Raw genomic sequence first — 55,728 nt, 5'->3', positions numbered from 1 at the left:
GATGCCTGATGCGTTGGCCGCCGTGACAGAGCCGTCTTTGACGAAGGCCGGGCGCAGTTTCTGCATCGCTTCCATCGTGGCACCCATGCGGATGTATTCGTCTTTGTTGACGATGATGTCGCCCTTGCGGGTTTTGATGGTGAAGGCGATCACTTCGTCGTCGAACCTGCCGGCTTTCAGCGCGGCCTCGGCCTTATTTTGCGAGGCAACGGCGAATTCATCCTGCATATCGCGAGAAATCTGCCACTGGTTTGCAACGTTTTCAGCGGTTTGACCCATGTGATAGCCGTTGAAGGCATCCCAAAGACCGTCGCGAATCATGGTGTCGATATAAGAGACATCGCCCATTTTCACGCCCGCGCGCAGGTAAGCGGCGTGGGGGCTGAGGGTCATGTTTTCCTGACCACCCGCCGCAATGATTGCCGCGTCGCCCAGTTGGATATGCTGTGCGGCCAAAGCCACGGTGCGCAGGCCAGATCCGCAGACCTGATTGATCGACCAAGCGGCGCTTTCCTTGGGCAAACCAGCATTGATATGGGCCTGACGGGCCGGGTTCTGGCCCTGACCTGCGGTCAGAACCTGACCGAGGATCGTTTCCGATACTTCGGATTTGTCGATCCCGGCGCGGGCGACGACGGCCTCAAGTACAGCTGCGCCAAGATCATGCGCGGGTGTGTTTGAAAAAGCGCCGCTGAACGAGCCAACCGCAGTCCGGGCCGCCGAGGCGATAACAACATTGGTCATGTCAATCCTCCACCAATTTTGGGGGCAGGGTACGCCGGGGCGTGCAGATGCTGGCCAAGGCTTCCCTCCTTCCGTCACGTCATAAAGGAAACGCTGCGCCGCGGCAACTGCGAGGAAACGCCACGTTGCCGCATTTTGCGCTAGGCTGTCTGGCTGTGGGGGCTGCCGGGGGCGCCGCTTTTCCACGGGGCGTGAATGCTGGGGGCGCCAAACAGGAAGCCCTGCAGGCAGTCGACCCCGGCGGCGGAGAGCCATTGCGCATCTTCGGCGGTTTCCACTTTTTCGGCCACGGTGAACATGTCGAATTGCCGGGCGATGGCGATCAATGCGCGGGTCAAGACCTGATTGTCGGGGTCGGCGTGGATATTGTGAATGAACTGCCCGTCGATCTTGAGAATGTCGAAATAGAAGTCGCGCAGATAGCGGAAAGAGGTGAAACCGGCGCCGAAATCATCAAGGGCAAAGGTGATTCCCTTGCGTTGCAGGTCGGACATGAAATTGACCACCAGTTCGGGGACCATCATGGCCGAGCTTTCGGTGATTTCAAGGATCAGCCGCTCGGCCACGGTCGGGTCATGTTTCAGGCCTTTTTTGAGGCTTTGCATCCAGCGGGGATAGCCGATGGAACGGGCGGACATGTTGATGGCGAGCCTGATCGACGGTTCGCGCGCCAGAGTGCGCAGACCCATTTCCAGCGAGAGGCAATCAATGATCCGACCGGTTTCAGTTGTTTCGATCACATCAATGAAATCCTTGGCGGGGATTATGCGGCCGGTTTCGTCCAACACCCGGATCAGCCCTTCATAGAAGGCGGGCTGATCGGGGCGCTGCGACTGTATAACAGGTTGAAATGCAAGCGTAACTTGCCGGTGCTTCAGGGCGGCGCGCACCATGTCAAGGGTGCTGGCATCGCGGGAGGAAACCGCGAAGTTCAGCGGGCTGTCCTGCCCCGCGGGAATATCTGCCCATTTGCCCATTTTTCGCGGTGCCATGCGACTCTCCGATCAAAACCTGTGGCCACATTGGCGCCGCATCTCCTAATGAGGGATTAATATTCGCATTTTGTTCCAATTTTCGCTAAATCGGATTGAATGCGAAAAAGGGGGCGAGGATATGGGGGAAAGATGTGGCTGGGCCGGGTCTGAACCGATCTATGTCGAGTATCACGATACCGAATGGGGCGTGCCGGAATGGGACAGCCGGGCGCTGTGGGAAAAGCTGATTCTGGACGGGTTTCAGGCCGGGCTGAGCTGGATCACTATCTTGAAAAAACGCGATGCTTTTCGTGAGGCTTTTCAGGGGTTTGATCCGAATGTGATTGCGAGCTGGGGCGAGGCAGAGGTGCAGCGGTTGCTGGGTAATCCGGGGATCATCCGCCACCGTGGCAAGATCGAGGCGACGATCGGAAATGCCCGCGCCTGGCAGCGGATCGAGCAGCGCGAAGGGTTTGACCGGTTCGTGTGGAATTACGTCGGCGGCAGGCCCGTTCAGAACCGGCGGAACAGTTTGGCGGAGGTGCCGGGGCAAACAGAAATCTCTGTTCAACTTTCGAAGGATTTGAAGAAGGAAGGATTCAAATTTTGCGGCCCGACAATTGTCTATGCCTTTATGCAGGCGTGCGGGTTGGTGAATGATCATCTGGTGGGTTGCCCCTGTCACGGGGGCGTGGCGAAGTTGCAGGACCCGCCGGAAACTGCGGTATGAAACGCATGCACAGCACATGCACATCCCATGCATATCGGCGGGGGGCAGTCGGAGCGCCGGACAGCAGCGCCCGCGCCGATTTGCACGTCCGGGATTTTGAGTATTTGGATCAGAAAGAAGCCGGAGTGTGCGTGGGCCGGTAGGCCGGTATGACCGATCAGTCCTGCGTGATGAGGGCGCCGATCAGGGCGCGGGCGCTGTCGCTGTGCCAGTCGGCATCGCCGAGCAGGCGGCCGATTTCCTGCCCCTCGGGATTGAGGATCACTGACACGGGCAGGCCAAGCACGGCCATGGACCGGGCCAGCGCCTGTTTGGGGTCGCGGTTCAGCGGCAGGTTGGTGACACCGGCCTCGGCGAAGAATTTCTTCATCGCGGGGGGTGGATTGCGACCGGTGGCGATGGTGACAACCTCGAACGAGTCGCCGCCCAGTTCGGCTTGCAGGGCTGCGAGCGAGGGCATTTCCTGACGGCAGGGTGCGCACCATGTGGCCCAGAAATTCACCAGCACATATTTGCCTTTGTAGTCTGACAGACGGGCCTGAGTTCCGCCCTCGGTCAGGAAGGGGGTTTCGGCGGCGGCGGTGGGGGTGCTGTGCAGGTTCAGCTTTTTCATATCTTCGGTGCGCAGGGCATCCAGAGTGGTGGTCTCGGCGTGGCCAACATTTGCACCAAGGGCCAGAGCCGTATAAAGGACGAGCGAAACAGGTTTCAGCATATTACCTCCCAAGGGGCGAACGAATGAGCGACAAATCCTCGAACCAGATGTGGGGCGGCCGCTTTGCCGCCGGGCCGGACGCGATCATGGAGGCGATCAATGCCTCGATCGGGTATGACCAGCGGATGGCGGCGCAGGATATCGCCGGGTCAAGGGCCCATGCCGCGATGTTGGCAGCGACGGGCATTGTGAGTGATAGCGATGCTGCAGCCATTCGGGAAGGGCTGCTCACGGTCTTGTCAGAGATCGAGGGTGGAACATTTGAATTTTCCACGGCGCTTGAGGACATTCATATGAATGTCGAGGCGCGGCTGAAGGATTTGATTGGCGAACCGGCGGGGCGGTTGCACACGGCGCGGTCGCGCAACGACCAGGTGGCGACGGATTTCAAGCTGTGGGTGCGGGACCAGATGGATGCCGCGATCAGCGGGATCGAGGCACTGATGCGGGCGTTGCTGGGTCAGGCCGAGGCCGGGGCCGATTGGGTGATGCCGGGCTTCACCCATTTGCAGGTGGCGCAGCCGGTGACCTGGGGGCATCACATGATGGCTTATGTCGAGATGCTGGGGCGGGATCTGTCGCGGTTCCGCGATGCGCGGGCGCGAATGAATGAATCGCCTTTGGGGGCGGCGGCGCTGGCGGGGACATCGTTTCCGATCAACCGGCATATGACCGCCGAGGCGTTGGGATTTGACCGGCCTGCAGCGAACTCGCTGGATGCGGTGGCGGACCGGGATTTCGCGCTGGAGTTCCTGAGCTGTGCCAGTATTTGCGCGATGCATCTGAGCCGGTTTGCCGAGGAGCTGGTGATCTGGTCGAGCGCGCAGTTCCGGTTTGTGAAGATGTCGGACAAGTGGTCGACAGGATCGTCGATCATGCCGCAGAAGCGCAACCCGGATGCGGCCGAGCTGATCCGGGCCAAGATCGGGCGGATCTTCGGGGCGAATGTGGCGTTGATGACGGTGATGAAGGGGCTGCCGCTGGCCTATTCCAAGGACATGCAGGAAGACAAGGAACAGGTGTTTGATGCGGCGGACAACCTGATGCTGGCGCTGGCGGCAATGGCGGGGATGGTGGGCGATATGACCGCCAACCGTCCGGCGCTGGCTGAGGCGGCGGGCAGCGGGTTTTCGACGGCAACCGATCTGGCGGATTGGCTGGTGCGGGCGCTGAACCTGCCGTTCCGTGACGCGCATCACGTGACCGGGTCGCTGGTGGCATTGGCTGAGGGTAAGGGATGTGACCTGCCGGAGCTGTCGCTGGACGATATGCAGGCAGTCCATGCCGGAATCACCGCCGCGGTGTTTGATGTGCTGGGTGTCGATAATTCTGTGGCCTCGCGGGTCTCTTATGGGGGCACAGCACCAGTGCAGGTGCGGGCGCAGATTACGCGCTGGAAAGAGGTACTGGGATGACGCGAATTACGGCGATGATACTGCTGGCGTTTCTGGCCGCTTGCGGCGCGGATGGAGAGCCGGAAACGCCCGGTGACAAACCCGCAAACGGGGTTACGGTGTCGGGTGAGGCGACATTCGGGGTCAGCTTCTGATCCTGTCGCTGTACCCGTTTGCGCGGACACGGTCAGTCTGACTTTCGGTTCATCCAATAGTGCGCCTTGCAGGCGCGCAGGTTTAGCCCTTCGGGCGGGATTGGGGGGCTGCCCCCGTCGTCTGACGACTCCCCCCCGAGTATTTGCATCAGAAAGAAGCCAACTGTGTTTCTTTCTGAGAAAAATACTCTCGCCGAAGGCGAACAGACCGGAGAGAATTTGGCGGAGGCAAATTCGCGAGACAAACTGCGCGCCTGCAAGGCGCTCCACTTGGGAATAGCGAATTGAATCGGGCCGCGAGTCTGATATGAGGCTGCGGAACAAGGAAGGGCGCGCGCATGGATCATTTTCTGTATCGGGACGGCGAGTTGTTTGCCGAGGATGTACCGGTGGCCGAGATCGCCGCCGCAGTGGGCACGCCATTTTACTGTTATTCCTCAGCGACGCTGACGCGGCATTTTCAGCTGTTTGAGGAGGCCTTGGCGGGGCTGGATCACATGGTATGCTACGCTATGAAAGCCGCCAGCAATCAGGCGATCCTGACCACGCTGGCGCGGTTGGGCGCTGGGATGGATGTGGTTTCGGGCGGGGAATACACGCGGGCGAAGGCGGCGGGTGTTCCGGGCGAGAGGATCGTGTTTTCCGGTGTGGGGAAGACGCGCGACGAGATGCGGATGGCGCTGGAAGGCGGCATTCGGCAATTCAACGTCGAAAGCGAGCCGGAGATGGCGGTGCTGAACGAGGTGGCGTTGTCGCTGGGGCTGCGGGCGCCGATCACGGTGCGCGTGAACCCGGATGTCGATGCCAAGACCCATGCCAAGATTGCCACGGGCAAGAGCGAAAACAAGTTCGGCATTCCGATTGCGCGCGCGCGCGAGGTCTATGCTCATGCCGCCAGCCTGCCGGGGTTGGAGGTGATCGGGATCGACGTGCATATCGGCAGTCAGCTGACCGATCTGGCGCCGTTCCGCATGGCTTATCGCAAGGTTGCCGAGCTGACGGAGGCTTTGCGCGCGGACGGGCATGATATCCGGCGTCTGGATCTGGGCGGCGGTTTGGGCATTCCTTATGCGCGCTCGAACGAGGCGCCGCCGTTGCCTTTGGCTTGGGGGCAAGTGATCCGCGAAGAGGTCGGGCATCTGGGCTGCGAGATCGAGATCGAGCCGGGGCGGTTGATTGCGGGCAATGCCGGGATCATGGTTAGCAAAGTGATTTATGTGAAATCCGGTGAGGGGCGGGATTTTCTGATCCTTGACGGGGCGATGAACGATCTGATCCGTCCGGCGATGTATGACGCGCATCACGATATCGTGCCGGTGGTCGAGCCGGAGGCGGCGGTCGAGATGCAGCCTTATGACATTGTCGGGCCAGTGTGCGAATCGGGTGATACTTTTGCCAAGCAGCGTTTGATGCCGCCGGTACAGGCCGGTGATCTGGTGGCGTTCCGCTCGGCCGGGGCATACGGCGCGGTGATGGCGAGCGAATATAACACGCGGCCGCTGATCCCCGAGGTTTTGGTGCATGAGCATCAATTCGCCGTCATCCGGGCGCGTCCGAGCTTTGACGAAATCCTGAATCGCGATACCATTCCTGAATGGCTCTGACGCGATCCCCGCGTTTGGCCGTCGGGATAAGGTATGGTTGAACCGCAGGACGCGCTTCTGAAACAGGTACGCAGGCCGTTGCGCCTGACATGGGCTGGCATGATTGCCGAGCGCATCACGCGTGCGTTTTGGCCGGTGTGGAGCGTGCTGATTGCGGCGCTGGCACTGTTGATGCTGGGCGTGCAGGATCATCTGCCGGTCGAGGCGGTTTGGGCCACGGCGGTTTTCTTTGCAGTGGCGGTGGTTTGGGCGGCGGTGCGCGGGGTCGTGCGGTTCCGCTGGCCGCGCCGGGCCGAGGCATTGGCGCGGCTGGACGCGACGCTGCCGGGGCGGCCATTGCAGGCGGTTCTGGACGCGCAGGCGACCGGCGCGGGCGATGCGGATACGGTCGCGCTGTGGCGGGCGCATCAGGCGCGGATGGCGGCACGGGCGCGCGGTGCGCAGGCTGTGGGGCCTGATCTGCGGGTGGCTTCGCGTGATCCTTATGCGTTGCGCTATGTGGCTGTTCTGGGCTTGGCGGTGGCGCTGCTGTTCAGTTCGTTCGGGCGCGTCGGATCGGTGGCGGGGCTCAGCCCTGGCGGGGCGGCGCTGGCGCAGGGCCCGACATGGGAGGGCTGGATCGAGCCGCCCAGCTATACCGGGTTGCCGGTGCTGTATCTGGCCGATCAAGGCGAGGTTTTGGCGTTGCCGCAGGGCAGCCGGATCACCCTGCGGTTTTATGGCGAGGTTGGCGCGCTGACTTTGGCCGAGACGGTATCAGGGCGGATCGGCGAAGTGCCGCCAGCCTCGGACCCGGCGCAGGATTTCACGGTGGCGCAGGGCGGTAAGCTGGCAATCAACGGCGTTGGCGGGCGGTCATGGCAGGTGGCGATTCAGCCGGACCGGGTGCCCGATGTGGTGGTTTCGGGCACGCCCGAGGTGACGTTCGAGGGCCAGATGAGCCTGCCGTTCACGGCATCGGATGATTATGCCGTGATGTCGGGGAATGTGCGGATCTCGTTGGATATGGAGGCGCTGGACCGGCGCTACGGTCTGGCGCTGGAGCCAGAACCGCGCGCGCCGATCGAGCTGGCTTTGCCGATGCCGATTGCAGGCAGTCGGGCCACGTTCACCGAAGCGCTGATCGAGGATTTCTCGCAACATCCGTGGGCACATCTGCCGGTCATTTTTGAGCTGTCGGTGCGCGATGCCGCAGCGCAAGAGGGGGTCGGGATGCCCGCGCCGATGGCGCTTCCGGCGCGGCGGTTCTTTGATCCGCTGGCCGCAGCGGTGATCGAGCAGCGCCGCGATCTGCTGTGGAGCCGGGCCAATGCGCCGCGCGTGGCGCAGGTATTGCGCGCGATCTCGTGGCGGCCTGAAGAGGGGCTGTTCCGTTCCGAGACATCCTATCTGAAGCTGCGGGTGATCCTGCGGCGATTGGAGGCGTTCACGGCCTATGGGCTGAGCGAAGCGCAGCGCGATGAGATCGCGCAGGCGCTGTGGGATCTGGCGCTGGTGCTGGAGGACGGCGATATCGGCGACGCACTGGAGCGGATGCAGCGGGCGCAGGACCGGTTGAGCGAGGCGATGAAAAACGGCGCGTCAGAAGAAGAGATCGCCGAGCTGATGCAAGAGCTGCGCGATGCGACGCAGGATTACCTGCGGCAACTGTCGCGGCAGGCGCAACAGGATCAGCAGGACGAAGAGCGCGACAGCGCACAGAATGACAACGCGATGCAGATGGATATGAATGACCTGCAACGCATGATGGACCGTATCCAAGAGCTGATGGAGCAGGGCCGCATGGCCGAAGCGCAGCAGGCGCTGCAAGAGCTTCAGCAGCTGATGGAGAACATGCGCGTCACCCAAGGCGGCGGCGAGGGGCAGAAATCACCGGGCGCGCAAGCGATGGAGGAGCTATCGGAAACTCTGCGTGATCAGCAGGGTCTGTCGGATCGCGCGTTCCGCGATCTGCAAGAACAGTTCAACCCCGGAGCCAATGCGGGCGAAAATCAGGGCAACGAGGGCCGCAACGGTGGCCAGGGGCGCGGTCAAAGCCACGAAGGCCAAGGCGATGGTCAGGCGCAGGGCGAGGGACAAGGGCAGGCCGGTCTGGCGGACCAGCAACAGGCGCTGCGCGACCAGTTGAACCGCCAGCGCGGACAACTTCCCGGTGCCGACACCGAGGGCGGCGAGGCCGCGCGCGAGGCGCTGGAACGCGCCGACCGCGCGATGAACGGCGCCGAAGAGGCCCTGCGACAGGACAATCTGGCCGAGGCAATCGATCAGCAATCCGAAGCGATGGAGGCGATGCGCGACGGCATGCGCAGCCTGGGCGAAGCCATGGCCGAGGCCGAGCGCGCCCGTCGCGGCGGGCAGGGCGACGCACAGGGCAATGCCAGCGCCGAACAGCGCGACCCATTGGGGCGCACACCCGGATCGGGCGGGGCGGTGGGCAGCGAAGACAGCCAGCTGCAAGGCGAAGATGTTTACCGCCGCGCGCGCGAACTGCTCGACGAGATCCGCCGCCGCTCGGGCGAAGGCCAGCGCTCGGACGAAGAACGCGACTATCTGCGCCGCCTGCTGGACCGATTCTGACCCGGTATCCCGAGTTTCTTTCTGATAAAAATACTCCGGGGGAGATGTTGAAACCCAAAGGGCTTCAACGTCGGGGGCAGCGCCCCCCTCTGCCCGCAGGGCGTATCAAGCGCGCCGCAGGCGCTCAATCAGGTCATGCCCCGGTGGAAAAAAGCCCCGGACCTTTCCGGGGCTTTTGGTGCCTCAATGCACGTCTTTGTAGTTGATTTCCTTGCGATCCTCGCCGGGGCCGGTCTTCTCGCGCCGCACGATCAGCCGGTTCAGCGCGTTGACATAGGCCCGGGCGCTGGCCACCACCGTATCGGTGTCTGCCGACTGGCCGGTGGCGATGCGGCCATCTTCCTCGACCCGGACCGACACAGTCGCCTGCGCGTCGGTGCCTTCGGTCACGGCGTGCACCTGATACAGCTGCAGTTTGGCCTTATGCGGAAAGATCATCTTGACCGCGTTGAATGCCGCATCGACCGGGCCGTCGCCGGTGGCATCGATGGTGTGGTCCACCCCATCGACCGACATGGTCAGTTCGGCCTCTTGCGGGCCTTCGGTGCCGCAGACCACGCGCAGGCGTTTGATCTGAAGCGTATCCGCCTCGTCTTGCAGGCCCTGATCTTGCACCAAGGCGATCAGATCGTCGTCATAGACCTCTTTCTTGCGGTCGGCCAAAGCCTTGAACCGCACGAAGACGTCATTCAACTGGTTCGCGGCCAGATCGAAACCCAACTCGTTCATCTTCGAGCGCAGCGCGGCGCGACCCGAATGCTTGCCCATGGCGATGTTCTTGGCGAACAGGCCGATGTCTTCGGGCTTCATGATCTCGAAGGTCTCGACGTTTTTCAGCACGCCATCCTGATGGATGCCGCTTTCGTGCAGGAACGCGTTCTTGCCGACGATGGCCTTGTTGAACTGCACCGGAAAGCCCGAAACCGTCGCGACGCGGCGTGACAGGTTCATGATCTTGGTGGTGTCGATACCGGTCTGATAGGGCATGATGTCGTTGCGCACTTTCAGCGCCATCACCACCTCTTCCAGCGCGGTGTTGCCCGCGCGCTCACCCAGACCGTTGATCGTGCATTCGATCTGGCGCGCGCCCGCTTCAACGGCGGCCAGCGAATTGGCGGTCGCCATGCCAAGGTCGTTATGGCAGTGGGTGGCAAAGATGATCTCGTCGGCGCCGGGCACTTTTTCGATCAGCATGCGGATCAGATCGGCGCTTTCGCGCGGCGCGGTGTAGCCGACGGTGTCGGGGATATTGATGGTGGTGGCCCCGGCCTTGATCGCGATCTCAATCACCCGGCAGAGGAAATCATGCTCGGTCCGGGTGGCATCCATCGGCGACCATTGCACATCGTCGCACAGGTTACGGGCGTGGGTCACGGTTTCGTGGATACGCTCGGCCATCTGATCCATGGTCAGGTTCGGGATGGCGCGGTGCAGCGGCGAGGTTCCGATGAACGTGTGGATCCGCGGTTTGCGGCTGTGCTTCACCGCTTCCCAGCTGCGTTCGATATCTTGCAAGCTGGCGCGGGCCAGCCCGCAGATCACCGAGTTGTTCGAGCGTTGCGCGATTTCCTTGACGGCTTTGAAGTCACCTTCGGAGGCGATGGGAAAGCCTGCCTCGATGATATCGACGCCCATTTCATCCAGCAGCTCGGCAATCTCGAGCTTTTCGGCGTGGGTCATCGTGGCGCCGGGCGATTGTTCGCCGTCCCGCAACGTCGTGTCGAAGATCAAGACGCGGTCTTGCTTGGCTTTATCGGTCATTTGGTATCTCTTTTTCTATTCATGCTGAAGCCTGGGGCGCGAAATAGGCACATCCTCTGAGCGGTCGCGCCGTTACGGCACGCTCAGAGGCGGCTTAGCAGAATTAGGGCAGCAACCGACAGCACGCCGGAGCGGCGTTTTGTGGTCGTGATATGGCCCAAAGTCATCATGGCGCCGATTTATACAGGGCGCGCGACAAATGAAAAGCAAAAAACCAGAGGCTTATTGCAGGCGGCAAAAGATATTTTCGGGATGACCTGTATCAAGGTGCGTCGACCGATCCGGTTTTAGCATCTGGCAAGGCGTTTTGGTCATTCAGTCTTGAGAGGGGGACATCATGGCGCATGTTGTGATTTTGGGGGCAGGTCTTGGTGGCGCGATTCAGGCCTATGAGCTGAAGAAGTCTTTGGACAGTGGGGACAAGATCACGGTGATCTCGGACAAACCCTATTTCCAGTTCACCCCGTCAAACCCCTGGGCCGGTGTTGGCTGGCGCAGCAAGAAGGATATCACGGTCGATCTGGCCCCGGTGATGCAGCGGCGCGGGATCGAGTTCATCTGTGACGCGGTGGTGGGGCTGGACCCCAAAACGCAGGTGATCACGCTGAAAAGCGGGCGCGAGGAGGGCTATGATTATCTGGTGATCGCCACGGGGCCGGATCTGGCGTTTGACGAGATCGAGGGCTTCGGGCCCGAGAAGTTCACCAAATCGGTTTGTCATATCGAGCATGCCGAAGCGTCGGGCAGCACATGGGAAGAGTTTTGCGCCAACCCCGGCCCGATCGTGGTGGGGGCAGTGCAGGGGGCCAGCTGTTTCGGCCCGGCCTATGAATATGCGATGACGATCGACACCGATCTGCGGCGCCGCAAGATCCGCGACAAGGTGCCGATGACCTTTGTCACCTCGGAGCCCTATGTGGGGCATCTGGGGCTTGGTGGGGTGGGCGACACCAAGGGGATGCTGGAATCGATCCTGCGCGACCGCGACATCAAGTGGATCTGCAACGCCAAGGTGGACAAGTTCGAAGAGAACATGGTGCATGTCACCGAGGTGAACGAGGACGGCAGCGAGAAGAAAAAGCACGACATCCCGTTCCGCTATTCGATGATGCTGCCGGCGTTCCGGGGAATTCCGGCGCTGATGGGGATCGAGGGGCTGGTCAATCCGCGCGGCTTTGTTCTGACCAATGAGTATCAGCGCAACGCGGCCTATCCCAACATCTTTGGTATTGGTGTGTGTATCGCCATCGCGCCGCCAGTGGTCACGCCGGTGCCCACGGGGGTGCCGAAAACCGGGTTCATGATTGAAAGCATGGTCACGGCGACGGCGCACAACCTGCCTTTGGTGATCAAAGGGCAGCCGCCGGTGCATCAGCCGACGTGGAATGCGCTGTGTCTGGCGGATTTCGGTGACCGGGGCGCTGCGTTTCTGGCGATGCCGCAAAACCCGCCGCGCAACGTCAACTGGACCTCGCAGGGGCGGTGGGTGCATTGGGCCAAGCTGGCGTTCGAGTGGTATTTCATCAGCAAGATCCGCAAGGGGGTCAGCGAGCCGTATTATGAACGGATGGCGATGAAGATGCTGAAGATCACCAAGATCAAGGAGTGACGCGGCTTTCGGCTTGGGCCGAGGTGGCTTGGTCTGAGCGGCGGCGCGTGTGGCCTGTGGGGAGCCTCCGGCGGGGATATTTGGGAAATGTGAAATTGGGCGTTGGCGCGACGGTGCGGGCGTGGGGACGGGAGGCCGCGCCGGTGGATTGCGGTGCGCTTTTCCGGGGGCAGGGAGCGCGCTGAGGTCGCCGGGCGGCCCGGTCTTGTTCAGCAGTGCGGTTGGTGCGGGTTATTCCTGCACCAGGGCGCCGTTTTCCCATTTGCCGCTGGTTTCCTGACCGCTGGCATAGCGCATTTTCCCCTCGCCCTGACGTTTGCCATCGCGGAACGTACCTTCGTAGGTGTCGCCGTTGGCGTAGGTTGCAATGCCTTGGCCCGAGATTTCGCCAGCTTTCCACGCGCCGGAATACTTGAAGCCATCGGGCATGGTGATCTCGCCTGTGCCCTCGCGCTGACCGGCGACAAACTGGCCTTTGTAAACAGTTCCATCGGGATAGGTGGCGGTGCCCTGACCGTGGCGCTGGCCGTCTTGCCATTCGCCTTCGTAGCGATAGCCATCGGCATAGGTCATGATGCCGAAGCCGTTGTTCTTCGCCTCTTTGAAGCCGCCCTCGTAGGTCAGGCCATTGGGATAGGTGGCGCGGCCCTGTCCGTCGATCACGCCGGCGCTCCAGTCGCCTTCATAGGTGGCGCCGTCGGGATAGATGATCTTGCCCAGCCCATCGGCCAGACCGCTGCGGAACTGCCCGGCATAAACCGAGCCATCGGGGTAGGTGACGCTGCCCTGACCTGCGATTTCGCCAGCAGACCAGTTGCCGGTGTAGAGATAGCCATCGGTGCCGGTGAACACGCCGTCGCCGTGGCGTTTGTCATCCTTGAAGGCCCCGACATAGGTGTCGCCGTTGGCATAGGTGACGGTGCCCTGACCCTCGCGGCGGCCGCCTGCCAGTGTGCCCTCGTAGACATCGCCATTGGGTTGGGTCAGCTTGCCGGTTCCGTTGATCTGCCCGTCTTTCCACAAGCCGGTATAGATCAGCCCGTCGGGCATGGTCAGCGTGCCCTGGCCTTCGCGGGCGCCGCGCTGAATCTGGCCTTCGTAGGTGGCGCCATCGGGATAGGTGATGCGGCCCAGCCCTTCCTTGACGCCATTGACCCAATCGCCTTCGTAGGTATAGCCGCCGGGCGATTGCATGGTGCCGCGCCCGTGGTGCATAGCGTTGCGGAAGCCGCCTTCGTAGCGGACGTCATTGGCATAGACCGCCACGCCTTGCCCGGTGATTTTACCCTCGGACCAGTCGCCCTCATAGGTGCCGCCATCGGTGAAGACGATCTTGCCGACGCCTTCGGGTTTGCCCTTGGCGAATTCGCCCTCATAGACCGAACCATTGGGGAAGCGGGCCACGCCGTGACCTTTGATTTCGCCATCGACCCATTGGCCGGTATATTCATACCCGTTCGGCAGCCGGTAGGTGCCGGTGCCGTGTTGCAGGCCATTGAGGAACGTCCCCTCGTAGACGCCGCCATCGTCATATTGCTTGGTCTGGACCTGGCTGTCTTGCGCCTGTGCGCCCACGCCGAGCATCAGCCCGGCGAGCAGGGTTGCCGTGAATGTATTGCGCATCTGTGCCATGTCCGCCCTTGAGCCCCTGTTTGTTTCCCGAGTGAAACTGCCGGAAATCTAGTGGACACACGGCAGGGTGACAACGGGTTTCCGGTCAATTCGGCTTTCCCTTGCCGGTCGATCTGCTAAATCGGACGGGTGAACACCATCAGGGGGCACCACATTGGCCGACAGATTTCGCCTGACGCTTGCACAGCTTAACCCGATTGTCGGGGATTTGGCCGCCAATGCCGCCGCGGCGCGCGACGCTTGGGAGCAGGCCCGCGAGGCCGGGGCCGATATGGTGGCGCTGCCCGAGATGTTCATCACCGGATACAACACGCAGGATCTGGTGATGAAGCCCGCGTTTCATCAGGCCGCGATCGAGGCGGTGGACGCGCTGGCGCAGGTCTGTGCCGATGGTCCCACGATGGGGATCGGCGGGCCGTGGGTGGAGGAGGGCAAGCTCTATAACGCCTATTTCATTCTGTCCGCTGGCAAGGTTATCAGCCGGGTGCTGAAGCATCATCTGCCGAACGAGACGGTGTTTGACGAGGTGCGGATTTTCGACAGCGGGCCGTTGGGTGGGCCGTATTCGGTCGGCAACACTCGGATCGGCAGCCCGATCTGCGAGGATGCCTGGCACGAGGATGTGGCCGAAACTCTGGCCGAAACCGGCGCCGAGTTTCTGCTGGTGCCCAACGGCAGCCCGTATTTCCGCAGCAAGTTGGAAGTGCGGCAGAATGTAATGGTGGCGCGGGTGATCGAGACCGGTTTGCCTTTGGTCTACCTGAATATGGTCGGCGGGCAGGATGATCAGGTGTTCGACGGCGGCTCGTTCGTGCTGAACCCCGGTGGGGCGTTGGCGGTGCAGTTGCCGGTGTTCGACGCGGTTGTGGCGCATGTGGATTTTGTGCGCGGGCCTGAGGGCTGGCACGCCGAGCCGGGCGAGATGGCGCATATCCCTGACATGCTGGAGCAGGATTACCGCTGCATGGTCGAGGCGCTGCGCGATTACATGGGCAAGACCGGGTTCAAGCAGGTACTTCTGGGGCTGTCGGGCGGGATCGACAGCGCGATTGTGGCGACGATTGCGGCGGATGCGCTGGGTGCGCAAAACGTGCGCTGCGTGATGTTGCCGTCGGAATATACCTCGCAGTCGTCATTGGATGACGCCAAAGAGGTGGCTGAAAACCTGGGCTGCCGCTATGATTTTGTGCCGATTGCCGAAGGTCGCGCCGCGATCACCAACACGCTGGCGCCTTTGTTTGAAGGCACGCAGGCCGGGCTGACCGAAGAAAACATTCAGTCGCGCCTGCGCGGGCTTCTGCTGATGGCGCTGTCGAATAAATTTGGCGAGATGCTGCTGACGACGGGCAATAAATCCGAGGTCGCGGTGGGCTATGCCACGATCTATGGCGATATGGCGGGCGGATATAACCCGATCAAGGACATGTACAAGACGCGGGTGTTTGCCGCCTGCCGCTGGCGCAATGAAAACCACCGCGACTGGATGGCCGGGCCTGCGGGCGTTGTGATCCCGCCACGGGTGATCGACAAACCGCCCAGTGCCGAACTGCGCCCCGATCAGAAGGACGAGGACAGCCTGCCCCCCTATGAGGTGCTGGATGCGATCCTGATGTTGCTGGTCGATGCCGAAGCAAGCGTGGCGGAATGCGTGGCGGCGGGGTTCGACCGCGAGACGGTGAAGCGGGTCGAGCACCTGCTGTATATCAGCGAGTACAAGCGGTTTCAGTCGGCACCGGGGGCACGGCTGAGCCCGCGCGCGTTCTGGCTGGATCGACGCTATCCGATTGTGAACCGCTGGCGCGATCCGTCTTAGGGCGGAAAGCGACCAATGGGTCGCGTCTGAGCATGCCGGGCACGGCGACAGGGCGCATGTGATCTTACCCAACTCAGGTGAGTCGCATGATAGCCGTCCACTCCATCCCAGATGCCTTTTCCGTCGAAGAATGTGCCCGCATCGTCGCCGTGGCCAACGGGACCCCCGCGCGCGAGGCGCGGCTGCTGCGGCAGGCGCGCGATCACAACCTGCGCCGGGCCGAGCTGGTCTGGCTGGATGAGGTGCCGGAAACGGGTTGGGTGATGGACCGGATCATTGATCTGGTGCGCGTGGCGAACCGCGCGACGTTTGGCTTTGACCTGAGCGAATTTGCCGAAAGCCCGCAGGTTGCGCGCTATGGGGCCGAGCGGGAAGGCCATTTCGACTGGCATTCCGATGTCGGCGAGGGGCTGCTGGCGGGCAAACGCAAGCTGACGATGGTTGTGCAGTTGACCCAGCCCGAGGCCTATGAGGGTGGTGGGCTGGAGGTGCAGCCAAGCGCCCATATCACCACCGCTGATCGCACGCTGGGCTGTGCGACGCTATTCCCCAGCTATCTGCTGCACCGGGTGACGCCTGTCACCGACGGGGTGCGTCATTCGCTGACGATCTGGGCGCACGGTCCCGCCTTTCGCTGAGCCTGACCCGGCGGTGCCGCTGCGCGGCGCTTTATTGTTTTGGCCCTGCGGGCCGATGCCTGCGGCGCGAGTATTTCAGTCAGAAAGAAACTCAGAGAGCGCTTTGGCTTCTTTCTGAGAAAAATACTCGCGCCGCAGGCATTAATATTCTTGTCACCGATCGAGCATCAACTGGTAGCTGGAGGGGGTGTATTGGAACCCGTCGCCCTGTGTTTCGACATATCCCAGCGCCGGGAAGGGCATGTGGTAGCCGATGAACGGGGTTTTGTCGGCGGCCAGCATGGACAGCAGGCGGCGCCGGGTCGCGGCGGCGGTGGTTTTGTCCTGGTCGAAGGAGACCTCCCAGTCAGGGTGGGCCAGCGACCAGACATAGTGGTTGGCGAAGTCGGCGCCGAGTAGGAGCTGTTCGCCGTCGCTGTCGAGCATATAGGCCATGTGGCCCGGTGTGTGGCCGAAGGCGGCGATTGCGGTGATCCCCGAGGTCGGGCTGTGGCCGTCGTCGATCATGGTCATGTTTTCGGCCAGCGGGCGGACGTTGGTGTTGAACCCGTCATTTCCGGTCTTGTCCCAGGCGTTGAACTCGGTCGCGCCGGTGACATAGCGGGCATTGGCAAAGGTGGGGCTGCCGTTGTTCATCAGCCCGCCGATATGGTCGCCGTGCATGTGGGTCAGCACGACCACGTCGATCTGATCGGGGCTGTAGCCAGCAGCGGCCAGCGCGTCGGTGATGCCTGCGGCATTCAGGCCGGTGTCGAACAGCACCAGTTCGGTGCCGGTATTGACCACGGTTGGCGTGAAGAAGAACTGCGCCTTGTCGGTGGGGATATTCGCGGCGGCCGAGGCGGCGGCGAAGTCGGCATCACTGGCGTTCAGGCCGAATATCTTGTGCGGGTCGGGCACGGTGCGGGTTCCGGCCAGCAGGGCGGTCACCTCGAACGCGCCGAGTTTGATGCGGTTGAAGCGGGTTGTGCTGCTGCCCAGCATCGGGGCGGCGGCGGTGGCTTTGTGCGCAGCGATCGTCAGTGGCAGGGCGGCGGCCCCCAAAAGGGCGGTGCGGCGGGTCAGGAAGGGCGTTGCAAGCATGGGTGGTCCTTCTTCAGCGTGGCAGGGTAAGGCAGAGGATAGCACAGCCCGCTTGTCTGGTACGCGGTGTCACGGGAACTTGATGTGGCGGTGGGTTTTGGCGCCAGTATGGCGCGTGGGACTGCGGGGATTTCTGGACAAATGCCCGCGCCTGTGACATGGGGCCAGCAACAGGAGATTGCTGATGACCACCACTCGTTTCGCCCCGTCGCCCACCGGATATATCCATGTTGGCAACCTGCGCACCGCGCTGATGAACTATCTGATCGCCCGCAAGAGCGGCGGGACGTTCATCTTGCGGATTGACGACACGGATCAGGAACGCTCGAAAGAGGAATATGTTGATCAGCTCAAGCGTGATCTGGAGTGGCTGGGGCTGCACTGGGACCGGGTTGAGCGGCAATCAGCGCGGTTGGATCGTTACGCGGCGGCGGCGGACCGTCTGCGCGAGATGGGGCGGTTTTACGAGTGTTTCGAAAGCCCGGTCGAGCTGGACCTGAAGCGCAAGAAGCAGCTGAACATGGGGCGCCCGCCGGTCTATGACCGGGCGGCTTTGGCGCTGTCGGACGCCGAGAAAGATGCGCTGCGGGCTGAGCGCGGCGGATATTGGCGTTTCCGGCTGGATCACGAGCGGATCGAGTGGAATGATGGTATTCTGGGTGATATCTCGATTGATGCGGCCAGCGTGTCGGACCCGGTGCTGATCCGGGCGGACGGGCAGGTTCTGTACACGATTGCCAGCGTGGTGGATGACACCGAAATGGGCGTGACTCATGTGGTGCGCGGGTCGGATCACGTGACCAATACCGCGACGCAGATTCAGATCATCCGGGCGCTGGGCGGGGCTGTGCCCGAGTTCGCGCATCATTCGCTGCTGACCGGGCCGCAGGGCGAGGCGCTGTCGAAGCGGCTGGGCGTGCTGGCGATCAAGGATCTGCGCGAGCAGGGCGTGGAGCCGATGGCGCTGCTGAGCCTGATGGCGCGGTTGGGATCGGCCGATCCGGTTGAACTGCGCACGTCGATGGACGAGCTGATCGAGGGGTTTGACATCACCCGCTTTGGCGCCGCCCCGACCAAGTTTGACGAACAAGATCTGTTCCCGCTGACCGCGCATCATCTGCAGGGGCTGCCGCTGTCGGCGGTGGCGGATGAGATTGCGGCGCTGGGCGTGCCCGACGCGCTGGCCGAGCAGTTCTGGACCGTGACGCGCGACAACATCACGGTGAAGGCTGATCTCAAGGGCTGGTGGGAGCTGTTCCGCGACGGCGCCGAGCCGCAGATTGCCGACGAGGATCGCGCGTTCATCGCGCAGGCGATGGCACTGCTGCCCGAAGGGCCGTTTGATGGCGAAACCTGGGGCAAGTGGACGGCGGCGGTGAAAGAGGCCACCGGGCGCAAGGGCAAGGGGCTGTTCATGCCGCTGCGTCTGGCGCTGACGGGGCAGGCGCACGGGCCGGACATGAGCTCGGTCATGCCGCTGTTGCAGGTGATCCGCGCGCGCGGCTGAAGTCTGGCTTGCCGAGGTCTGGCCTGCTGGGTTTTGCGTGTCATATGGGGCGACACGAAACGCCGCGCGGGAGGAACGTGCGGCGTTTTCGAGTCTTCGGGCCTGACAAACGCACAGAAGCGTTAACCTTAATGCGGTCTTAAATGCGGCCTGTGCGGGGCGCTAGCTGGGCCAGCGGTGCGTGTAATCGAGGCTTTCGCGCTCTTGCGGCAGGGTCAGTGCGTTTTCAGCATAGGCACGGGCGATTTTGGTCATGTCTTTGGCTGCGGCGGCAAGGTCTGTATCGGCGCAGCCTTGCAGCTCTGTCAGGGCTTTGAGCAGGCGGCGGACGACCTCGATCTGACCCGCGCCGTCACGGGCAGGCGCTGCGAAGGCGGCGGAGATCAGTGTCGAGGCGGGCAGCTCGGGCACAAAAACGGTGGGATGGGCGATCTCTGGCGAGGCGGGCATTGGGGTTTGCGCCCATTCCCACAAAAGCCGTTCGGTGCGGGCAATCGCCTCGATCGCGGTGCCGGGGTCGTTGACACCGGACGACAGCGCACGGGAGGCGATTTCGGACAGGGTCAGCAGGCCCAGCCCGGCATCCTGTTCAAAGCTGCGTTTGTCGCCGATCAAAAAAGCCTGCGCCATCCGGTCGACGGTGGCCGGGGACGGGGCGCCCGCAGCCAATGCCAACGGTTGGCCCTGCAGGACGCTTTGGCCGGGGCGGTGGTTGGCATAGATCTGCTGCCCCGGAGTTTCCGAACATGCGGCCAGTGCGGCAAGGTCGATCCATTGCAGATAGCCGGATTTCTGCGCAGGGATCGGTGTCAGATATTCGGGCAGCACGGTGTCGGTGGTCAACGGCACGCCTCCCAGCGCGGGGCGTTGGCGCAGGGCGGTCAACGCGGTGCGGGCGTGGGATTCAGTCAGGTCGAGCGTGGCGTCAAGGCTGCCCAGATCGCTGAGGTGGTCAATCCAGCGCAGCAGGGCGAGGATCACCAGCACCACCACCGCGATGGTGACCACCAACATTATGACCGCCGAGGAGGAGGCATAGGCCTGCGCCTTGAGCAGGATGATCGAGCTGAGCGCATAGACGAAGGCGCCGATAAAAACCGACAGGACGTTCTGGGTGGTCGTGTCATCCAGCAGCAGCCGATGTACGCGTGGCGTGGCCTGCGCGGCGGCGCTGAGATGGGCCGAAACCATGACATTGAGCGAAAAGGTCGAGACCGCCAGCATGGAGGAGGCCAGAATGGTAAGCACCGGCATCAGGCCTTCGAGGTCGAAACGGTCGGTCAGGGCGGGTGAAAGACTTGCCTCCAGCACCGTGCCCATCAGGGCCGATGTCAGAGACAGCACCGCAAAGGCCGAGACCCGCACCCAAAGCTTTCGTGACAGGCGGCGCAGGATTACCACAGGCCTTTCAAACATCGCGCGGACCCTATGAGGTCAGCGCGACGGGGGCGGCGCCGTGGCGGGCAAGCATGTCATCGACCAACGTGGTTTCCGCGGGGTCGAGGGGCTGGTGCCGGGGATAGTGCGGCGCGGCGCGGTCATCAAGGATCGGCGCGCTCCAGCCGTCGGTGGTGTCGAAGAAGCGGGCAACGCCCGCTTCGCCGAATTCGCGCAGGTACCCCTGAACCACCACATCAAGATAGCTGAGCAGAATCGGGTGGGCCATCGTGGGCGTGCCGTGTTTGCCGGGCGGGATCGAATAGATCGCGACGCGCGGCGGGAAGGGCAGCGGGTGGTCCGGCAGTTCGGTCAAATCGATGCGGTCATAGGCATGTTCGCGCGCGTCCAGCGCCCGCCAGTCGCCATTGGGCACCCCGGCGATCAACCCGTCGATCCGTGTGTCGGGGTCGGGCACAGCGGTCAGAAACGCCACCGGGCGCAGCGCAGTATGCCGCCAGACCCGCCGCCAACCACGGGCGCTGGCTTGGTGGGCATTGCCGTAATCGTGCGTGGCGCGGTTCACCAAAGAGCCGTAGCCGAAGAAAAATGCATCTGTCATGCAACTAAAATGGCCAGTGATTGATCCATATCAATCCCAAAAGAGGCCTGAGGGCTCATTTTCTTTGAATACTTGAGCCGGGAGGGTCCAGTCGCGTGCGTATTACCAAACGAACCAACATTGCCATTCGCATTTTGATGTTCTGCGCCGCCAATGACGGGCGGCTGGTGACCAAGTCAGAGATCGCCGTGTGTTGCAATTCGTCCGAAAACCATCTGGCGCAGGTGATCAATCAGCTGGGTCAGATGGGGTATCTGCATACCCAGCGCGGGCGCAATGGCGGTATCACGCTGGGGCGCCCGGCCGTGGATATTCAGATTGGCGCGGTGTTCCGCGCGCTCGAATCGTCGGTGCCGCTGGCGGAATGTTTTGCCGATGTCGATAACACCTGCCCGTTGGTCGATGCCTGCCGGTTGCGGTTGGCGATCGCTGACGCCGCCGAGGCGTTTTACGCGCATCTGGACGAAATCACGTTGGATGCACTGGTCTGCGGCAACGAGCGGTTGCTGGACATCATGTCGCCAATGGTCTGTCGGGTCTGAAAAACGACCTCTTGCCGTATGAAGGCGACTCGGCTAATCACGATTCAACAGATCGGGAGAACTGGGAAACCAGTGCCGAAGGAGCAACCGCCCCGGAAACTCTCAGGCCCAAGGACCGATCAGGGACAGACAACTCTGGAGAGAGGCGCCGCGTGCGTCCGCCGAAGGGATAACGATCTCAGGCGTCGGGACAGAGGGGGCATCATGGCGTGTTGCTGCGGCAGCAGGCAAAGATGCCGGAGTGGGGTCAGCAGGCTCGACCGGTTTGACAAGGACAGGGGGCCTCATGGCTGAATTGCTGCATCTGCCGCTGGACGAACTGCACCGCGAACTTGGGGGCAAAATGGTGCCCTTCGCCGGGTATGACATGCCGGTGCAATACCCCGCCGGGGTGATGAAGGAACATCTACACACACGCACCGCCGCCGGGCTGTTTGACGTCAGCCATATGGGGCAGGTGATCCTGCGCGCAGACAGCTTCAAGGCCGCCGCGCTGGCGCTGGAGGCGCTGGTGCCGGTGAATATCGCCGGTCTGGGTGTTGGGCGGCAGCGCTATGGGTTTTTCACCGATGATGCGGGCGGTATTCTGGATGATCTGATGCTGGCGAACCGGGGCGATCATGTTTTCGTCGTGGTGAATGCTGCGTGCAAAGAGGCCGATATCGCCCATTTGCGCGACAACCTGCCCGAGGACATCACAGTTGAGGTGATCGAGGATCGCGCGCTTCTGGCGTTGCAGGGCCCGTTGGCCGAGGATGTTCTGGCCGGGCTGAATGCCACGGTGCGGGAGATGCGGTTCATGGACGTGGCGACGGTTGAACTGGCCGGGGCGGAATGCTGGGTGTCGCGCTCGGGCTATACCGGCGAGGACGGGTTCGAGATTTCCGTGCCGGTGGGCGCGGTCGAGGATTTGGCCCGGGCGTTGCTGGCGGATGAGCGGGTTTTGCCGATCGGTCTGGGCGCGCGCGACAGCCTGCGTCTGGAGGGCGGATTGTGTCTGTACGGTCATGACATCGACACCGGCACCAGCCCGGTCGAGGCGGGGCTGACCTGGGCGATCCAGAAGATCCGCCGCACTGGGGGCGACCGCGCGGGTGGCTTTCCCGGCGCAACACGGGTGTTGTCCGAGCTTGAGGATGGCGCCGCGCGCCGCCGTGTCGGGCTGAAGCCCGAAGGCCGTGCGCCGATGCGCGAAGGCGTCGAACTTTATGCCGCTGAACAGGGGGGCGCGCCGGTTGGGCGTGTGACCTCGGGCGGGTTCGGCCCAAGCGTGGCCGGGCCGGTGGCAATGGGATACCTGCCGACCGCGCTGAGCGCGCCGGGCACAGTGGTATATGGCGAGGTGCGCGGTAAGCGCTTGCCGGTTTCGGTGGTAACGCTGCCATTCGTTCCGGCCAATTTCAAAAGATAAAACAAAGCCTTAAGCAAGAGGGACACAGAAATGAAATATACCGAAGATCATGAATGGCTGCGCATCGACGGCGATCTGGTGGTCGTGGGGATCACTGAACACGCCAGCACTGCGCTGGGCGATGTGGTGTTCGTGGAACTGCCCGAGGTTGGCACGATGGTGTCAAAGGGCGATGAGGTGGCGGTGATCGAAAGCGTCAAGGCGGCTTCGGATATCTCGGCGCCGCTGGACGGCGAGATTGTCGAGGTCAACGACGCGATCGAGGATACGCCCTCGCTGGTGAACGACGACCCGCTGGGGGCGGCGTGGTTCTTCAAGATCAAGATCGACGACATGGATGCGCTGGACGATTTCATGGACGAAGACGAATACAAAGACCTGATCGAGTGATCTGACCCATGGCCGTCTGCCGGATCGTTGCAAATATCGACACGCCCGATCCGGCAGGCTGCGCTGCGTTTTACCAACGCGTATTCGGGTTGGCGCCGGTGATGGATCACGGGTGGATCGTGACGCTTCAGGCCGAACAGGCCAAGGCGCCGGTGCAGCTTAGCCTGGCCGCCGAGGGCGGTTCGGCGCAGCCCGTCCCGGCCCTGTCAATCGAGGTGGATGATCTGGACGAGGTGCTGACGCGGCTGACCGAAATGGGCCAGCCGCCGACCTATGGCCCGGTCAAGGAACCCTGGGGCGTGCGGCGGCTGTTTGTGACAGACCCCGCCGGTACGCTGATCAACATACTATCCCATGCTGCGCCGGACGCAGCGGACCGAACCGGAGACTGAAATGCCGTTCAAGCCGACAGATTATCTGCCCTATGATTTTGCCAACCGCCGTCATATCGGCCCGTCCCCCTCCGAGATGGAGGCGATGCTGAAGGTGGTCGGCGCGCAGAGCCTGAGTGCGCTGATCGACGACACGCTGCCCGCCTCGATCCGTCAGGCCGAGCCGCTGGCGTTCGGCAAGCCGAAGTCCGAGCGCGAATTCCTGCATTTCATGCGCGGCGTGGCGAAGAAGAACAAGGTTCTGACCTCGCTGATCGGGCAGGGGTATCACGGCACGGTGACGCCGCCCGCGATCCAGCGCAACATTCTGGAAAACCCCGCGTGGTACACGGCCTATACGCCGTATCAGCCCGAGATTTCGCAGGGGCGGCTTGAGGCGCTTCTGAACTATCAGACGATGGTCAGCGACCTGACCGGGCTTGAGATTGCCAACGCCAGCCTGCTGGACGAGGCGACAGCCGCGGCCGAAGCCATGACCATGGCGCAGCGCGTCGCCAAGTCGAAGGCGATGGCGTTTTTCGTCGATGAAAACTGTCATCCGCAGAATATCGCGGTGATTCAGACCCGCGCGGCGCCTTTGGGCATCGAGGTGATCGTGGCCGCCCCCGAGGCGCTGGAGGCGGACAAGGTCTTTGCCGCCGTGTTCCAGTATCCGGGCACCCACGGCCACCTGACCGACTTCACCGCGCAGATGACGGCGCTGCACGACGCACAGGCGGTGGGCATTGTCATCGCCGACCCGATGGCGCTGTGCCTGCTGAAGGAACCCGGCGCGATGGGCGCGGATATCGCCGTGGGCTCGACCCAGCGGTTTGGCGTGCCCTTGGGCTATGGCGGGCCGCACGCGGCCTATATGGCGTGCCGCGATGGCTTCAAACGCGCGATGCCAGGGCGGTTGGTCGGCGTGTCGATCGATGCGCGCGGCAACCGGGCGTACCGGCTGAGCCTGCAAACCCGCGAGCAGCACATTCGCCGCGAAAAGGCCACCAGCAACGTCTGCACGGCGCAGGCCCTGCTGGCGGTAATGGCTTCGTTCTATGCAGTGTTTCATGGGCCCGAAGGGCTGCGCGCGATTGCGCAGCGGATCCACCGCAAGGCCGTACGGCTGGCACGCGGGCTGGAGGCGGCAGGGTTCACCATCGAGCCGAAAGCGTTTTTCGATACGATCACGGTCGAGGTCGGGCCGCTGCAACGCGCGGTCATGAAATCGGCGGTGGATGAGGGCGTGAACCTGCGCGCGGTCGGCACCACCCGTGTCGGCATCACGGTTGACGAAGTCACACGCCCCGAAACGATCGAAGCGGTCTGGCGCGCCTTCGGCATTGCCCGTCAGGACAGCGACCTGACTCCGGAATACCGCCTGCCTGACGCGCTGCTGCGGCAAAGCGATTTCCTGAGCCATGATGTGTTCCACATGAACCGCGCCGAGACCGAGATGATGCGCTATATGCGCCGCCTCGCTGACCGCGATCTGGCGCTGGACCGGGCGATGATCCCGCTGGGGTCCTGCACGATGAAGCTGAACTCGGCGGCGGAAATGATGCCGATCAGCTGGCCCGAACTGGCCGACCTGCACCCGTTTGTGCCGACCGATCAGGCGGCAGGCTATGCCGAGATGATCAGTGATCTGTCCGCGAAACTGTGCCAGATCACCGGCTATGCGGCGTTTTCAATGCAGCCCAACAGCGGCGCGCAGGGCGAATATGCCGGGCTGCTGACAATCGCCGCCTATCACAAGGCGCAGGGGCAGGGGCACCGCAACATCTGCCTGATCCCGGTCAGTGCGCACGGCACTAATCCGGCCAGCGCACAGATGGTCGGCTGGAAAGTGGTGCCGGTGAAAGCCGCGGAAAACGGCGATATCGACCTAGATGACTTTCGCGCCAAGGCCGAGAAATATGCCGACACGCTGGCAGGCTGCATGATCACCTATCCCTCGACCCACGGGGTGTTCGAGGAAACGGTGAAAGAGGTCTGCACCATCACCCACGCCCAAGGCGGGCAGGTCTATATCGACGGGGCCAATATGAATGCAATGGTCGGGTTGTCGCGCCCCGGCGATCTGGGCGGCGATGTCAGCCACCTGAACCTGCATAAAACTTTTGCCATCCCGCATGGCGGCGGCGGACCGGGCATGGGGCCAATCGGGGTCAAGGCGCACCTCGTTCCCTACCTGCCGGGGCATCCCGCCACGGGCGGCACCGAGGGGCCGGTCTCGGCTGCGCCCTATGGATCGGCGTCCATCCTGGCGATCTCCTGGGCGTATTGTCTGATGATGGGCGGCGATGGCCTGACACAGGCGACGCGGGTGGCAATCCTGAACGCCAACTACATCGCCAGCCGGTTGAAGGGCGCCTATCAGGTGCTGTACAACGGCCCGACGGGCCGCGTGGCGCACGAATGCATCCTCGATGTGCGCCCCTTCGCTGACAGCGCAGGCGTCACGGTGGACGATATCGCCAAACGGCTGATTGATTGCGGCTTCCACGCCCCAACCATGAGCTGGCCAGTGGCCGGCACCCTGATGGTCGAGCCGACAGAAAGCGAAACCAAGGCCGAACTGGACCGCTTCTGCGACGCGCTTCTGGCCATCCGCGCGGAAATCCGCGCCATCGAAGATGGCCAGATGGATGCCACAAATAATCCGCTGAAACATGCCCCCCACACGGTCGAGGATCTGGTGGGCGCCTGGGAACGCCCCTACAGCCGTGAACAGGGATGTTTCCCGCCGGGCGCCTTCCGGGTCGACAAATACTGGCCGCCGGTCAACCGCGTCGACAACGTCTGGGGCGACCGTCATCTGGTCTGCACCTGCCCGCCAATGTCAGACTATGCCGAGGCGGCAGAATAAGTCCCCAAGCCCTTTGACCGGAGTGTGCCCCCCTTACTTTCGGATGCCTCCGGCGGGAGTACTTGGGTCAGAAAGAAACACAAGGCAAGCGCTTCTTTCTGATGAAACTACTCCGGGGGAGCCGTTGGAAATCTTTGATTTTCAACGGTGAGGGCAGCGCCCCAATCCGCCCGCAGGGCTTACACCGTGCGCCGCAAGGCGCTCAATTGGGTTCGGTCAGAAACGCGAAACGGTCGCGCAGCTTTTCCCATGTCTCCTGATCCGGGGCGGCAAGAAGATAGCCTTCGGTGATTGATGTCTCATAGGGGCGGCCGTCCAGCATCTGCACAAACCCGCCTGCCTTCTGGCAGATCAGCACGCCTGCCGCGTGATCCCAGGGGTTGAGGATGCCTGAGAGGCAGAACTCAGCGCCGCCCTGCGCAATGGTGCGATATTCGTGGCACGAACACCGCAGCATCATCGTGCGGGCAAAATCCGGCAGGGTGGCAGCCATCGCGGCCTGTTTGTCCTTGGGCAGAAGATACAGGTGAATATACCCCGAGATATCGGCGAGCGCCCCGCCTGCGCTGACGGACAGGGGGCGCGGCGCGCTGTTTGCTCCGGCGATGGTGGTGGGGGTGGCGTCGTCCGCGACGATCCAGTCGTCCATGATCGCATCGTACAGCAGGCCAAAGACCGGGCGGCCAAACCGCGTAGCAGCAAGGATCACGCCAAACAGCGGCAATCCATGCGCGAAGTTCCATGTTCCATCCACCGGGTCGATGATGAAGGCCAGCTCGGCCTTTGCCGCTTTGGCGCGCAGGGCGGGGTTTTCGGCGGCGGCTTCTTCGCCCAGCACCATTGCGGTGGGAAACATCCGCAGGATGCCGCGTGCGATCATCGCCTCGGCGGCGGTATCCGCTTCGGTCACCAAGTCATGCGGGCCGGATTTAGTGTTGACCTGCGCCGCGCTCAGGTTGCGAAAGCGCGGCAGGATTTCGGTTTTGGCGGCGCGGCGGATCAGGTTGATCAGGCTGGTTTGTTGGGCCGGGCTGAGCGGGGTGATGGGCTGGGGCAGGGTTTCGGTCATCGGTCTCGGCTTGGTTTGAGGAATCGGGCCTGTTATGGGTCGCACTCGCCGCCCATGATTGCAACGCGCGTGGTCGCGGCGCTCAGTCGCGGGCGCGCATCATTTGAGCCGGGCGGGTGTTCAGCGCGCTGAGCGCAAAGCCCAGCCCCGCCAGCAATGTCGCCAGCACGCCCCCGGCCACGATGCCCAAGGCCGAGGGCCAGATCACCGCAAACCCGGTCTTCATCACGAAATGGCTGACGGCCCAGCCGCCCGCAATGCCAGCGGCCAGTGCCACCACGGCGGCGGCGGCCCCCAGAATCGCGGCGCGTAGTGCGAAACTGAACAGGATGTGCCCGCGCGTGGCCCCCAGCGTTTTCAGCAAGGCGGCCTCATATCCACGCGCGGGCGCCCCTGCCGCTGCCGCGCCGATCAGCACCAGAAATCCGGTCAGCAGTGTGGCCGCCGCGCCATAGGATGTGGCCGCCGCCAGCCCCGCCAGCATGGCCGACACACGGTCGATTGCATCGCGCACCCGGATCGCGGTGATGTTGGGAAATTGCTGTGACAGGTCGCGCAGGATCGCCGCCTCGGCCTGTGGTTCGGCATAGACCGTGGCGATAAAGCTGTGCGGCGCCCCCGCCAGCGCGTTGGCGTTCATCGCCAGGATAAAGCCCATCCCGGCGGTCGAAAAATCCACCTCGCGGAAGCTGGTGATGGTGCCAGTGATGTCGCGGCCAAGGATATTCACCGTCATTTCATCGCCAATGTGCAGCCCCATCTCGGCGGCCTCATCGGCGGCAAAGCTGATCTGTGGCGCGCCGCTGTATCCTTGGGGCCACCACGCCCCTGCGGTGATCTTGGTGGTGGCGGGCAGGGCATCGGCATAGGTCACGCCGCGATCACCGCGCAGCACCCAGTGATCGCCTGCCACCTCGCGCGCCGGTTTGCCGTTGATCCGGGTGATGACGCCGCGCAGCATCGGCGCGTGTTCCTCGCGGCTGACGGCGGGGTCGTTGGTCAGGCGCTCCAGAAAGCCGGGCATCTGATCCTTCTGGATATCGACAAAGAAATACGACGGCGCGACGCCCGGCAGATCGCGCGCGATGGCGCTGCGCAGATTGCCGTCGATCTGCCCCACGGCGGCCAGCACAGTCAGGCCAAGCCCCAGCGACAACACCACCGGCGTCGCCTCGTCCCGCGTGCCGCCGATTGCGGCCAGCGCCCAGTGCCACGCAGGGCGTCCGCGCGCAAAGGGCCGCGCTGCGCGGCTGAGGCGGCGGATCGCGAAGGCGGACAGCGCCAGCACTGCCAGCGCCGCCAGAATCCCGCCCGCCGTCCACAGCGTCAGCCGCCATGTGCCGGAAAACAGCACCGCAGCCCCCAGCAGCAGCGCCACCAGCGCCCCCGTCAGCGCCACATAGGGCAGCGGCGGCAGCGCCTTTGCCCCCGCCATCGCATCGCGGAACAGGGTGGCGGCACGCACCTGCCCGGTGCGGGCCAGCGGCCAGAGCGTAAAGATCAGCGCGGTCAGCAGGCCGTAAATCGCGGCCTCGGCCAAGGGGGCTGCGTGCAGGGTAAAGACCGCAGGCACCGGCAGTTGCGCCTCGATCAGGGGGCCAAGCAGCACCGGCACGGCACCGCCCAGGATCAGCCCCATCGTGATCCCCAGCAGCGACAGCGCGCCGATTTGCAGGAAATACATCTGAAAGATCGTGCGCTGATCGGCGCCAAGGCTGCGCAGGGTGGCGATCACCTCGGTCTTGCCCGCCAGATAGGCGCGCACTGCAGCCGACACACCAACGCCGCCTACCGCCAGCCCCGACAGGCCGACCAGCACCAGAAACGCGCCGATGCGTTCGACAAAGGCGGCGATCCCCGGCGCGCCGTTACGCGCGTCACGCCAGCGCAGGCCGGTGTCTTCGAACCGGGCCATCGCGTCTTGCTTGAGCGGCTCAAGCGCTGTGCCGGGCGGCAGATTCAGCCGGTATTTGGTGGAATAAAGCGTGCCGGGCGCCAGCAGCCCCGAAGTTTCCAGCGCCGCTGTTGCCACAATCGTGCGCGGCCCAAGGCCAAACCCCGCGCCCGCATTGTCGGGCTCGTTGTCCAGCGCGGCCATCAGGCGGAAGCTTTGGGTTCCAAGCTGAAATGTGTCGCCAAGTGCCAGACCCATCTGTGCGATCAGCAGCGGCTCCATTACCGCGCCGGGCAGATCCCCGGCCCCGGCCAGCGCCTGCGACAGGGGCATGTCGGGGGACAGCTTTACACTGCCGACAAGAGGATAGGCCGCATCGACCGCTTTCACCTGCGTCAGGCTGCGGGTGTCGCCCACCACGGCCATCGACCGGAAATCGGCCACCTCGGACAGCGCCACCGCGTTGGATTGCATCCACGCGCGTTCCTCGGCGCTGGCGAAGCGATAGGTGAACTCCATCTCGGCATCGCCACCCAGAAGTGCGGCGCCTTCGCGCGCCAACCCGGCCTCGATCCCGGCGCGGACCGATCCGACGGCGGCAATTGCCGCCACGCCCAGCGTCAGACAGGCCAGAAAGATGCGAAAGCCGCGCAGGCCCCCGCGCAGCTCGCGCCGGGCAAAGCGCGCGGCGATGCGCAGGCTCATTGTGCGGCCTCGGTCAGCCCATTCGCCATCTCGTCAATCCGCCCGTCGCGCAGATGCACCACCCGGTCGCAGCGCGACGCCAGTTCGGGCGCGTGGGTGACCAAAACCAGCGTCGCGCCGTGGCGATCGCGCAGCCCGAACAGCAGCTCGATGATCGCAGCCCCATTAGCCCCGTCCAGATTGCCGGTGGGCTCGTCCGCCAGCAGGATCGCCGGGCGCGGGGCCGAGGCGCGCGCCAGCGCCACGCGCTGTTGCTCGCCGCCCGACATCTGCGAAGGGTAGTGATCGGCGCGATCCGCCAGCCCAACGGCCTGCAATTCGGCGCGGGCGCGGTCAAAGGCATCGCGGTGCCCGGCCAGTTCCAGCGGTGTGGCGACATTTTCCAGCGCGGTCATCGTCGGGATCAGGTGGAAAGACTGAAACACGATCCCCATATTGCCTCTGCGAAAGCGCGCAAGCTGATCCTCGGACATCGTGGTCAGGTCCTGCCCCAGCGCATTCACATGACCGCCCGTGGCGCGCTCCAGCCCGCCCATCAACATAAGGAGCGATGATTTGCCTGACCCCGAAGGCCCCACCAGCCCCAGTGTTTCACCGCGCTGGACATCCAGCGTAATGCCGTGGAGGATTTCAACACGCCCCGCGTTGCCCTCCAGCGACAGGGTGGCGTCGGTCAGGGAAAGGACGGGATCACTCATGCGTATCGGCCTGTATCTCAAGGGTTTTATGACATATGGGGGCTTGGCGCTCAGGGGCAAGGCCTTGGCCCTGCTTCTTGTGGCCACACCCGCGCTGGCCGAGCCCCTGACGATCGCCGCCTTTGGCGACAGCCTGACGCAGGGCTATGGGCTGATCGAGCAGGAGGGCTTTGTGCCACAGCTGCGCCTATGGCTGGCCGAACATGGGGACGAACTCGGCACCGAGGTGACGGTGATCAACGCGGGCGTGTCGGGCGATACCACGGCGGGCGGGCTGGCGCGGGTCGACTGGACCCTGACCCCCGACGTGGGCGCGATGATCGTGGCACTGGGCGGCAATGACCTGTTGCGCGGCATTGATCCGGCCCAAAGCCGCGCCAACATGCGCGGAATTCTTCAGGCGGCACAGGCGCATGGCGTGCAGGTTCTGCTGATCGGGATGCAGGCACCGGGCAATTACGGCCCTGCCTATAAGGCCGAATTCGATGCGATCTGGCCCGAGCTTTCAGCCGAGTTCGACACGCTGTATGTGGACAGCTTTTTCGCCGGTCTGGGCGGCGCCGATCCCGCCGGGCTGCGCGATCTGTTTCAGGCCGATGGCATCCACCCCAACGCCGAAGGCGTGCGCCGGATCGTGGCCGCGCTGGGGCCAGAGGTGCAGGCCCTGATCAAGAAAACCCGCTGATCGCCGCTTGGCCGGGCAGGCACGTGATTCATATCAACGCGGCCGCGCCCCACGCACGCTAGGGTAAGGCAAGTGCGGCGGGCCGGACAGGCTTGCCTTTGGTATGGTGTCTGGCCAAAGGGGCTTGAAATGAGCAGTGTTTTTGTCTGGCTGAACGATCAGTTGTTGCGGATGCAATGGCTGTCGGATCTTGTCACGTTGCTGCTGCGCGATGTGATTGGCATGGATGTCGGCAGCCGCATGGGCGCCAGCGTGCATTTCTTCCTCTACGATACCGTCAAGATTTTCATCCTGCTCTCGGTGCTGATCTTCAGCATTTCCTATGTCCAAAGCTTTTTCCCGCCCGAGCGGACCCGGCGCATTCTGGGGCAGCACAAAGGGCTGGGCGCCAATATCGTGGCGGCGCTTCTGGGCACGATCACGCCGTTTTGTTCGTGCTCGTCGATCCCGCTGTTCATCGGCTTCACCAGCGCGGGCTTGCCGGTGGGGGTGACGTTTTCCTTCCTGATCTCCTCGCCGCTGGTCGATCTGGCCTCGGTCATCCTGCTGGCCAGCATTTTCAACTGGGGGATTGCGCTGGCCTATGTGCTGGTCGGGCTGGTTCTGGCGGTGCTGGGTGGCACGCTGATCAGCTGGATGAAAATGGAGCACCAGATCGAAGAGTTCGTGTTCACCGCCCCGGTGGTGTCGCACGATGGCGGCACGATCACCCGACGCGAGCGGCTGTCATACGCCCGCGATCAGGTGATCGAGATTGCCAGCCGCGTCTGGCCCTATGTGCTGATCGGTGTCGGGATCGGGGCGGCGATCCACAACTGGATTCCGCAGGACCTGATCACCGGGCTGCTGGGGCAGGATAAATGGTGGTCCGTTCTGGTGGCGACGATTGCGGGCGTCCCGATGTATGCCGATATCTTCGGCACCCTGCCGATTGCCGAGGCTCTGGTCGGCAAAGGCGTCGGGCTGGGCACGGCACTGGCCTTCATGATGTCGGTCACGGCGCTGTCTTTGCCGTCGATGATCATGCTGAAACGGGTCGTCAAACTGCCACTGCTGGTGGTGTTCGCCACAATCGTGGCGCTGGGTATCGTCGTGATCGGATACCTGTTCAATGCCACCGCCTATCTATTCATCTGACAAGGGAGAGAAGACATGGAGATCAAGATACTGGGGTCCGGCTGCAAGAAATGCGTGGCACTGGGCGACAATACTCAAGCCGCGCTGAAGGCGGCGGGACGCGAGGCCACAATCGAGAAAGTCACCGATATCATCGCGATCGCCGGATACGGGGTGATGTCCACCCCGGCACTGGTGATCGACGGCAAGGTGGTTTCAACCGGCAAGGTCCTCAGCCCCAAAGAGGTCGGGTTCCTGCTGCCAGCGGCTTAGGGCGGTGGCCGCACGGTGGCCCGCCACACTCAACGCGGCAAACAAAAACGGGCCCCGCAACAGGGCCCGTCCGGTCAGATCGTCAGCGCAGCTCAGGCCAGCGCGATATTGACAGCCGACTCGCGGCCATCGCGGCCGGGCTCGATGTCGAAGGTCACTTTCTGGTTGTCTGCCAGACCGGTCAGGCCCGAACGCTCAACAGCCGAGATGTGCACGAACACGTCTTTGCTGCCGCCATCGGGTGCAATAAAGCCGAAGCCTTTGGTGGTGTTGAACCATTTTACGGTGCCAGTAGCCATTCCGTAGTCTCCTCGTAGTTTGTTGCCCGCGTCGTGCGGCAACCCGGCTCGTCAGGTCAAGATCGAGGTACTGAGCCGTAAAGGAGCAGATGGTCGATAGTGGTAACGTCGCGTGCTGAAATATGCGATAGAGCTTTGACAAAATCAAGTACTCTGAACTGTGCGCCACCACAGCCCCCGGTCTTGTGGGCAGGGCGGTGGGGCCATATATTCCAGTCAACAGATGTATTCAGGAGGCCCCGATGGCACCAAAGAAAATCACTTGCCTCGAGTGCGGTCAGCTTAACCGCGTCCCCGAGGAAAAGCTCAGCTCCGCCCCGAAATGCGGCACCTGCGGTGCCCGGCTGTTGGGCGGTAAAGTGGCCGAGATCGACTTTGCCACGCTGCAAAAAGCCGCCCGCAACGATGACGTGCCGCTGGTGGTGGATTTCTGGGCGCCGTGGTGCGGCCCCTGCCGGATGATGGCGCCGGAATTTTCCAAGGCCGCGACTGAACTGGCCGGGCAGGCGCGACTGGTCAAAGTCAATACCGAGGCCCACCCCAAGGCCGGTGCCAGCTATAACATCCGCGGCATCCCCACGATGGCCGCCTTTTCTGGCGGGCGCGAAAAGGCCCGGCAATCCGGCGCAATGCCCTCGGCCTCGATCGTAAACTGGGTCAAGGGCGCAGTCTGACCGCCAGGGCGCGATTCTGTTGCGTCCGGTGCTGGGGCTGGCTTGCCGCCGGTCACCCGGCGCTGACGGTTCGGCCAAAGGATCGCGCCCCGCCGGGGCGCCTTCGCTGTCCGCTCCCGCCCTCAGCCAAAGCTGCGCGAGACGTCATACATGACCGGCTCGAAGCTTTTGCACAGCTCGGCGATCTTGCGATTGCGGGCGCGCATTTCATCCGTCCGCAGCATCGCCTGAAAATCTTCGCGCCGTTGCCATTGCGAATAATTGGCGATCCGTGTCTGCGCATCATTCACATGCAACCCGGCGGCGATGAACCCCGGCTGTTTGGTGATGAACTGCTCATAGGCATCGGTCAGCGCCTCCAGCAGGTCCTGACAGGTGCCGGGGGTCATCTCGAACGTGGTGATGACGGTCTGAAAGCTGTTGTCTTGTGAAATCTCTGGCATGGGGTCCTCCCTGACTGATCCCAGCCTAGCACCTGTCCACCGCGCGACCAAAGCCGGATTGTGTTAACCGGTCATTTACCATTCTCCGGCAAAGGTTAATGCGTGGAGGGGTAGATGCTGCGTGTCCTTGTTCTGATCCTCTGCCTGCTGCCGCCGCCCGGTTGGGCCGGGGCGTGGCTGCGTGATAAGGGGCAGGGGTTTTCCGCCGCCACGCTGAACGTCAACCGGACGGATGCGGGGCTCAGCCACTATGCCGGGACATATGTCGAATACGGCCTGACCACGCGGATCACGCTGGGGGTGGATGCCGGGCGCGGCGTGTCTGGCGACAGCAAGACCATCGCGTTTTTGCGCAGGCCGCTGCGCGCGCCCAAAGGTAACCACCGCTTTGCCGTCGAATTGGGGCTGGGCGAGATCGCAGGCCAACCGGTGCTGCGCCCCGGCCTGTCCTATGGGTTGGGGTTCGATGGCCGGTTCGGCAGCGGCTGGCTGTCGGTCGATACCGTGGCTGAATGGCACGCGCGCAGCGGTCGGGTGGATGTGAAAGCCGACCTGACACTGGGCCTGTCACCGACCCCAAAGCTGAAAGCCATGATGCAGCTTCAGACCGGCAAATCCATGACCGAGCCTGCATTCCTGCGGTTGGTGCCGTCGGTCGCCTATCGGCTGGGCGAGCGTTGGCACCTTGAGGCGGGGCTTAGCCACACAGTGATTGGGGACCGCGAAACCGGAATGAAATTCGGCCTTTGGTGCGATTTCTGATCCACAGCGGATTTCTGCGACGGATCCCGCAGCGCACGCCGTACAACACCCATTTCAGTCCGCATTTCAAAAAGGGAATTTCATGCTCCTGCGCCTCTCTGCCCTTCTGTCACTTCTGCTCACCGGGGCCATCTTCGGGTTTTTCTACGCTTGGGTCTGTTCCACCATGTGGGGGCTGGATCAGCTGCCCGCTGAAACCGCGATTGGCGCGATGAATGCGATGAACACCTCGGTGCGCAACGGCGTTTTCATGCCCGCCTTCTTTGGCACCTCGCCGGCGCTGGCACTGACTGCGGTGCTGGCATGGGGCGCAAAACGCCGCGACGTGGCGGCGCTGTTCGCGCTGGCGACGGTACTTTATGCGGCGGGGGCTTTCGTTCCGACCGCCACCGTCAACGTGCCGATGAACCAGGCCCTGATGCTGACGGACCTGTCACAACCGCCCGAAGCGCTGCAGGCGGCGTGGCGCAGCTACTCTGATCGCTGGCAACAGTGGAATCAGATCCGCACGGCAGTATCGGGCCTGTGCCTGCTGCTGGTGGGCGCGGGGCTGCTGCGGCTGGGCCGCAAACGCCCTTGAACCCGCGCGGTACCGGCCCTAGCCTGCCGATATGCCCGAGCTGATCCGCCCCACCGATGACCAAGCCCGCGCCTTGGCGCGCCAACTGATCGACACCGCCCGCTTTGGCGCACTTGCGGTGACCGAAGCGGGCACCGGCCTGCCATTGGTCAGCCGCGTTGCGGTCGGCACCGCGCCGGATGGGCAACCTTTGCTGCTGGTCTCGGATCTGGCGCATCACACCCGCGCGCTGAAAGAAAACCCCGCCTGCGCGCTGCTGCTGGGCGAACCCGGCCCCAGGGGCGACCCGCTGACCCACCCGCGCCTGACGCTTCAGGCCGATGCGCAATTTCTGCGCCACGGCAGCCCCGGACATGGCGAAATGGCCGCGCATTACCTGCGCGACCACCCCAAGGCCAAACTCTATATCGGGTTCACCGATTTCTCCTTCGCCCTGCTGAAGGTGCATCTGGCCTATCTGAACGGCGGCTTCGGCCGCGCGTTCACGCTGACCCCCGCCGACCTGACCCGCTGACGGGGAAGGGGCACCGCCGGTGCCCGATCCTGTGCCCTATACGTTGTCCATCCGCACGGTCACGCTGACATCACCGCTCAGCGGCTCGGGCCAGTTCAACTGCACCTGATCACGGTTCGCCCCCTGTTCTGCCGCAACATACGGCATGTCATAGCGCGCCACATTCGACCCGTTCTTGATCTTCGACCGCGCCACCACCGCATCGACATTCTGCGCATAGCCGCCAAACAGCAGCGGTCCTTCGCAATCCACGGTCCAGGTCTCCGCCACGCTGGCCTGCGAATGCCTCAGGATCACGGGATTCGAGATCCCCTGTATGATCGCGTTGAACATATTGCCCTGCACGATGATGTTGCGCATCCGGCTGAAATCCAGATTGGCATAGGAGGTGTCCACGTGGTCCACCCGGTCAAGATCCCCATGGATCGAGCGGAAAATATTGCCGGTCACATTCAACCCGCTGATGAAATGCCCCGCACCATGCGGTTTGATTACGATGAACCGGAACCACGGCACCGTGCCGATCGCCTGAAAGATATTGTCGGCGATGTTCAGCGCGCTGAAGGAATACTCGCTGTTGAACTCCGGTTCGTGATCATGCTCGTTCGACCACTCGATCGAACAGTTGTCGATATAGTTGCCCGCAATCGTGGCGCGGTTGTGGGTGCTGGTCAGCACCAGACCGGCCGAGCGAATGCCTTCGTTCTCGTCATCGCCCTGAAACCAGTGATTGCCGGTGATGATCGAACTGGTGCCGCCCAGAATGGCGAAGTGGCGGAATTGTGTGATCCGGTTGTCGCGCAGCTTGACGTCGTTCGAATTCGCGTTCAGCGCGATTGCCGTGCGGTCCTGCGCCCGCATCGCGGTTTGATTGGACAGAAACTGGCAGCGGTCGATCAGCATTCCCTGACAGCCTTGGCCAATGCTGGTCACCCCGCGATCTCTGGGCCGCGTGAAAAAGCAATCCTTGAGGTGAAAGATCAACCCCGAAGGCGGCAGCATGATCGCGCTGGCCCGTCCGTTGCACTGAAACTCGATATCCGACATCGAGAATTTCGACAGCTTGCCGAAGCCGCTGAAATCCAGAATGTACTTGTGGCGGGTGAAGGTATAATTCTGCGTCCCCACCGCATCAAACAGCGGCATCGACAGGGTGATTTCCTGCGTCGCCACGTTCTTGTCGCGCACATAAACCTCGCGGCCCACACCGTTGCCGGTGACCAGCGCCCCAATCGGAATATTCGCCACATTCGCCACATTCGTCAGGCGATCCGCCGACGAGGTGCTATAGCTCGCGGTCGAGGTGAAAACCTCGGTGTCCCACGCACTGTCTTCCTGGCAATAAAACTGCCCGTTGCGGATGTGGCGACGCTGGGCAAACTCGGTCCGGTTGGAAACGGCGGCCTGCATGTCGATCGGGCCGTTCACGCTGATCCGCCGCCCGCCCAGATCCAGCGATTCATGATCCGAGTTGTTCAGCAACGACTGAAACGCCTTGCGAAAGGCCAGCTCCTCGTTGCCAAACGCATCAATATAGGTCGGCAGATCGAAATCCTTGGTCAGCGACAACAGCATGTTGTCAGGCATCGTCACCGTGCCCTCGAACTGCACCCGGTTTTCAAAGGTCACGCTGTCGCCCAGATAATAATGCCCGGCGGACACCAGAACCCGCCGCCCGTTGGCGGCCTCGTCGGCGGCGGCAAACGCGGCGGAATCGTCTGTCACCCCGTTGCCCACAGCGCCGTAATCGCGCACGTCGACCCAGTTCATCAGGTCGCGCAGGAACACGTCGGTGACATCCTCGATCACGATGTCGTCGATCCGCACCACACCGCCATTGCTGCCGGTCAGATCCAGCCCGAAGTGGCCATATGCAGGCGCGTTGCCCCACACCATATCCACGCCGCTGCGATCACCGGACCCGACAATCGCGCTCACCTCGACCACCTGACCATAGCTGCTCAGCGTCACACTTGGCCCGACCTCGGGCAGGCCACTGACATGCGCATCGCTGGCCGTCCCGGCCCAGCCCGCGATCCGGACCGAGGGCAAGTTGCCGCTGATCGCCTTTACCCGCGCGGTGATCCGCAGGTAACACCCCGGCAGGATCGGCGTTTCGCCCATATACCTCAGCTGCTGGGTGCTGGCTGTCTTCTGGATCTCCAAACACCCCGAGAAATCCTGATCCGCTGGAACATAGGCGGCATTGACTGCACCGTCATAGGTATCAGAGCCGGGCGTGCCGTCGCCGCTCGACCAGACATCCAGCCCGAATTCAAAGGCGGTGGGCATAAACACCACCCCGTCGGTAATCGCCTTGTTCATTCCATATCCTTTCCAAGAGCCGCCCGGACCCTGACCACAACAGGGCAGGGATCGGCGGCGGTCATCTGTGCACGACCGGGGCAGCGCCCGGATGGGAAAGGGAAATATCAACGCTGCGTTAACAGCGCCTGAGACCACCGTGACGGTGCCCGACCTCTTCACAGCGCCGACCCGCGCGCCTATCTGTAAATCACGCGATGAAAAAGGCGCTCTGGCCATGACCTACAGACTGACCCACAAGGACCGAAACCTTCAGGCCGCCCTGCGCCGCATCGCCGCCGAACAGATCGACACCGCCCTGTCCGAGATCGCACAGACCGATGCCGACCCCGATGAAACCGTCCACAGCCTGCGCAAACGCTGCAAGAAACTGCGCGGATTGCTGCGCCTGACCCGCGCCGGGCTGTCCGAGTTCAAAGCCGAAGATACCGCGATCCGCGATCTGGCGCGGCTGCTGGCCCAACGCCGTGACCGCGCCGTTCTGGGCGCCACTCACGCCGCACTGTCGGATCAGGCCGCCGCCACGGCGCCGACCCACAGCCCCTTCCCCGACAGCCTGCGCGAGGGGTTTCAGGCCCTGCGCGGCCGATCTCAAAACTGGAAACTGCGTGGTGACGACGCCGAAATCCTGCACAAGGGGCTGGCTCACACCGCCGCCCACGCCGATCGCGCCTTTCGTGCCGCGCGCAAATCGCCCGATACCACCACGATGCATGAATGGCGCAAATGGGCGAAATATCAATGGTATCACGCCCGCTTGCTGCAAGCGATCTGGCCCGGCCCGCTGCGCGCGCGGCGCGACCAATCCAAACAGCTGGAACTGGCACTCGGAGAATATCACGATCTTGCCGTCTACCGGCAGAAGCTGTCAGGCAAAGATGCGGCAAAGCTTGATAAACGCGCGCACCACCGGCAGGCCCAGATCGAAACGCAGGTCTTCGCACTTGGCCGCCGGTTTTCCGCCGACCCGTCCACGGCGCTTGCCGACCGCTGGGTTGCATGGTGGCAGATCTGGCGCAGCGAAGCCTAAGACCTGCCCCCCCTCCCTCAGGAAAGGGGGCAGGCAACCTGTTTGCTTAAATCAGCTCACCCGCCAGCGCCCTGTCGATCAGCGCGATGGTTTCCTCGACGCCATACAGCGCGATGAACCCGCCAAACCGCGGGCCCTGGCTTGCACCCAGCAGCACCTCGTACAGCGCCTTGAACCAGTCGCGCATCGGGTCAAACCGCTCGCGCCCGACGCTGAACACCAGCCCCTGCAACTCTTCGCCGTCCAATCCGCCGTCCCATTCCGCCAGCTTGGCGCGCAGTTCGGTCAACGCCTCGCGTTCCAGATCGCTGGGCGCGCGGAATACCTTCTGCGGCTTCACGAAATCGTTGTAGTACCGCACCGCAAAACCCGCCGCCTGATCCAGATCGGGATGGGTCTCGGGGCTGGCCTCGGGGGCATAGCGCTGGATAAAGCCCCACATTTTGCTCTTTTCTTCCGCCGCCGACACCGACGCCAGATTCAGCAACATGCTGAACGGCACCACCATCCGGCTTTCGGGCACGTCGCCGCCGTGAATATGCCAGACCGGGTTGTTCACCTTCTGCGCCGCATCCTGCCCCGGATAGGCCCGCAGCTGCTGATGATATTCGTCCATCGCCTTGGGGATCACATCGAAATGCATCCGCTTGGCGGTCTTTGGCTTTTGATACATGAAATATGACAGGCTCTCGGCACTGGCATAGGTCAGCCACTCGTCAATCGTCAGGCCATTGCCTTTTGATTTCGAAATTTTTTCGCCGTTCTCGTCCAGAAACAGCTCATAGGTGAAATGCTCGGGCTTCTTGCCGCCCAGAATTTCGCAGATCGAATCATAGATCGGCGTATTCGTCGAATGATCCTTTCCGTACATCTCGAAATCCACGCCCAAAGCCGCCCAACGCGCGCCGAAATCCGGCTTCCATTGCAGCTTGACCTGCCCACCGGTCACCGGCAGCGTCCACTCGCGCCCATTCTCGTCATCAAAGGTGATCGTGCCATCCTTGGCATTCACCTGCTTCATCGGCACATACATCACTCGCCCGGTTTCGGGATGGATCGGCAGGAAAATCGAATAGGTCTGCCGCCGCTCTTCACGCAGGCTTTTCAGCATCACCTTCATCACCGCGTCATAGCGGTCGACCGCGCGCAACAGCACCTCGTCAAACTGACCGGATTTGTAAAATTCCGTGGCGCTGATGAATTCGTATTCAAACCCGAAGGTGTCCAGAAACCGCCGCAGCATGGCGTTGTTATGGGCGCCAAAACTGTCGTATTCGCCGAACGGATCGGGCACGCTGGTCAGCGGGCGTTGCAGGTTTTCGTGCAACATTTCCTGCTGCGGCACATTGTCCGGCACCTTACGCATGCCGTCCACATCGTCGGAAAAACAGATCAACCGCGTCGGAATGTCGGAAATCAGCTCGAACGCCCGCCGGATCATGGTTGTGCGTGCGACCTCGCCAAAGGTGCCGATATGCGGCAATCCGCTTGGGCCATATCCGGTCTCGAAAAGAACATAACCCTTCTCGGGGGCCTTCTTTTCATAGCGTTTGACCAGCTTGCGCGCCTCTTCAAAGGGCCAGGCTTTTGACACAAGGGCGGCGTCGCGCAATTCAGACATGGGTATTCTCCAGTGCGGGGCCTCCGCGCCCCATGCGCGGCAGACCGACGCTACCTATTGCGACTGCCCCGTCCAGTCAATATTCTGCACTGCAACACCCCCGTCCCAGAAAGGCGCTCCATGACTGGCCAGACCGATACTTCCGATCAGCTGCCGCACTCGCTCAGCCCGCAGGACTGCCTTGTTGCGCTGATGATCGCCATCTCGGCCTCGGATGAAAACATCCGCACCGCCGAACTGGTCAAGATCCAGAACGCGGTTAACCACCTGCCGGTTTTTGCCAATTACGATATCGACCGGATGAACACGATGGCCCAGACCGTGTTCGACCTGTTCGGCGAAGAGGACGGCCTTGATGCCCTCTTTGGCCTGATCCGCGAAAACCTGCCTGAGCGTCTGAATGAAACCGCCTATGCGCTGGCCTGCGATGTTGCCGCCGCCGACGGTCAGATCTTCGAACCTGAATTGCGCCTCCTCGAAGAGATCCGCTACGAGCTGAACATCGACCGCCTGCACGCCGCCGCAATCGAACGCGGCTCGCGTGCGCGGCACCTGTCAGCCTAGGCTTGCACGTTTTCCGATATGCCTGCGCCGCATTGGCGCTGCTGACCTCCGCCGCCACGGCAGCGCAGATCGAAGCGCGCGTGGATCTGTCGGACCAACTCATGACCGTCAGCCTTGATGGTCAGCCGCTCTATGTCTGGCCGGTGTCCACCGCGCGGTTCGGCAAGGTGACCCCCGTGGGCAATTTCACCGCGCAATTCCTGTCGCGTGACCACTACTCAAGCCTCTACCATCACGCTCCGATGCCGTTTTCGATCTTCTTTTATGGCAATTACGCCATCCACGGCACGACCGAGGTCAGCCGACTTGGCACCCCGGCCTCGTCGGGCTGCATCCGCCTGCACCCCGAGAATGCGCAGATCCTGTTCGCCTTCGCCCAACAGGTCGGCCTGCCCAACACCCATGTGGTGATACAGCCCTGATCCGCCCCGCTGGCATGTTCCCGCCAATGTGATCCCCCCGAGCCGAAAAGCCGTTTGAGATCGCCCGAAGCTGTGCCATGATTAACAGATAATTCGACACAACCAATTTTAGGTACACCATGAAACGCAGCTATTTTGTTGCCCTCAGCCTCGCGCTGATCTTCCTCATTCCGATCATCGGGGTTGCGGCCTCTGACCGGAATATGTCCAACGCCGCCAAGACGCAGCTTACCTCGATAAGGCCCTGAAACCGACGGCATTGGGCCGAGCATCCGCTCGCGGACATACACAGACAAGGTGCGCTGCGGCGCGCCTTGTTGCCTGTCGCGTCCTCAGCTGCCGTACAGCACACCCCACCGCTCCAGCAGCTTTTGCTGCAACCGTTTCGAGCGGCCGTTCCACGTGCGTGCGCCCCTGGGCCGCTCGCGCTCGGCGCGCGGTATCTTCGCCCGGCGCGGTTCGTCGGCGGTGAAAATGGCAAAGGCCATTTCGGTGCCGTCGGTGGCCGTCAGATACCCCGCCAGCGCGCTGACAAAATTCAGCGTCCCGGTCTTGGCCTTCACTTTCAGCGGATGCGCCCGATTCGGCTGGCCCTTGGCGTTGCGCAGGGTGATATCCTTCAGCAAGGGCTTCAGCACACCTGACTTCTGCGCCGCCACCAGGGCCTTGACCAAATCCCCCGCCCGCAGCTCGGATGCCTCGCCCAGCCCCGAATGATCCACCAGCCGCGCGCCGGTCATGCCCAAGGTCTGGTTCGCCCAGCGGCTCATGGCACTGGCCGACGCCCGGATCGAGGCCACACGCCCCCCCTGCGCCTGACTGGCCGCCAATCCCACCATTTCCGCTGTCAGATTGGTCGAATGCTTCAGCATCCCGCGCAATATCTCGCGCAGGGGCTCGCTTTCCTGCGTTACCAACGTGGTTCCGGCGGGCAGGGCGGCCACCACCGCCTCGGGCTTCAGAACAATGCCCTGCGCCCGTGCGAATGTGCGAAACACCTCGGCTGCGTATTTATCGGGGTTGCGCACCGGCAACCACCGCGCGCCGCCGTTGCCAAGCGCCCCGCTGGCCACGGTCCAGCGGTCATTCCCGGCCTGCGCGCGATAGGTATAAACCGGCACCTCGCGCGCCATGATCGCCATGCTGGCCACCTCGACCTCGGGCCGATACCGTGCGGTGCGCGCATCCATGCTCACGCCCCAGCCCGCCCCGGCCCGGCGCCACTCGAAATGCACCCTGTTGAAATTCAGCGCCAGCCCCGACACCGCCGGATTATATCCCACATGATCGGGCTGATCGGCGTCGATCTGGCGGGCATATGGCAGCGCGCCGCCCCAGACCAGAAACTTGCCGCGCACCTCGCGCAACCCTGCCGCCTTCAGCTTTGCCGCCATTTCGGCCAGCGCATCGGTGTCCAGCGTCGGATCACCGCCCCCCGCCAGCACCAGATCGCCCTGCAGTATCCCGTTCTGCACCGGCCCCGCCGCAATCAACCGTGTGCGAAACCGATGCGCAGGCCCCAGCCGGTCCAGCGCATACAGCGCGGTTACCGTCTTGGTCACACTGGCCGGTGGCAGGCCGACCGCGGCTTCGCGCGTTTCCAGAACCAGCCCGCTGGTCACATCCGCCACGGCAAAGGCCACCTTGCCGCTCAGTCCCGCGTCGGCGACCAAAGCTTCGCTGCCGGTCACCGCCAGCTTGTGCAGCGCCTTGGGCCGCAGATGCGGCCGCAGCGACACCGCCGGAGGCTGCGCCAAACCCGGCCCCGCGATCAAAGCCGCCACGCCGCCCAGAAAAAAACGTCTCGAAAATGCTTGAACCATGATGCGGTAAAATTAACCTCAGCCGCGTCCGCCCGGCAAGCACAGTTTACGCGCCGTGATGCCGCATCAACCCCAATCGCCGCGCGCCCGGATCATGGTCGAGGACACATTGACCATCGGCACATTCACAAAGCACCACGCCGGGGCCTGCGCACGCCCCAAAAGCTGGCTGCGCCGTCCCGGCAGTTGTGCCTGTCGGTAAATCCGTGCTGCCTTCGATGATTTGGCCGAGATCCGCTTGCCGGGCCGCGCCAGAACGCCCACCGGCACCCGCTGCATGATCTCCTGCCAGTCCTGCCACTGATCGAACTGCGCCAGATTGTCCGCGCCCATCAACCAGACAAACCGAACCCCCGGACAGGCATGTTGCAGCGCCGCAATCGTCTCGGCGGTGTACCGCGTGCCGATCCGCGCCTCGAAATCCGTGACCTTGACCCGTGGGTGGCGCATCACGTGGCGCGCCCGCGCCATCCGCTTGTCCATCTCTACCGGCCCGCGTGCTTTCAGCGGGTTGCCGGGGCTGACCAGCCACCACACCTGATCCAGCCCAAACCGCCGCAATGCCTCGCGCGTGATATGCGCGTGCCCCTCGTGGGCCGGGTCAAACGACCCTCCCAACAGGCCAATGACCTGACCCGCCCGCACATATGGCAACCCGTTCCGCACCCGTTTCCTCCGCCAAACCACGCAGTTGTCTTGTGGGGCAGGGGGTTTGTCAATCAATCAGCCGCCCCGCACCTGCCCGCCACGCCGCCACAGCCCCCTTGCATTGTGCCAAATTCCGGCCCTATCGTGCCCTCAAGCGAGGACCACCTCCCCCAATTCGGGATAGATATTCGGGACGACCCGGCGAAAAATGGGACGCCATGCGCAACACTGCCGACCGTATCCGCCACGCCCTCAGCTTCGAGGTGACCGGCCTCCTACTTGTCGCACCGCTCGGGGCTTGGCTCTATGATATGCCGCTGCACGACATGGGTGTCGTCAGTGTTGTCAGCGCGACCATCGCCATGCTCTGGAACTATCTCTATAACCTGCTGTTCGACCACGCGATGCTTCGGCTTGTCGGGCACCTGCGCAAAACCCCCATGCTTCGCCTCGCCCACGCCGTCCTGTTCGAGGCCGGGCTTCTGACCGTGCTGATGCCCTTCATCGCCTGGCACCTCGGCGTCAGCCTGATGCAGGCCTTCGTGATGGATGTGTCATTTTCGCTGTTCTACCTGATCTTTGCGCTGGGTTTTAACTGGGCCTATGACCTGATTTTTCCGGTCCCGCCGCCGCGCGCCGCACCCAGCCAGATCTAGCTCCCGCAAACCCCGCATTGCCCCCGCCGCAGCGCTCGGTTATCACCGGCCGCAACACATGCACACCCAAGGAGCATCCCCAATGGCATCCTATCAATACGTCTATCACATGGCCGACGTCTCCAAGACCTATCCGGGCGGCAAGAAATGCTTCGAGAACATCCACCTCAATTTCCTGCCCGGCGTCAAAATCGGCGTGGTCGGTGTCAACGGCTCGGGTAAATCGACCCTGCTGAAAATCATGGCCGGCCTCGACAAGGATTTTCAGGGCGAAGCCTGGGCCGCCGAAGGCGCCCGCGTCGGCTATCTGCCGCAGGAACCCGAACTCGACCCAAGCCTTGATGTGCGCGGGAACGTGATGCTGGGCGTCGCTGGCAAAAAGGCGATCCTCGATCGCTACAACGACCTGGCGATGAACTACTCGGACGAAACCGCCGAGGAAATGGGCAAGCTGCAAGACGAGATCGACGCCCAGAACCTGTGGGACCTCGACAGCCAGGTCGACATCTCGCTCGAAGCCCTGCGCTGCCCGCCCGACGATGCCGATGTCACCACGCTTTCGGGCGGTGAAAAACGCCGCGTCGCGCTGTGCAAACTGCTGCTCGAACAGCCCGAAATGCTGCTGCTTGACGAACCGACCAACCACCTCGACGCCGAAACCATCGCTTGGCTGCAACAGCACCTGATCGCTTATCCCGGCACCATCCTGATCGTCACCCACGACCGCTATTTCCTTGATGATATCACCAGCTGGATCCTCGAACTTGACCGTGGCCGCGGCATCCCCTGCGAAGGCAACTACTCTGCCTGGCTGGAACAAAAGGCCAAGCGCCTGATGCAGGAATCCCGCGAGGATAAGTCAAAACAGCAAACGCTTCAGCGCGAACTCGAATGGATGCGGCAGGGTGCCAAAGCCCGGCAGGCCAAATCCAAGGCCCGGATCAAATCCTATAACGAGATGGCCAACCAGTCCGAGCGCGAAAAGCTGGCCCACGCCCAGATCGTCATCCCCAACGGCCCGCGCCTTGGCGACAAGGTGATCGAAGTGCGCGGCCTCAAGAAAGCCATGGGTGACAAACTCCTGATCGAGAACCTCGATTTCTCGCTGCCCCCCGGCGGCATCGTCGGCGTGATCGGTCCCAACGGCGCCGGTAAAACCACGCTGTTCCGTATGCTCACTGGACAGGAACAGCCCGACGAAGGCACCGTTGAATACGGCGATACCGTCAAGCTCAGCTACGTCGATCAGAATCGCGACGCCCTCGACCCCAACGAAAATGTGTGGGAGGCAATCGCCGACGGTCAGGACATCATCAAACTCGGCGACGCCGAGGTCAACGCCCGCGCCTATTGCTCGGCCTTCAACTTCAAAGGCGGCGATCAGCAGAAGAAAGTCGGGCTGCTGTCGGGCGGTGAACGCAACCGCGTCCACATGGCACGCCTGTTGCGCTCGGGCGGCAACGTGCTGCTCCTCGATGAACCGACCAACGACCTCGACGTGGAAACCCTGCGCGCATTGGAAGATGCGTTGGTGGATTTCGCCGGCTGCGCCGTGGTCATCTCGCACGACCGTTTCTTCCTCGACCGGATCTGTACCCATATGCTCGCCTTCGAGGGCGACGCCCATGTGGAATGGTTCGAAGGCAACTTCGCCGACTATGAAGAAGACAAAAAGCGCCGCCTTGGCCCCGATGCGATGGAACCCAAGCGGATCAAATACAAAAAGTTCACACGCTGAGCTGGGCGGGGGGCACCCCCCGCCACACCACCCTCACTTCAGGCCAGCGGCGGCGGGGTAAACCCCGCCCTCCCGGCCAAAGCGACCGCACAGAAAGACATGCCCCACAGGCGCGTGGGACCGGCCATCCTTTGGCATGCCCCCGACGTTGTGCACTCGACCCGCTACGCATCGGCAAAGACGGCATTACCGCCCGTCCTGCTCCGACCGCGCCCCGGCTTCCTCCATCCGCTTCACCAAATATGCTTCGCGCGCAATCTCGCCCGCGATCTTCATCTGCGCCCAGCTTCCCAGCAGCCGGTTGATCCGGGCGTGATATCCTTTGCCCATCGCCCGGTAAAACCGCGCCACCGAGCGGTCCAGATACAGCGTTACCTTCTCCTTGGGTTCCTCCACATCCACGTCCGCCTCCAGCGTGTGCCAGGCCTCCGGGATCTCTTCGCGCAGCGTGGTTGCCAACCATCCTTCGTGGCTCAGCTCGATCATATGCTGCAACAGCCGTTCCTGCGCGATGCGCTCGGTCTTGGTCTTTGCCTTGCTCGCCATGGTGCCTCCTTCTGCCCGCCAAGCCTGCGCGCCAAAGGTTAATCCGCCCCAAACTCACCGCCCGCCCGCACCGACGCAATACCGACGCGATACCGACGTAAAACCGCATGCCCCAAGACAGACCATAAGCTTGCCCTATTTCCGCCCCATTTCCCCTGTCATCTGGACCGCAAAGCACCACGGCACCTTCCACACCGAAGGGGAAAGGCTCAGAATGGCTCTTATCTGTATCATCGTCGGAAGTCTCGGCGGCCTTGTTGGCCTTGTCGGTGCCGCCATCGGTCTGCTGTTTCAAGACTACTCATTCTGGCAGGCCCTCGGGTTTTACCTGACCTTGTCTGTGTGCTTCCCGATTGCGGTTCTGGCCATCAGCATCAGCCTTTACCGCTTGGCGCAAACCCTGCCGGTGCAGCGCGTCAAGGCCGACGTATAGGGTCCGGTTTTCCCTACCTTTGGCGCATTTTCCCTCGGAAAAGATTGATTTTTTCGCCCCGTGCGCCACACTCTAAGGCCAGAGCAAACTGAACCCAAAGAGTGTCCCATGATGAATCGCCGCACGCTTCTGACCACCGCTTTGGCTGCCTCGGCCCTTCCGGCCGCCGCTCAGACCAAGAAACCCACCTTTCAGCTCGACCCGGTTTTCGAACCGCAAGCCGTGCGCATCAAGGCGGGCTATGCGCCGGGACAGATTCTGATCCTGCCGCGTGCGCACTTCCTCTATTTCGTTACGGAACCCCACAAGGCGATCCGCTATGGCGTGGGTGTCGGCAAGGCTGGTCTGGAGTTCACCGGCGACGCGGTCATCCAAGTCAAGAAGGAATGGCCCACCTGGCGCCCCACCAACGAGATGATCGAACGCGATCCCGGCACCTACGGTAAGTTCAAAGGCAATGACTATGTCGAACCCGGCGGGCCGTCTAACCCATTGGGCGCGCGCGCACTTTATCTGTTTCAGGGCGGGCGCGACACCTATTTCCGCATCCACGGAACGACGCAGCCGCAGTCCATCGGGCGCTCGGTTTCCAACGGTTGTATCCGCATGATCAACGAACACGTGATCGACCTTTATAACCGCGTCCCGGTCGGAACGACCGTCACCGTGTTGTGATCTGGAACCCAGCGTAAAAGCGCCGAATGCCTGCGAATTCATTTGCCAAGCCGCTGGGCCTCTGGCATATGGAGCTGGCTAACGTTATTCTTTTTCGACCTACTGTCTCCCGCTTACCGGCTTCAGTCTTCGATCCAGACCGACTTTGCCGGGTTGCCGCACGACGCGGGCAACATAATACACTAGGAGACTACGGAATGGCTACTGGCACCGTAAAATGGTTTAACACTACTAAAGGCTTCGGCTTCATTGCACCCGATGGCGGCAGCAAAGACGTGTTCGTGCACATCTCGGCTGTTGAGCGTTCGGGCCTGACCGGCCTGGCAGACAACCAAAAAGTGACTTTTGACATCGAATCCGGCCGTGACGGCCGTGAGTCGGCGATCAACCTGTCGCTGGCATAAGCCACACGATCCTTCGGGGTCAGAAAAGGGCGCGCAAGAAATTGCGCGCCCTTTTTTTATGTCTCAGCCTTTAGCTTGAGAAGCCAACGCGCCAGATTACTGGAACGCGCAGCCGCTTTTGACGCCCAGCTTTTTGAATACAAACGCAGCAGGGCAGGCACCGGTGAGCGCGCTTTGCATCAGGTTCGCGCCGATGAAAACGGTAAGCCAGACGAAATAGCCCGAAACCCACTGGGTCAGGGCGACGCTCACCAGCACCATGATGCCGGCAAACAGAAAAATCGAACGATCAAGGGTCATGTCAGGTTTCCTTTGCAGTGGGGCGGTATGCCCGCTTTCAAATCAATTTAAACATTCCATAAGTCGAATACAATAGGTTTCCTCGGACTGACCTGTATCAAGGCGACCTCTGCGAAGGCTGGCCATAGTGAACCGTCTCAAGCAGGAGGATCCGCAATGTATGACAATATTCTGGTGCCAATCTCGTTCGAAACGGGCCATGACATATCCGGCGCGACCAGTGTCGCACAGGCTTTGGCCAATGACGGGGCGCAGATCACCCTGATCCACGTCATGGAGCATATCCCCGCCTATGCGATCTCCTATATGACGCAAGGCTATCTGGAGGAGGCCCGCATCGCGATCGAGGCCGAGCTGGCGCGGATCGGCGAGGGCTTGTCAAACGCAACAGCTGTTGTGATCGAGGGGCATGCCGGTCGCACGCTTCTGGACTGGGCCGAGGAGCACGAAAACGACTGTATTGTCATCGCCTCGCATCGTCCTGAAATGCAGGATCTGTTGCTGGGCAGTACGGCCACACAGGTGGTTCGCCACGCCAAATGCGCGGTGCATGTGCTGCGCTGACGGTCACGTACCTACGCGACCACGCTTCAAACCCCTGCGCATCGCCGCCTTGCGGGCGATGCGCCTGTCGCCTTGCGCCTGATCGGTTAAGCCACCTTGACCAAGCGTTGATTCCAGATCATATCCCGCTGCATGACAGACCTCGCTCACATCCGCAATTTCTCCATCGTTGCCCATATCGACCACGGGAAATCCACCCTGGCCGACCGGCTGATCCAATCCACCAACACGGTGGCCGAACGCGATATGAAGGCACAGCTGCTTGACAGCATGGATATCGAACGCGAGCGGGGCATTACGATCAAAGCCAACACCGTGCGCATCGACTATACCGCCGACAATGGCGAGGCCTATGTGCTCAACTTGATCGACACCCCCGGTCACGTCGACTTCGCCTATGAGGTCTCTCGCTCCATGCGCGCGGTCGAAGGCTCGTTGCTGGTCGTTGACAGCACGCAGGGCGTCGAGGCGCAGACACTGGCCAACGTCTATCAGGCGATTGATGCGGGGCACGAAATTGTCCCCGTTCTCAACAAGATCGACCTGCCTGCCGCCGATTGCGATCGCGTGGCGGAACAGATCGAGGATGTGATCGGGATCGACGCCTCGAATGCCATCCGTGTGTCGGCCAAAACCGGCATCGGCATCCACGAGACCCTCGAAGCGATCGTCAAGCACCTGCCCGCGCCCAAGGGCGACGCCACGGCGCCGCTCAAGGCGATGCTGGTGGACAGCTGGTATGACAGCTATCTCGGCGTTGTGGTTCTTGTGCGCATCATGGACGGCACGTTGAAAAAGGGCGACCGCATCAAGATGATGCAGAACAGCTCAATCCACCTGATCGACCGGATCGGCGTTTTCCGCCCCGCGATGCAGCCGGTTGAGAGCTTGGGTCCCGGCGAGATTGGTTTTATCACCGCACAGATCAAACAGGTACGTGACACCCGTGTCGGCGATACCATCACGCACGAGAAAAAAGGCACTGACACTCCGCTGCCGGGCTTCAAGCCCAGCCAGCCGGTGGTCTTCTGTGGCCTCTTCCCCGTCGACAGCGCCGAATTCGAAGATCTGCGCGACGCGATCGAGAAGCTGGCCCTGAACGACGCCTCGTTTTCCTATGAAATGGAAACCTCCGCCGCTCTGGGCTTTGGCTTCCGCTGCGGTTTCCTTGGTCTGTTGCACCTTGAGGTCATCCGCGACCGGATCGAGCGCGAATACAACATCGAGCTGATCACCACCGCGCCCAGCGTGATCTATCACGTTTACATGCGCGACGGATCGATGATCGAGCTGCACAACCCCGCGGACATGCCTGACTTGTCGATCGTGGATCATCTGGAAGAGCCGCGGATCAAGGCCACGATCCTTGTCCCTGATGAATATCTCGGCGATGTGCTCAAGCTTTGCCAGGACCGTCGTGGCATCCAAGAGGATCTGACCTATGCCGGTGCCCGCGCGATGGTTGTCTATGACCTTCCGCTCAACGAGGTTGTCTTCGATTTCTACGACAGGCTTAAAAGCGTGACCAAAGGCTATGCGTCGTTTGACTATCAATTGATGGGCTACCGGCAGGATCATCTGGTCAAGATGCAGATCCTGGTCAACGATGAACCCGTCGACGCGCTTTCGACCATGGTCCACCGCGACCGGGCCGACCTGCGCGGTCGCGCAATGGTCGAAAAGCTCAAGGACCTGATCCCGCGCCACATGTTCAAAATCCCGATTCAGGCCGCCATCGGGGGCAAAGTTATCGCCCGCGAAACCCTAGCCGCCCTGCGCAAGGATGTGACAGCCAAATGCTATGGCGGTGACATGAGCCGTAAGCGCAAGCTGTTGGACAAGCAAAAAGCCGGTAAAAAGAAGATGCGCCAGTTCGGCAAAGTCGACATTCCGCAAGAGGCGTTTATCTCGGCGCTCAAGATGGATGACTGACGCAGAAATGTCCTGAACGGCCCGCCTTAATCCAACGGGCCGTTTCACACTTTCTTGTCCCTGTCAGAAACGGAAGAATACGAAATGTATACCTCGAGTGCCGCCATTCAGGGGCGCACGGGGCACTGCGTTCGACGCGGTTCCGTTCCCGTATGTCGTGACCTAGCTGTCAGGCTCGGTCACATCGACGCCAAACAGCCGCGAAGCCTCGTCCGGGGAATAAAGGCCCATCGCAACATCATATTTGACGGCGGCAGGATCGCGGGTGAACGGGTCACCATAGCCACCACCGCCCGGCGTGCGCACATGCACGCGGTCACCGGGGGTCAGCGGGATATCCTGTTCTTTTGACAGGTGCAGCGGGGTGTAGGCCTCTGCCCCGCGCCAGACCGTCACCTCGTTGACAGCGCCGTCGCTGCCGCCCAACCCGCCTTGCGGGCCGAAGCGCCCGTGATCCATGACAAAGCTTGCCCGTGCTGTCCCGCGCCGCAGTTCCACCTCGTAATCAAGGCCAAAGCCGCCGCGATGTGCGCCCGCCCCGGCAGAGCCTTCGCGCAGGGCATAGCGGTGATACAGCACGGGAAACGCCTGCTCCATGATCTCGATCGGCGGGGCCTTGGAGATCCCGATGGTGGAGCAGCCATTGGACAGCCCGTCGTGGTCAGCATTGCCGCCGTACCCGCCACCAGAAAGCTGATACATCACGAAATCGCGGTCGCGGGCGGGGTCATACCCCCCCAGCGCGAAATTGCCTGACGTACCCGCAGGCGCCGCAGTGACCCGATCGGGCAGGGCGCTGATCAGCGCGGCAAACACGGCCTCGGCGATCCGTTGCGACACTTCGGCGGCACAGCCGGACACCGGGCGCGGATAACGGGCATCCAGAAACGTGCCCTCGACACCGATCACCTTCAGCGGCTCGAAGGCCCCGGCGCTGATTGGCACCTCGGGGAAGATATGCCGCATCGCCAGATAAACCGACGACAGGGTTGTCGCCAGAACCGAGTTCATCGGCCCAAGGCACGGCGCGCTGGAGCCGGTGAAGTCGAATTCCAGATCGTCGCCATCACGCGTGACACGCAGCCGGATTTCAAGCGGTTCATTCACCACGCCATCGCTGTCAATCCAGGCGACAGACGTGTGGGGGCCGACAGGAATTTCAGCGATGAACCTGCGCATCTGCGTGGCGGCACGGTTGCGCAGTTCACCAATGGCTGCGCGCACCGTATCGTCGCCGTACCGGTCCAGCAGCTCGTTCAGGCGCTCCTCCCCGACCATAAGGGCCGCAGCCTGCGCCCGGACATCGCCAATCCGCTGATCGGCGACACGGATATTGGAGCAGATGATGGCATAGATCTCTTCATCCAGCACACCTTGCTTGAACAGCCGGACCGGCGGCAGACGCAGCCCTTCTTGCTCTACCGCGGTGGCCGAGGCGGAAAACCCGCCCGGTACAGCACCGCCAGTGTCGGGCCAGTGGCCGGTGTTGGACAGCCAGCAGAAGATCTCTCCGTCCCGGTAAAACGGCCGGGCAAAGCGCACATCCATCAGATGGGTTCCGCCAAGATAGGGGTCATTGACGATATAGATATCATCGGGCTTTGGCGCCGCAGCGCGGCCTTCGGCGATCATCTGAATCAGCGTCCGCGTGGAATATTGCATCGTGCCGACAAACACCGGCAACCCGCCCGCGCCCTGCGCAATCAACGCCCCGTCTTCGGCGGCATAGATCCCGTCCGAGCGGTCATTGGCCTCTGCAATCACCGGCGAGAACGCGGCGCGCGAAAAGCTCAGGTCCATTTCGTCGCAGACCAGTTGCAGGCCTGCCTGAATAACCGAAAGGGTGATCGGATCAATGCTCATGTGCCGCGCCCCAATTTGATGATGATATTGCCATCTTCGTCGCCGTAGGCGTGGTCGCCCGGTTCGATCAATACGGTGGTGTCCATCTGTTCGATGATCGCGGGGCCGGTGATCGCAAACCCGTCCGGCAGATGATCGCGCCAGTACAGGGGCGTTTCATGCCATGCGCCGTCGAAAAACACCGGCCGCTGCCCGGTTTGGGCGTCTGCCAGCGTGGCTTTGCGCCCGGCGGGGTCGATCAGCGTGGACAGGTCCAGTTCTGCCCGTTCGCCGATGACGGATGTATTGGCGTTGACCACATTCGCCCGCACATCCGCCAGGCGCACCCGGAACCGTTTGAAATAAGCGTCTTCAAAGGCGGCAAGCAGGCCGTCTTTTGTGACCTCCGCACCATCAAGAGGGACGCGCAGCAGATGGGTTTGCCCGACGAATTGCATATCCACGGAATAGACGCGGCGCAGGCGTCTGATCTGGATCTCTTCGCGCGCAATCAGCGCTTCGCCGTCTTTGGTCTGGGCATCAAGCACCTGATGCAGCCGCCCCATGTCCAGCGCATCAAGCGGTGTGTTCAGCGTACTGACGAAATCATGGCGCAGGTCGGCCACAACGCAGCCAAGCGCGTTGGTGATGCCGGGTCGCGATGGCACCAACACCCGCGGCACCCCCAATTCGCGCGCCAGTGCCGTGGCATGCAGCGGCCCGGCCCCGCCAAAGGCAAAGAGCGCGAAATCGCGTGGATCGGCCCCAAGCGAGACCGACACCATGCGGATCGCCCCCGCCATTTTGATATTGGCCAGCCGGATTACGGCATCCGCCGCCGCCACGGCATCCAGCCCCAGTTTTTGGCCAAGGCGGGCGTCAAACGCCTGTGTCACGTCCGACAGGTCAACCCCACCTTCGACGGATTTCAGCTTGGCCGGGTTCAGTCGCCCCAGCAGCAGGTTCGCATCGGAAATCGTGGGCTCGGTGCCGCCGCGCCCATAGCAGATGGGGCCGGGGTTTGCCCCGGCGCTGTGCGGACCGACCTCGAGCAGACCGGCGGCATTGACCCGCGCGATGGACCCGCCGCCCGCGCCGACAGTGCGCACATCGACCATCGGAACATGGATCGGCATGGCGTATTCGATCTCGATCTCGTTTGAAACCGAGGGTTCCGCCCCCCGGATCAACGCCACATCGGTCGAGGTGCCCCCCATATCATAGGTGATCAAATCGGGCATTCCGGCGCGCCGCCCGGTATAGGCTGCTGCCATAACGCCCGAGGCCGGGCCAGACATCACCGTTTTTGCGGCCTCTCGTGCGACCGTGCGCGACGACACCATACCGCCGTTGCCGTTCATCACCAGAACCTCGCCGCCATAGCCACCGTTGCTTAGCTCAAGCGTCAGACGGCGCAGGTAGCGTTCCAATAGGGGTTGCACACTGGCGTTGACTGCCGCCGTGACGCCGCGTTCGAACTCGCGGCTTTCCGACAGCAGCGAATGACCCATTGTAATGTGATCGTTCGGCCAGAACCGGCGCAGAACTTCGGCGCTGCGCAGTTCATGCACAGGGTTGGCATAGGCGTGAAGAAAGTGGACCACAACCGACACGCATCCGGCCTCTAGCAAGGCACGGCCTGCGGCCTCGACTGCGGCTTCGTCCAGCGGTGTCACGACCTGCCCGGCGGCGTCCATGCGTTCGGGAACCTCAAGGCGCAGATCGCGTGGGATCACTGGCACGAACTGCCCTGTCATGCCGTAAGCATGCGGTCGGGTGCGGCGCCCCAGTTCCAGAACATCGCGAAAGCCTTGCGTGGTGATCAGCCCGGTGCGTGACAGTTTACGCTCAAGCACCGCGTTGGTCGTTGTCGTGGTGCCATGCACAATCAGTTTCACCGTCGTCAGGTCGGCCTGCGCTTCGTTCAGCGCGGCCAATACACCAAAGGCCTGATTGTCCAGCGAGGAGGGCA

Annotated in this window: 53 protein-coding genes and 1 riboswitch (2 of these 54 cut by a window edge); of the genes, 32 read left to right on the top strand and 21 right to left on the bottom strand. The window is 62.6% G+C overall.

Annotation, left to right across the window (positions count from 1 at the left end; genetic code table 11):
* Both BSF79_RS03475 and BSF79_RS03470 read right to left on the bottom strand, forming a co-directional pair.
* Nucleotides 1-744, bottom strand: partial view of an acetyl-CoA C-acetyltransferase gene (locus BSF79_RS03475; RefSeq protein ID WP_090268335.1) — the 5' portion only. The gene continues 432 nt to the left of window position 1, outside the view; 744 of the gene's 1,176 nt are visible here — the first part of the coding sequence; the start codon lies at nucleotides 742-744; its stop codon lies off the left edge, out of view.
* A 140-nt stretch (nucleotides 745-884) separates the two neighbouring features.
* Entirely contained in the window at nucleotides 885-1,736 is an 852-nt protein-coding gene (locus BSF79_RS03470; RefSeq protein WP_245776305.1) for an EAL domain-containing protein, read from the bottom strand.
* Nucleotides 1,737-1,857: 121 nt separating this feature from the next.
* Between BSF79_RS03470 and BSF79_RS03465 the strand changes: the two genes are divergently transcribed.
* Entirely contained in the window at nucleotides 1,858-2,448 is a 591-nt protein-coding gene (locus BSF79_RS03465; RefSeq protein ID WP_090268704.1) for a DNA-3-methyladenine glycosylase I, read from the top strand.
* Nucleotides 2,449-2,605: 157 nt separating this feature from the next.
* Here the strand turns inward: BSF79_RS03465 and BSF79_RS03460 are convergent, their stop codons facing one another.
* Entirely contained in the window at nucleotides 2,606-3,163 is a 558-nt protein-coding gene (locus BSF79_RS03460) for a TlpA disulfide reductase family protein (RefSeq protein WP_090268331.1), read from the bottom strand.
* Nucleotides 3,164-3,186: 23 nt separating this feature from the next.
* Between BSF79_RS03460 and argH the strand changes: the two genes are divergently transcribed.
* The 4 genes from argH to BSF79_RS03445 all read left to right on the top strand — a co-directional run bounded on the left by argH (nucleotide 3,187) and on the right by BSF79_RS03445 (nucleotide 8,893).
* Entirely contained in the window at nucleotides 3,187-4,578 is a 1,392-nt protein-coding gene (gene argH, locus BSF79_RS03455) for an argininosuccinate lyase (RefSeq protein WP_090268329.1), read from the top strand.
* Nucleotides 4,575-4,712 carry an argininosuccinate lyase gene (locus tag BSF79_RS19425; RefSeq protein WP_139246376.1) on the top strand — a complete coding sequence of 46 codons (138 nt, stop codon included), beginning with the start codon at nucleotides 4,575-4,577 and terminating at the stop codon, nucleotides 4,710-4,712. Before argH ends, BSF79_RS19425 begins: the two co-directional genes overlap by 4 nt.
* Nucleotides 4,713-5,050: 338 nt before the next feature.
* On the top strand, nucleotides 5,051-6,316 hold the full coding sequence (lysA, locus tag BSF79_RS03450) for a diaminopimelate decarboxylase (protein WP_090268327.1): 1,266 nt from the start codon (nucleotides 5,051-5,053) through the stop codon (nucleotides 6,314-6,316).
* 33 nt (nucleotides 6,317-6,349) lie between these two features.
* Nucleotides 6,350-8,893: a TIGR02302 family protein gene (locus BSF79_RS03445; RefSeq protein WP_090268325.1), complete on the top strand. Its 2,544-nt coding sequence runs from the start codon at nucleotides 6,350-6,352 to the stop codon at nucleotides 8,891-8,893.
* Nucleotides 8,894-9,076: 183 nt separating this feature from the next.
* Here BSF79_RS03445 and BSF79_RS03440 read toward each other — a convergent pair whose 3' ends face one another.
* Complete coding sequence (locus tag BSF79_RS03440) at nucleotides 9,077-10,654, bottom strand: 2-isopropylmalate synthase (protein ID WP_090268323.1); 1,578 nt, start codon at nucleotides 10,652-10,654, stop codon at nucleotides 9,077-9,079.
* A gap of 337 nt (nucleotides 10,655-10,991) precedes the next feature.
* Between BSF79_RS03440 and BSF79_RS03435 the strand changes: the two genes are divergently transcribed.
* Nucleotides 10,992-12,263: an NAD(P)/FAD-dependent oxidoreductase gene (locus BSF79_RS03435; RefSeq protein WP_090268321.1), complete on the top strand. Its 1,272-nt coding sequence runs from the start codon at nucleotides 10,992-10,994 to the stop codon at nucleotides 12,261-12,263.
* Between the two features lie 231 nt (nucleotides 12,264-12,494).
* Here BSF79_RS03435 and BSF79_RS03430 read toward each other — a convergent pair whose 3' ends face one another.
* The gene (locus tag BSF79_RS03430) at nucleotides 12,495-13,886 is read right to left on the bottom strand and encodes an MORN repeat-containing protein (RefSeq protein WP_245776304.1); all 1,392 of its coding nucleotides are present in this window, start codon (nucleotides 13,884-13,886) and stop codon (nucleotides 12,495-12,497) included.
* 163 nt (nucleotides 13,887-14,049) lie between these two features.
* Between BSF79_RS03430 and BSF79_RS03425 the strand changes: the two genes are divergently transcribed.
* Entirely contained in the window at nucleotides 14,050-15,708 is a 1,659-nt protein-coding gene (locus BSF79_RS03425; RefSeq protein ID WP_090268319.1) for an NAD+ synthase, read from the top strand.
* Nucleotides 15,709-15,794: 86 nt separating this feature from the next.
* Complete coding sequence (locus BSF79_RS03420) at nucleotides 15,795-16,346, top strand: 2OG-Fe(II) oxygenase (protein WP_090268317.1); 552 nt, start codon at nucleotides 15,795-15,797, stop codon at nucleotides 16,344-16,346.
* Between the two features lie 153 nt (nucleotides 16,347-16,499).
* On the opposite strand, the gene BSF79_RS03415 is transcribed toward BSF79_RS03420, so the two are convergent.
* A complete protein-coding gene (locus BSF79_RS03415; RefSeq protein ID WP_090268315.1) occupies nucleotides 16,500-17,429 on the bottom strand; it encodes an MBL fold metallo-hydrolase in 930 nt (309 codons plus the stop codon).
* 184 nt (nucleotides 17,430-17,613) lie between these two features.
* On the opposite strand from BSF79_RS03415, the gene gltX reads away from it, so the two are divergent.
* Nucleotides 17,614-18,936 (top strand): glutamate--tRNA ligase, encoded by a 1,323-nt coding sequence (gene gltX, locus BSF79_RS03410; RefSeq protein ID WP_090268702.1) that lies wholly within the window; start codon nucleotides 17,614-17,616, stop codon nucleotides 18,934-18,936.
* A 162-nt stretch (nucleotides 18,937-19,098) separates the two neighbouring features.
* On the opposite strand, the gene BSF79_RS03405 is transcribed toward gltX, so the two are convergent.
* The gene (locus BSF79_RS03405) at nucleotides 19,099-20,352 is read right to left on the bottom strand and encodes a DUF2254 domain-containing protein (protein ID WP_090268313.1); all 1,254 of its coding nucleotides are present in this window, start codon (nucleotides 20,350-20,352) and stop codon (nucleotides 19,099-19,101) included.
* Between the two features lie 10 nt (nucleotides 20,353-20,362).
* Nucleotides 20,363-20,935 carry a gamma-glutamylcyclotransferase family protein gene (locus tag BSF79_RS03400; RefSeq protein WP_090268312.1) on the bottom strand — a complete coding sequence of 191 codons (573 nt, stop codon included), beginning with the start codon at nucleotides 20,933-20,935 and terminating at the stop codon, nucleotides 20,363-20,365.
* A 95-nt stretch (nucleotides 20,936-21,030) separates the two neighbouring features.
* Between BSF79_RS03400 and BSF79_RS03395 the strand changes: the two genes are divergently transcribed.
* From BSF79_RS03395 to gcvP, 5 genes are all read left to right on the top strand, one after another.
* Nucleotides 21,031-21,477, top strand: a complete 447-nt coding sequence (locus tag BSF79_RS03395) for an RrF2 family transcriptional regulator (protein WP_090268310.1) — start codon at nucleotides 21,031-21,033, stop codon at nucleotides 21,475-21,477.
* 43 nt (nucleotides 21,478-21,520) lie between these two features.
* Nucleotides 21,521-21,605, top strand: a riboswitch (glycine riboswitch).
* Between the two features lie 158 nt (nucleotides 21,606-21,763).
* A complete protein-coding gene (gene gcvT / locus BSF79_RS03390) occupies nucleotides 21,764-22,888 on the top strand; it encodes a glycine cleavage system aminomethyltransferase GcvT (RefSeq protein ID WP_090268308.1) in 1,125 nt (374 codons plus the stop codon).
* 30 nt (nucleotides 22,889-22,918) lie between these two features.
* Nucleotides 22,919-23,278, top strand: coding sequence for a glycine cleavage system protein GcvH (gene gcvH, locus BSF79_RS03385; protein WP_090268306.1), 360 nt, complete (start codon nucleotides 22,919-22,921; stop codon nucleotides 23,276-23,278).
* 8 nt (nucleotides 23,279-23,286) lie between these two features.
* Nucleotides 23,287-23,670, top strand: coding sequence for a VOC family protein (locus BSF79_RS03380; protein WP_090268304.1), 384 nt, complete (start codon nucleotides 23,287-23,289; stop codon nucleotides 23,668-23,670).
* Between the two features lies 1 nt (nucleotide 23,671).
* Nucleotides 23,672-26,521: an aminomethyl-transferring glycine dehydrogenase gene (gene gcvP / locus BSF79_RS03375; RefSeq protein WP_090268701.1), complete on the top strand. Its 2,850-nt coding sequence runs from the start codon at nucleotides 23,672-23,674 to the stop codon at nucleotides 26,519-26,521.
* A gap of 202 nt (nucleotides 26,522-26,723) precedes the next feature.
* Here gcvP and BSF79_RS03370 read toward each other — a convergent pair whose 3' ends face one another.
* The 3 genes from BSF79_RS03370 to BSF79_RS03360 form a co-directional block, all read right to left on the bottom strand.
* On the bottom strand, nucleotides 26,724-27,590 hold the full coding sequence (locus BSF79_RS03370) for an inositol monophosphatase family protein (protein WP_090268302.1): 867 nt from the start codon (nucleotides 27,588-27,590) through the stop codon (nucleotides 26,724-26,726).
* Nucleotides 27,591-27,672: 82 nt separating this feature from the next.
* A complete protein-coding gene (locus BSF79_RS03365; protein ID WP_090268300.1) occupies nucleotides 27,673-30,189 on the bottom strand; it encodes an ABC transporter permease in 2,517 nt (838 codons plus the stop codon).
* Complete coding sequence (locus BSF79_RS03360) at nucleotides 30,186-30,887, bottom strand: ABC transporter ATP-binding protein (protein WP_090268298.1); 702 nt, start codon at nucleotides 30,885-30,887, stop codon at nucleotides 30,186-30,188. Before BSF79_RS03360 ends, BSF79_RS03365 begins: the two co-directional genes overlap by 4 nt.
* Between BSF79_RS03360 and BSF79_RS03355 the strand changes: the two genes are divergently transcribed.
* The 3 genes from BSF79_RS03355 (at nucleotide 30,886) to BSF79_RS03345 (ending at nucleotide 32,961) form a co-directional block, all read left to right on the top strand.
* The gene (locus BSF79_RS03355; RefSeq protein ID WP_090268297.1) at nucleotides 30,886-31,572 is read left to right on the top strand and encodes an arylesterase; all 687 of its coding nucleotides are present in this window, start codon (nucleotides 30,886-30,888) and stop codon (nucleotides 31,570-31,572) included. The genes BSF79_RS03360 and BSF79_RS03355 overlap by 2 nt on opposite strands.
* A 129-nt stretch (nucleotides 31,573-31,701) precedes the next feature.
* Complete coding sequence (locus tag BSF79_RS03350; RefSeq protein ID WP_090268295.1) at nucleotides 31,702-32,709, top strand: permease; 1,008 nt, start codon at nucleotides 31,702-31,704, stop codon at nucleotides 32,707-32,709.
* Nucleotides 32,710-32,724: 15 nt separating this feature from the next.
* On the top strand, nucleotides 32,725-32,961 hold the full coding sequence (locus BSF79_RS03345; RefSeq protein ID WP_090268293.1) for a thioredoxin family protein: 237 nt from the start codon (nucleotides 32,725-32,727) through the stop codon (nucleotides 32,959-32,961).
* Nucleotides 32,962-33,053: 92 nt separating this feature from the next.
* On the opposite strand, the gene BSF79_RS03340 is transcribed toward BSF79_RS03345, so the two are convergent.
* Nucleotides 33,054-33,260, bottom strand: coding sequence for a cold-shock protein (locus tag BSF79_RS03340; protein WP_090268291.1), 207 nt, complete (start codon nucleotides 33,258-33,260; stop codon nucleotides 33,054-33,056).
* A gap of 242 nt (nucleotides 33,261-33,502) precedes the next feature.
* Here BSF79_RS03340 and trxC point away from each other — a divergent pair, with 242 nt between their 5' ends.
* Nucleotides 33,503-33,934: a thioredoxin TrxC gene (trxC, locus tag BSF79_RS03335; protein WP_090268289.1), complete on the top strand. Its 432-nt coding sequence runs from the start codon at nucleotides 33,503-33,505 to the stop codon at nucleotides 33,932-33,934.
* Nucleotides 33,935-34,056: 122 nt separating this feature from the next.
* Here trxC and BSF79_RS03330 read toward each other — a convergent pair whose 3' ends face one another.
* Nucleotides 34,057-34,377: an antibiotic biosynthesis monooxygenase family protein gene (locus tag BSF79_RS03330; protein WP_090268287.1), complete on the bottom strand. Its 321-nt coding sequence runs from the start codon at nucleotides 34,375-34,377 to the stop codon at nucleotides 34,057-34,059.
* A 114-nt stretch (nucleotides 34,378-34,491) separates the two neighbouring features.
* On the opposite strand from BSF79_RS03330, the gene BSF79_RS03325 reads away from it, so the two are divergent.
* From BSF79_RS03325 to BSF79_RS03315, 3 genes are all read left to right on the top strand, one after another.
* Nucleotides 34,492-35,139 (top strand): hypothetical protein, encoded by a 648-nt coding sequence (locus BSF79_RS03325; protein ID WP_090268285.1) that lies wholly within the window; start codon nucleotides 34,492-34,494, stop codon nucleotides 35,137-35,139.
* Between the two features lie 82 nt (nucleotides 35,140-35,221).
* Nucleotides 35,222-35,719 (top strand): anthrone oxygenase family protein, encoded by a 498-nt coding sequence (locus BSF79_RS03320; RefSeq protein WP_090268283.1) that lies wholly within the window; start codon nucleotides 35,222-35,224, stop codon nucleotides 35,717-35,719.
* A gap of 31 nt (nucleotides 35,720-35,750) precedes the next feature.
* Nucleotides 35,751-36,233 carry a HugZ family pyridoxamine 5'-phosphate oxidase gene (locus BSF79_RS03315; protein WP_090268281.1) on the top strand — a complete coding sequence of 161 codons (483 nt, stop codon included), beginning with the start codon at nucleotides 35,751-35,753 and terminating at the stop codon, nucleotides 36,231-36,233.
* Between the two features lie 36 nt (nucleotides 36,234-36,269).
* On the opposite strand, the gene BSF79_RS03310 is transcribed toward BSF79_RS03315, so the two are convergent.
* Complete coding sequence (locus tag BSF79_RS03310) at nucleotides 36,270-38,558, bottom strand: glycosyl hydrolase family 28-related protein (protein ID WP_090268278.1); 2,289 nt, start codon at nucleotides 38,556-38,558, stop codon at nucleotides 36,270-36,272.
* Between the two features lie 217 nt (nucleotides 38,559-38,775).
* Here BSF79_RS03310 and BSF79_RS03305 point away from each other — a divergent pair, with 217 nt between their 5' ends.
* Nucleotides 38,776-39,588 (top strand): CHAD domain-containing protein, encoded by an 813-nt coding sequence (locus tag BSF79_RS03305; RefSeq protein WP_175545246.1) that lies wholly within the window; start codon nucleotides 38,776-38,778, stop codon nucleotides 39,586-39,588.
* Between the two features lie 46 nt (nucleotides 39,589-39,634).
* Here BSF79_RS03305 and BSF79_RS03300 read toward each other — a convergent pair whose 3' ends face one another.
* Nucleotides 39,635-41,209, bottom strand: coding sequence for a lysine--tRNA ligase (locus BSF79_RS03300; RefSeq protein ID WP_090268274.1), 1,575 nt, complete (start codon nucleotides 41,207-41,209; stop codon nucleotides 39,635-39,637).
* 120 nt (nucleotides 41,210-41,329) lie between these two features.
* On the opposite strand from BSF79_RS03300, the gene BSF79_RS03295 reads away from it, so the two are divergent.
* The 3 genes from BSF79_RS03295 to BSF79_RS20185 all read left to right on the top strand — a co-directional run bounded on the left by BSF79_RS03295 (nucleotide 41,330) and on the right by BSF79_RS20185 (nucleotide 42,443).
* A complete protein-coding gene (locus tag BSF79_RS03295) occupies nucleotides 41,330-41,773 on the top strand; it encodes a tellurite resistance TerB family protein (RefSeq protein WP_090268272.1) in 444 nt (147 codons plus the stop codon).
* Between the two features lie 32 nt (nucleotides 41,774-41,805).
* Nucleotides 41,806-42,195 (top strand): L,D-transpeptidase, encoded by a 390-nt coding sequence (locus BSF79_RS03290; RefSeq protein WP_245776303.1) that lies wholly within the window; start codon nucleotides 41,806-41,808, stop codon nucleotides 42,193-42,195.
* Between the two features lie 119 nt (nucleotides 42,196-42,314).
* Nucleotides 42,315-42,443, top strand: coding sequence for a hypothetical protein (locus tag BSF79_RS20185; RefSeq protein WP_281248623.1), 129 nt, complete (start codon nucleotides 42,315-42,317; stop codon nucleotides 42,441-42,443).
* Between the two features lie 84 nt (nucleotides 42,444-42,527).
* On the opposite strand, the gene dacB is transcribed toward BSF79_RS20185, so the two are convergent.
* The gene (gene dacB, locus BSF79_RS03285; RefSeq protein ID WP_090268270.1) at nucleotides 42,528-44,018 is read right to left on the bottom strand and encodes a D-alanyl-D-alanine carboxypeptidase/D-alanyl-D-alanine endopeptidase; all 1,491 of its coding nucleotides are present in this window, start codon (nucleotides 44,016-44,018) and stop codon (nucleotides 42,528-42,530) included.
* Nucleotides 44,019-44,084: 66 nt separating this feature from the next.
* On the bottom strand, nucleotides 44,085-44,684 hold the full coding sequence (locus BSF79_RS03280) for a nicotinate-nucleotide adenylyltransferase (protein ID WP_090268269.1): 600 nt from the start codon (nucleotides 44,682-44,684) through the stop codon (nucleotides 44,085-44,087).
* Nucleotides 44,685-44,884: 200 nt separating this feature from the next.
* Here BSF79_RS03280 and BSF79_RS03275 point away from each other — a divergent pair, with 200 nt between their 5' ends.
* Together BSF79_RS03275 and ettA are read left to right on the top strand one after the other, a co-directional pair.
* Nucleotides 44,885-45,322: a PACE efflux transporter gene (locus tag BSF79_RS03275; protein WP_090268267.1), complete on the top strand. Its 438-nt coding sequence runs from the start codon at nucleotides 44,885-44,887 to the stop codon at nucleotides 45,320-45,322.
* Between the two features lie 82 nt (nucleotides 45,323-45,404).
* Complete coding sequence (gene ettA / locus BSF79_RS03270) at nucleotides 45,405-47,060, top strand: energy-dependent translational throttle protein EttA (RefSeq protein WP_090268266.1); 1,656 nt, start codon at nucleotides 45,405-45,407, stop codon at nucleotides 47,058-47,060.
* 186 nt (nucleotides 47,061-47,246) lie between these two features.
* On the opposite strand, the gene BSF79_RS03265 is transcribed toward ettA, so the two are convergent.
* On the bottom strand, nucleotides 47,247-47,606 hold the full coding sequence (locus BSF79_RS03265) for a BrnA antitoxin family protein (protein ID WP_090268264.1): 360 nt from the start codon (nucleotides 47,604-47,606) through the stop codon (nucleotides 47,247-47,249).
* 214 nt (nucleotides 47,607-47,820) lie between these two features.
* On the opposite strand from BSF79_RS03265, the gene BSF79_RS03260 reads away from it, so the two are divergent.
* The 3 genes from BSF79_RS03260 (at nucleotide 47,821) to BSF79_RS03250 (ending at nucleotide 49,118) form a co-directional block, all read left to right on the top strand.
* Nucleotides 47,821-48,039 carry a hypothetical protein gene (locus tag BSF79_RS03260; RefSeq protein ID WP_090268263.1) on the top strand — a complete coding sequence of 73 codons (219 nt, stop codon included), beginning with the start codon at nucleotides 47,821-47,823 and terminating at the stop codon, nucleotides 48,037-48,039.
* A gap of 108 nt (nucleotides 48,040-48,147) precedes the next feature.
* Complete coding sequence (locus tag BSF79_RS03255) at nucleotides 48,148-48,714, top strand: L,D-transpeptidase (RefSeq protein WP_090268261.1); 567 nt, start codon at nucleotides 48,148-48,150, stop codon at nucleotides 48,712-48,714.
* A gap of 197 nt (nucleotides 48,715-48,911) precedes the next feature.
* Nucleotides 48,912-49,118: a cold-shock protein gene (locus tag BSF79_RS03250; RefSeq protein WP_090268259.1), complete on the top strand. Its 207-nt coding sequence runs from the start codon at nucleotides 48,912-48,914 to the stop codon at nucleotides 49,116-49,118.
* A 96-nt stretch (nucleotides 49,119-49,214) separates the two neighbouring features.
* Here BSF79_RS03250 and BSF79_RS03245 read toward each other — a convergent pair whose 3' ends face one another.
* A complete protein-coding gene (locus tag BSF79_RS03245) occupies nucleotides 49,215-49,418 on the bottom strand; it encodes a YgaP family membrane protein (RefSeq protein ID WP_090268257.1) in 204 nt (67 codons plus the stop codon).
* 156 nt (nucleotides 49,419-49,574) lie between these two features.
* Between BSF79_RS03245 and BSF79_RS03240 the strand changes: the two genes are divergently transcribed.
* Nucleotides 49,575-49,982 carry a universal stress protein gene (locus tag BSF79_RS03240; RefSeq protein WP_090268255.1) on the top strand — a complete coding sequence of 136 codons (408 nt, stop codon included), beginning with the start codon at nucleotides 49,575-49,577 and terminating at the stop codon, nucleotides 49,980-49,982.
* A 132-nt stretch (nucleotides 49,983-50,114) separates the two neighbouring features.
* Nucleotides 50,115-51,914 carry a translation elongation factor 4 gene (gene lepA, locus BSF79_RS03235; protein ID WP_090268253.1) on the top strand — a complete coding sequence of 600 codons (1,800 nt, stop codon included), beginning with the start codon at nucleotides 50,115-50,117 and terminating at the stop codon, nucleotides 51,912-51,914.
* 162 nt (nucleotides 51,915-52,076) lie between these two features.
* Here the strand turns inward: lepA and BSF79_RS03230 are convergent, their stop codons facing one another.
* Nucleotides 52,077-53,777 carry a hydantoinase B/oxoprolinase family protein gene (locus tag BSF79_RS03230; protein ID WP_090268251.1) on the bottom strand — a complete coding sequence of 567 codons (1,701 nt, stop codon included), beginning with the start codon at nucleotides 53,775-53,777 and terminating at the stop codon, nucleotides 52,077-52,079.
* Nucleotides 53,774-55,728: the 3' portion of a hydantoinase/oxoprolinase family protein gene (locus BSF79_RS03225; RefSeq protein ID WP_090268699.1), read on the bottom strand. It continues 106 nt past the right edge of the window; only the last 1,955 of its 2,061 coding nucleotides appear in the window; the start codon falls outside the window, past its right edge; it ends in the stop codon at nucleotides 53,774-53,776. Before BSF79_RS03225 ends, BSF79_RS03230 begins: the two co-directional genes overlap by 4 nt.

This window comes from Thalassovita taeanensis (genome assembly GCF_900110775.1).
GTDB classification, from domain to species: domain Bacteria; phylum Pseudomonadota; class Alphaproteobacteria; order Rhodobacterales; family Rhodobacteraceae; genus Litorimicrobium; species Litorimicrobium taeanense.
The sequence above is the reverse complement of the archived record's forward strand: the minus strand, read 5'-3'. Positions and strand labels throughout refer to the sequence as shown.

Excerpts from the sequence above, each read along its gene's own strand:
- gcvT (WP_090268308.1), top strand. The coding sequence starts at position 21,764 with ATGGCTGAATTGCTGCATCTGCCGCTGGACGAACTGCACCGCGAACTT.
- BSF79_RS03245 (WP_090268257.1), bottom strand. The coding sequence starts at position 49,418 with ATGACCCTTGATCGTTCGATTTTTCTGTTTGCCGGCATCATGGTGCTG.
- BSF79_RS03470 (WP_245776305.1), bottom strand. The coding sequence starts at position 1,736 with ATGGCACCGCGAAAAATGGGCAAATGGGCAGATATTCCCGCGGGGCAG.
- BSF79_RS03355 (WP_090268297.1), top strand. The coding sequence starts at position 30,886 with ATGCGTATCGGCCTGTATCTCAAGGGTTTTATGACATATGGGGGCTTG.
- BSF79_RS03430 (WP_245776304.1), bottom strand. The coding sequence starts at position 13,886 with ATGCGCAATACATTCACGGCAACCCTGCTCGCCGGGCTGATGCTCGGC.
- BSF79_RS03265 (WP_090268264.1), bottom strand. The coding sequence starts at position 47,606 with ATGGCGAGCAAGGCAAAGACCAAGACCGAGCGCATCGCGCAGGAACGG.
- BSF79_RS03250 (WP_090268259.1), top strand. The coding sequence starts at position 48,912 with ATGGCTACTGGCACCGTAAAATGGTTTAACACTACTAAAGGCTTCGGC.
- dacB (WP_090268270.1), bottom strand. The coding sequence starts at position 44,018 with ATGGTTCAAGCATTTTCGAGACGTTTTTTTCTGGGCGGCGTGGCGGCT.
- BSF79_RS03360 (WP_090268298.1), bottom strand. The coding sequence starts at position 30,887 with ATGAGTGATCCCGTCCTTTCCCTGACCGACGCCACCCTGTCGCTGGAG.
- lysA (WP_090268327.1), top strand. The coding sequence starts at position 5,051 with ATGGATCATTTTCTGTATCGGGACGGCGAGTTGTTTGCCGAGGATGTA.
- BSF79_RS19425 (WP_139246376.1), top strand. The coding sequence starts at position 4,575 with ATGACGCGAATTACGGCGATGATACTGCTGGCGTTTCTGGCCGCTTGC.
- BSF79_RS03440 (WP_090268323.1), bottom strand. The coding sequence starts at position 10,654 with ATGACCGATAAAGCCAAGCAAGACCGCGTCTTGATCTTCGACACGACG.
- BSF79_RS03420 (WP_090268317.1), top strand. The coding sequence starts at position 15,795 with ATGATAGCCGTCCACTCCATCCCAGATGCCTTTTCCGTCGAAGAATGT.
- BSF79_RS03305 (WP_175545246.1), top strand. The coding sequence starts at position 38,776 with ATGACCTACAGACTGACCCACAAGGACCGAAACCTTCAGGCCGCCCTG.
- BSF79_RS03465 (WP_090268704.1), top strand. The coding sequence starts at position 1,858 with ATGGGGGAAAGATGTGGCTGGGCCGGGTCTGAACCGATCTATGTCGAG.
- BSF79_RS03415 (WP_090268315.1), bottom strand. The coding sequence starts at position 17,429 with ATGCTTGCAACGCCCTTCCTGACCCGCCGCACCGCCCTTTTGGGGGCC.
- BSF79_RS03325 (WP_090268285.1), top strand. The coding sequence starts at position 34,492 with ATGCTGCGTGTCCTTGTTCTGATCCTCTGCCTGCTGCCGCCGCCCGGT.
- BSF79_RS03275 (WP_090268267.1), top strand. The coding sequence starts at position 44,885 with ATGCGCAACACTGCCGACCGTATCCGCCACGCCCTCAGCTTCGAGGTG.
- BSF79_RS03255 (WP_090268261.1), top strand. The coding sequence starts at position 48,148 with ATGATGAATCGCCGCACGCTTCTGACCACCGCTTTGGCTGCCTCGGCC.
- BSF79_RS03445 (WP_090268325.1), top strand. The coding sequence starts at position 6,350 with ATGGTTGAACCGCAGGACGCGCTTCTGAAACAGGTACGCAGGCCGTTG.
- BSF79_RS03300 (WP_090268274.1), bottom strand. The coding sequence starts at position 41,209 with ATGTCTGAATTGCGCGACGCCGCCCTTGTGTCAAAAGCCTGGCCCTTT.
- BSF79_RS03230 (WP_090268251.1), bottom strand. The coding sequence starts at position 53,777 with ATGAGCATTGATCCGATCACCCTTTCGGTTATTCAGGCAGGCCTGCAA.
- BSF79_RS03380 (WP_090268304.1), top strand. The coding sequence starts at position 23,287 with ATGGCCGTCTGCCGGATCGTTGCAAATATCGACACGCCCGATCCGGCA.
- BSF79_RS03240 (WP_090268255.1), top strand. The coding sequence starts at position 49,575 with ATGTATGACAATATTCTGGTGCCAATCTCGTTCGAAACGGGCCATGAC.
- BSF79_RS03310 (WP_090268278.1), bottom strand. The coding sequence starts at position 38,558 with ATGAACAAGGCGATTACCGACGGGGTGGTGTTTATGCCCACCGCCTTT.
- lepA (WP_090268253.1), top strand. The coding sequence starts at position 50,115 with ATGACAGACCTCGCTCACATCCGCAATTTCTCCATCGTTGCCCATATC.
- argH (WP_090268329.1), top strand. The coding sequence starts at position 3,187 with ATGAGCGACAAATCCTCGAACCAGATGTGGGGCGGCCGCTTTGCCGCC.
- BSF79_RS03435 (WP_090268321.1), top strand. The coding sequence starts at position 10,992 with ATGGCGCATGTTGTGATTTTGGGGGCAGGTCTTGGTGGCGCGATTCAG.
- BSF79_RS03405 (WP_090268313.1), bottom strand. The coding sequence starts at position 20,352 with ATGTTTGAAAGGCCTGTGGTAATCCTGCGCCGCCTGTCACGAAAGCTT.
- BSF79_RS03400 (WP_090268312.1), bottom strand. The coding sequence starts at position 20,935 with ATGACAGATGCATTTTTCTTCGGCTACGGCTCTTTGGTGAACCGCGCC.
- BSF79_RS20185 (WP_281248623.1), top strand. The coding sequence starts at position 42,315 with ATGAAACGCAGCTATTTTGTTGCCCTCAGCCTCGCGCTGATCTTCCTC.
- BSF79_RS03350 (WP_090268295.1), top strand. The coding sequence starts at position 31,702 with ATGAGCAGTGTTTTTGTCTGGCTGAACGATCAGTTGTTGCGGATGCAA.
- gltX (WP_090268702.1), top strand. The coding sequence starts at position 17,614 with ATGACCACCACTCGTTTCGCCCCGTCGCCCACCGGATATATCCATGTT.
- BSF79_RS03370 (WP_090268302.1), bottom strand. The coding sequence starts at position 27,590 with ATGACCGAAACCCTGCCCCAGCCCATCACCCCGCTCAGCCCGGCCCAA.
- BSF79_RS03460 (WP_090268331.1), bottom strand. The coding sequence starts at position 3,163 with ATGCTGAAACCTGTTTCGCTCGTCCTTTATACGGCTCTGGCCCTTGGT.
- BSF79_RS03330 (WP_090268287.1), bottom strand. The coding sequence starts at position 34,377 with ATGCCAGAGATTTCACAAGACAACAGCTTTCAGACCGTCATCACCACG.
- trxC (WP_090268289.1), top strand. The coding sequence starts at position 33,503 with ATGGCACCAAAGAAAATCACTTGCCTCGAGTGCGGTCAGCTTAACCGC.
- gcvP (WP_090268701.1), top strand. The coding sequence starts at position 23,672 with ATGCCGTTCAAGCCGACAGATTATCTGCCCTATGATTTTGCCAACCGC.
- BSF79_RS03345 (WP_090268293.1), top strand. The coding sequence starts at position 32,725 with ATGGAGATCAAGATACTGGGGTCCGGCTGCAAGAAATGCGTGGCACTG.
- BSF79_RS03260 (WP_090268263.1), top strand. The coding sequence starts at position 47,821 with ATGGCTCTTATCTGTATCATCGTCGGAAGTCTCGGCGGCCTTGTTGGC.
- BSF79_RS03320 (WP_090268283.1), top strand. The coding sequence starts at position 35,222 with ATGCTCCTGCGCCTCTCTGCCCTTCTGTCACTTCTGCTCACCGGGGCC.
- BSF79_RS03340 (WP_090268291.1), bottom strand. The coding sequence starts at position 33,260 with ATGGCTACTGGCACCGTAAAATGGTTCAACACCACCAAAGGCTTCGGC.
- BSF79_RS03295 (WP_090268272.1), top strand. The coding sequence starts at position 41,330 with ATGACTGGCCAGACCGATACTTCCGATCAGCTGCCGCACTCGCTCAGC.
- gcvH (WP_090268306.1), top strand. The coding sequence starts at position 22,919 with ATGAAATATACCGAAGATCATGAATGGCTGCGCATCGACGGCGATCTG.
- BSF79_RS03365 (WP_090268300.1), bottom strand. The coding sequence starts at position 30,189 with ATGAGCCTGCGCATCGCCGCGCGCTTTGCCCGGCGCGAGCTGCGCGGG.
- ettA (WP_090268266.1), top strand. The coding sequence starts at position 45,405 with ATGGCATCCTATCAATACGTCTATCACATGGCCGACGTCTCCAAGACC.
- BSF79_RS03315 (WP_090268281.1), top strand. The coding sequence starts at position 35,751 with ATGCCCGAGCTGATCCGCCCCACCGATGACCAAGCCCGCGCCTTGGCG.